The sequence below is a fragment of the Streptomyces sp. SudanB52_2052 genome, assembly GCF_964272415.1.
GTDB lineage: Bacteria > Actinomycetota > Actinomycetes > Streptomycetales > Streptomycetaceae > Streptomyces > Streptomyces olindensis.
The window spans coordinates 732,663-786,920 of sequence record NZ_OZ186796.1; the positions used below are offsets into that span (position 1 = coordinate 732,663).

A 54,258-nucleotide genomic window follows, 5' to 3' on the forward strand; every position below is an offset into this window, starting at 1 on the left:
ACGAGACGGACCATCTGGACGGCGTGCTGTACCTGGACCGGGCCGAGTCGCGTTCGCTCTCGTCCCACCAGGCGGTGGCGGAGCGCTGGGCGCAGCCGACGCCGCAGGAGGCGGCACGGGCCCTCGGCTTTCCCCTGCCGTGAGGACGAGCCGTAGGGACGAGAAGAGACGAAAAAATCGGAGGCGTCCGGCGCGGTGCTTCCCTTACCGTGGCCGCATGTCTACGCCCCGAATTTCCTAGCCGAGGACCCGCTTTCACGCCACCCGTGTGTCCTCTTGCTTGTTCGGAGCGTTCTCTCATGATCACCGTTCGTGATGTCGACGTGCGCGTGGGCGCGCGTCTGCTGCTGTCCGGCGTCTCCTTCCATGTCTCCCCCGGCGACCGCGTCGGCCTGGTGGGGCGCAACGGCGCCGGGAAGACGACCCTGCTGCACATCCTGGCGGGAGTCCTGCAGCCCGCCGCCGGCACCGTCGTCCGCACCGGCGACGTGGGCCATCTCCCGCAGGACTCGCGCGCGGCCGACCAGTCGGTCACCGTCACCGACCGGATCCTGTCCGCGCGCGGCCTGGACCGGGCCGTACGGGCGCTGCGCCGCGCGGAGGCCGCGTTGGCCGACGGGACGGAGCGCTCGATGCGCGCCTATGTGCGCGCCGAGGCCGAGTTCCAGTCGCGCGGCGGATACGCGGCCGAGGCGGAGGCCGCCCGGGTCGCCGCCGGTCTCGGCCTGCCGACGGAGCTGACGGACCGGCCGCTCAGCGCGCTGTCCGGCGGGCAGCGCCGTCGCGTGGAGCTGTCCCGGATCCTGTTCGCCGGGCACGGCACCCTGCTGCTGGACGAGCCGACGAACCACCTCGACGCGGCCTCGATCGCCTGGCTGCGCGGGTTCCTGACGAACCATCAGGGCGGCTTGGTGATGATCAGCCACGACACGTCCCTGCTGGCCGCCACGGTGAACCGGGTCTTCCACCTCGACCCGGGGCGGGCGGCGCTCGACATCCACAACACCGGCTGGGACACGTACCTCGAACGGCGGGAGGCCGACGACCGGCGGCGGACCCGCGAGCGGGCCAACGCCGAGCGCAAGGCGGCCGCCCTGCACGCCCAGGCCGACAAGATGCGGGCCCGGGTGGCGACCGCGGTGGCCGCGCGGAACATGGCGCGCCGCGCGGACCGTATGCTCGCGGACCTCGAACCGGCCCGGCGCGCCGAGAAGACCGCCAGGATCCGGCTGCCCGAGCCTGCGCCCTGCGGCCGGATCCCGCTCGGCGCGGTGAGCCTGACCAGGTCGTACGGCGGGCGGCGGGTGCTGCGCGGCGTCGATCTCGCCGTCGACCGGGGCAGCCGGCTGGTGGTGCTCGGGCCGAACGGCGCCGGGAAGACGACCCTGTTGCGGATCCTCGCCGGCCAGGACGCACCCGACGGTGGCCGGGTGGTCCACGGGCACGGGCTGCGCCTCGGCTACTTCGCCCAGGAACACGACACCCTGGACCCGGAGTCGACGGTCCGCGGGCACCTGGCGGGTGCCGCCCCGCACCTCACCGACGGCGAGGTCCGCCGGGTCCTCGGCTCCTTCCTGTTCACCGGGGACGACGCCGGCAAGCGCGTCGGTGTCCTCTCCGGCGGTGAGAAGACGCGTCTGGCCCTGGCGGGTCTGGTGCACTCGGGCGCGAACGTCCTGCTCCTGGACGAGCCCACCAACAACCTGGACCCGGCCTCCCGCGCCGAGGTCCTGGCCGCGGTGGGCACCTATCCGGGCGCGATCGTCATGGTCACGCACGACGAGGGCGCCATCCGGGCGCTGCGCCCGGACCGCGTCCTGCTGCTGCCGGACGCGGACGAGGACCTGTGGGACGAGGAGTACCTGGAGCTGGTGTCCTCCTGACTCAGCTGTCCCGGTAGGACTCCAGCAGCCGCAGCCACACCTCGCTGATCGTCGGATAGGAGGGGACGGCGTGCCACAGGCGGCTGACCGGGACCTGCCCGGCGACGGCGATCGTCGCGGAGTGGATGAGCTCGCCGACACCGGGGCCGACGAGGGTCACGCCGCGCAGGATCTCGTCCTCGACGTCGACGACCATGCGGGCGCGGCCCTTGTAGCCGTCGGCGTACAGGCCGGCGCCCGCGACGGAGGACAGGTCGACGTCGACGGCCTTGACCCGGTGGCCTGCCTGCTCGGCCTCGGCGAGGGACAGGCCGACGGCCGCCGCCTCCGGGTCGGTGAAGACGACCTGGGGGACGGCGGCGTGGTCGGCGGTCGCCGCGTGGGCGCCCCACGGCTGGGCGAGGAGGGTCTCCCCGGTCGCCCGCGCGGCGATGGCGGCGCCCGCGATGCGGGCCTGGTACTTGCCCTGGTGGGTGAGCAGGGCGCGCTGGTTGACGTCGCCGACCGCGTAGAGCCAGTCGTGGCCGGTGACGCGGAGGCTGTCGTCGACGTCGAGCCAGGAGCCGGGTTCCAGGCCGATGGCCTCCAGGCCGATGTCGTCGGTGCGCGCGGCGCGGCCGGTGGCGAAGAGGATCTCGTCGGCCTCGACGCGGTCGCCCTTGTCGGTGACGGCGACGACGGTGCCGTTCTCGCGGGTCACCGACTCCACCGACGTGCCGGTCCGGACGTCCGCGCCCGCCTCGGTGAGGGCCTCGGCGACCAGTTCCCCGGCGAAGGGCTCCATCCGGGCGAGCAGGCCCTTGCCGCGGACGAGCAGGGTGACCTTCGAACCGAGGGCCTGCCAGACGGTGGCCATCTCGGTGGCGACCACGCCCCCGCCGACGACGATCAGCCGGCCGGGCACGGTCTTGGCGCTGGTGGCCTCCCGGCTGGTCCAGGGGCGGATCTCGTCCAGTCCGGGCAGCCCGGGCAGGGCGGCGCGGCTGCCGGTGCAGACGGCGACGGCGTGCCGGGCGGTCAGGACCGTCTCGCCTCCGTCGGGGCCGGTGACCGTCACCGTGCGGGGTCCGGTGAGCCGCCCGTGGCCGCGGTGGAGGTCGGCGCCGATGGAGTCGAGCCAGCCGACCTGGCCGTCGTCCTTCCAGTGGGAGGTGTAGTAGTCGCGGTGGGCGAGGACCGCGGCGGCGTCGAGGGGGCCCTGCACCGACTGGCTCAGGCCCGGCACGCGGCGGGCGTCCGCGCGGGCGATGACCGGCCGCAGCAGGGCCTTGCTGGGCATGCACGCCCAGTAGGAACACTCGCCGCCGACGAGCTCGTTCTCCACGACCGCGGTGGTCAGTCCGGCGGCGCGGGTGCGGTCGGCGACGTTCTCCCCCACGGGCCCGGCCCCGAGCACCACGACGTCGTACGTGTTGGTTTCCGTTTCCGTCATGGGGTCAGTCTGGTGGGTGGTGTGCGCACTGGCCACATGGGTAGGGGCGCGGAATACGTGTCCGGTCGGCCGTGTTGTGCCGACGGCTTGACCCCACACCAGGAAGAGGGATTTACGCCATGAGCAGCACCGTGGAGCTCACCAAGGAGAACTTCGACCAGACGGTCACGGACAACGAGTTCGTCCTGATCGACTTCTGGGCGTCCTGGTGCGGGCCGTGCAAGCAGTTCGCCCCGGTGTACGAGAAGGCGGCGGAGGAGAACCCGGACCTGGTGTTCGGCAAGGTGGACACCGAGGCGCAGCCTGAGCTGGCCGCGGCCTTCGGTATCCAGTCGATCCCGACGCTGATGATCGTCCGTGACCAGGTCGCCGTGTTCGCGCAGCCGGGCGCCCTGCCCGAGGCCGCGCTGACGGACGTCATCGGACAGGCCCGGAACCTGGACATGGACGAGGTCCGCAAGGCGATCGCCGAGCAGCAGTCCCAGCAGGCCCAGCAGCAGGGCCAGTGACGGAGCCGGGGGCGGGTGACACGCCCGCCCCCGAGGCGAGCCCCTAGTAGGGGTAGGGAGCGACGTCCCCGCGCACCGTCGTCCAGCGCAGTTCGGTGAAGGCCTCCAGGTTGGCCTCGCCGCCGAAGCGGGCGCCGGTGCCGGAGGCGGCGACTCCGCCGAAGGGCGCCACGGCCTCGTCGTTCACCGTCTGGTCGTTGATGTGGACGATGCCGGTCGGGATGCGCTCGGCGAGGTCGAGGCCCCGGGCCGTATCGCTGGTGACGATGCCCAGGGAGAGGCCGTACGGGCTCTGCGCGGCCAGCGCCGCCGCCTCGTCGGCGGTGGTGAAGGGCCGGACGGGCGCCACGGGGCCGAAGACCTCCTCGGCGTAGGCCGGGGTGTGGTCGCCGACGTCGGCGAGGACCGTCGGCCGGTAGAACAGCCGGTCATGGGTGCCGCCCGCGGCGAGCTTGGCGCCCGCGGCCCTGCTGGACTCGACCAGGCCGCTGATCTTGGCGAGCTGGCCGGAGTCGATGATGGGGCCCAGGTGGACCTGGTCGCGGTACGGGTCGCCGACGGCGAGCGAGTCGGCCTTCGCGGCCAGCCGTGCGACGTACTCGTCGTAGAGGGACGCGTGCACCAGGTGGCGTCCGGTCGTCATGCAGATCTGGCCCTGGTGGAAGAACGAGCCCCAGGCGGCGGTGGAGATCACCGCGTCGAGGTCGGCGTCCTCCAGCACGATCATGGCCGAGTTGCCGCCCAGCTCCAGGTGCGCCCGCTTGAGGTGACGGCCGGCCGCCTCTCCGACCGCCCGTCCGGCGGCGGTGGAGCCGGTGAAGGAGATGACCGGCACGCGCGGGTCGGCGACCAGGGCCTGACCGGCGTCCGGGCCGCCGGGGAGGACGTGCAGCAGGTCCTGCGGCAGGCCGGCGGCGGCGAAGACCGCGGCGAGGGACAGCCCTCCGCAGACGGCCGTGCGCGGGTCCGGCTTGAGCAGCACCGCGTTGCCCAGCGCCAGGGCGGGCGCGACGGAGCGGATGGACAGGATCAGCGGGGCGTTGAACGGGGAGATCACACCCACCACGCCGACCGGGACGCGGCGCGTGTACGACAGGCGCGGGGCCTCGCTGGGCAGGACCTGGCCGGCCGGGCGGGAGGCGAGCGCGGCGGCCTCGTAGCACTCCTGGGCGGCGACGTGCAGCTCGAAGTCGGCCTTGCCGGGGACCGAGCCGGATTCGCGGACGAGCCACGCGCGCAGTTCGTCGGCGTGCTCGGTGAACAGGTCGCCCGCCTTGCGGAGCACGGCGGCGCGGGCGAAGTGCGGGGCGCGGGCCCAGGCGCGCTGGGCGGCCGCGGCCCGCCCGGCGGCGGCCCCCACGTCCTCGGGGGTGGCGAGGGTGAGGGCGGCGAGGGCTTGGCCGGTGGCGGGCTCGGTGACGCTGTACCCGGGGCCCGCGAGGGGGTGGGGCTGCCAGGTCCTGGTGTCGAGCAACGGCATGACGGCTCTCCGATCGATCGGTCACCGGCTGACGGGTGGGCGGAAGTCCCGTGCGTGCGCGGCCGGTTCGGCGGTCACATGGCGGGACGCGCGGAGCGGGCGCGGCCGTGCGTGCCGCGGCCCGCCTGCGAAGGCGCCCCCATTTTGTTGAGCATGCAACATCCTAGCCGTGTGGCGCGAGGGGCGGGGCGAACCGTCCCCCGCTTGTCGACCGTACGCACGGGAGCGGTCCGCCCGCACGTCAGCTCGACTCGCGGTGCACCACTGTCGCGCCCAGCACCTTGTGCGTCTCGGGTGCGGTGCCGGGCTTGCGCACCGCGCGGTCGACGAGTTCGGCCAGCTCCCGCCCCGAGGGCAGTTCCAGGCGGACCGTGGTCAGCCGGGGCCGCAGCAGCCGGCCGAGCATCAGGTCGTCCGCGCCGATCACGGCCGTCTCCTCGGGGATGCGGACGCCCTCGTCCTGCAGGGCCCGCATCAGCAGCATCGCGTACTCGTCGTTGTAGGTGAACACGGCGTCCAGGCCGAGGGTCCGCCAGCGGGCGGCGAGGGAGGCCGCGGCCTCCTCCTCGTTGGCCAGGGGCAGTTCGGTCACGGTGGCGTCCGTGCCCCGCAGGGCCTGGCGCACACCGTCGAGGCGGGGCGCGGAGAACGCCTCCAGGCCGGGCTCCTGGGGGATGACGACGCCGATCCGGCGTCGGCCGCGGTCGTAGAGGTGGGAGCCCGCGCTGTGGCCGACGACGTCGTGGTCCATGAGCAGGGCGTGCGCGCCCTCGATGGTCTCGGGGCCGAGGGTGACGACGGCCCGGGCACCAGAGCGTTTGAGCACCGCCACCCCGCGCGGACCGAGTCCGGAGCCGGGCACGAGCACGGCGACGGGCCGCAACTCGGCCCAGGCGCGGGCGGCTTGGTCGCCGTGCGGGCCGCCGGTGCCGTACTGCACGACCGTGTAGTCCAGGATGCCGAGCGCGCCCTGGAGGTCGGCGAGGAACCGGCTGTAGAGCGGGCCGACGGGGAAGGTGGGCGCCGGGATCAGGACCATCCGGCTGTGCCCGGCGCGCAGGCTGCGGGCCGCCGCGTGCGGCACGTAGCCGAGTTCCTTGGCGGCCTCGTGGACCCGGCGGCGGGTGGGTTCGCTGATCCGTACGGCGCTGGTGTTGTTCAGGACGTAGGAGACGGTCGCGCGCGAGACGCCGGCCAGGCGGGCCACATCGGCGCTCGTGGGGACGGAGCGCGACGGCGCGGGGGACGGGAGCGCGGGCGTTTTCGGTATCTGCACCATGACAGACGGCATCTTGGCAGAAGCCCCAATGCGCCCTTCCGGCGGGGGAGTTGTGACGAACCCGTGAGCGTTCACGACGACCGGCGGGCGCGCTCAGCAGGCCGGACGCGCCCCCGTCACCCGGTCGACCAGGTCGATCCAGGCGACCTCCAGGCGGGACAGGGGGATCCCGCACTGCCTGGTCAGGTGGTGGACCAGGGCCGGATCGAGCTGTCCCATCAGGGTGTGGGCGAGGAGTTCGCAGTCCGCGCCGGGGACCGCCTGCCGCAGGAGCATCTCGACGTGGTGCCGCAGCACGCGGCGGGCCGGGTTGACGAAGCGGCGGTTGGCGCTCGGCTCGGCCGCCAGCTGCAGCTCCAGTTCGTCGGACGACCGGCGCAGCAGCGCGCAGCCGAACGCCCGCAGCCGCTCCACGGGCGGCGCTCCGGGGCCGAGCGGCGGCGGGCCGCCGAGGAACGCGGCCTGGAACTTCTTCTCGGAGTGGTCGAGCAGCGCCGTCAGCAGGCCGGTGCGGTCGCCGAAACGGCGGAAGACGGTGCCCTTGCCGACGCGGGCCGCGGCGGCCACCGCCTCCATCGTGACGGCCTCCGCGCCGCGCTCCGCCACCAGCCGCGCCGCGGCCTCCAGCAGCCGGGCCCGGTTGCGCGCGGCATCGGCGCGCAGGCAGGGCTCGTCGGCCTCCAGGGCGGTGCCGAGCTGGAGCAGCTCCGGGTGGTCGACGGGCTCCTGGGGCGTCGGGATGGGCGGCGGGGCGGCGGACATGAAGCCAGCGTAAAGCATCGGGAACAAAACTGGACCGTGGTCCGGTTAGGATGCTAGAACATTAAACGGACCCCGGTCCGGATCGTGACGGCAGTGTTTCACTGCGGTCTTTTCACATACGTGGGAGTCAGCATGTCTGTTCGTATCCTCGCCCTCGTCGGCAGCCTTCGCGCCGGTTCGCACAACCGCCAGCTCGCCGAGGCGGCCGTCAAGCTCGCCCCCGAGGGTGCAGAGGTGGACCTGTTCGAGGGCCTGGCCGAGATCCCGTTCTACAACGAGGACATCGACGTGGAGGGCAGTGTCCCGGCCGCCGCCGCGCGCTTGCGCGAGGCCGCGAACACCGCGGACGGCCTGATCCTGTTCACGCCGGAGTACAACGGCACCATTCCGGCCGTCCTGAAGAACGCCATCGACTGGCTGTCCCGCCCGTACGGCGCCGGTGCCCTCACGGGCAAGCCGGTCGCGGTGGTCGGCACGGCGTTCGGTCAGTACGGCGGTGTCTGGGCGCACGACGAGACCCGCAAGTCCGTGGGTGTGGCCGGCGGCAAGGTGCTGGAGGACGTCAAGCTGTCCATCCCCGGCTCGGTCACCCGCTTCGCCGAGACGCACCCGGCCGACGACGCCGAGGTCGCCGCGCAGCTGACCGAGGTCATCGCCCGCCTGCACGGCGACGTCACGGAGCCGGCCGCGGCCTGACCCGCATCCGCCCGCCGGCACGGAGGGACCGCAGCCGTCACGGCTCCGGTCCCTCCGGCATGTCGCCGCCCGGACGCGCGGTGGACCCTCGGACCGGCGTGGGCCCTCAGACAGGCTGGGGAGCAGCGTCCCGCCCGGCACGGTGGATCGGTGCGTCCGAGCCGGTCAGGGGCGTCCCCGTGCCGCCGTACCGGGCCGCGATGATCTCCGCCGCGATGGAGACGGCGGTCTCCTCGGGCGTACGGGCGCCCAGGTCGAGGCCGATCGGCGACCTCAGCCGGGCCAGCTCCCGCTCGCTCACCCCGGCCTCCCGCAGCCGCCGCTCGCGGTCCTCATGGGTGCGGCGGGAGCCCATGGCGCCGACGTACGCGACCGGCAGCCGCAGTGCCTCCGTCAGCAGCGGCACGTCGAACTTCGCGTCGTGCGTGAGCACGCACAGCACCGTGCGCGCGTCGGTCTCGGTGCTCCGCAGATAGCGGTCGGGCCAGTCCACGACGATCTCGTCGGCCTCCGGGAAGCGGGCCCGGGTGGCGAAGACGAGGCGGGCGTCGCACACGGTGACGTGGTGGCCGAGGAACTTGCCCGCCCGCACGAGAGCCGCCGCGAAGTCGATCGCGCCGAACACGATCATGCGGGGCGGGGGCACGGCCGACTCGACGAGCAGGGTGAGTCCGCCCGGGCAGTGCGAGCCGTCCTCGGAGAGCTCGACCGTGCCGGTGCGGCCGCTGTCCAGCAGGGCACGGGCCTCGGCGACGGCCGTGCGGTCCAGATCCGGGCCGCCGCCCAGACCGCCCTCGTGCGAGCCCGTCCCGGTCTCCGGCCGGGAAGACCCCCGTCCCGCCTCGCCCGGGCGGACGAGCAGCGCCCGGCCGAGGAGGCGGGCAGGGCCCCGGACGACCCGGGCCAGCGCCACCGGCTCACCGCGGGCGGCGGCGGACAGCGCGGCCCCCTCGACCGAACGCCCCGCGCTGTACGGGGTGACCATGACGTCAATGGTTCCGCCGCAGGTCAGCCCGACCGCGAACGCGTCCTCGTCGCTGTAGCCGAACCGCTCGACGAGCGTCTCGCCGTCCTGGAGCGCCTGGACGCACAGCTCGTACACCGCTCCTTCGACGCACCCTCCGGACACGGAGCCGATGGCCGTGCCGTCGGCGGACACCGCCAGCGCGGCACCGGGAGGGCGCGGGGCGCTGCCGCCGACGGCGACGACCGTGGCGACCGCGAAGTCCCGGCCCTCCTCGATCCACTCGCGCAGCGGCCCGGCGAGATCAAGCACGGCCGCCCGCCAGCAGCACGCGGTCGGGCCGGATCGGCAGGTTCCGGTGGCGTACGCCGGTCGCGTGCCACACGGCGTTGGCGATCGCCGCCGCGGCCCCCACGATGCCGACCTCGCCGATGCCCTTGATGCCGACCGGGTCGTCCGGGTCGGGGTCGTCGACCCAGTCGGCCTCGATGTGCGGGACGTCGGCGTGCGCGGCGACGTGGTAGCCCGCGAGGTCGGCGCCGTAGACGCCGCCGCTCGCCCGGTCCCGGACGGCTTCCTCGTGCAGGGCCATGGACAGGCCCCACACCATGCCGCCGACGAGCTGGTTGCGGGCGGTCAGGGGGTTGACGATCCGGCCGGCCGCGAAGACGCCCAGCATGCGGCGCACGCGGACCTCGCCGGTGGTGGGGTCGACGGCGACCTCGGCGAACTGCGCACCGTAGGAGTGCCGTTCCTTCTGGGCGAGGGCGCCGACGGCCTCGGCCGTGTTCGACCGTACGGTGACGCCCTCCGGCGGGATGTCGGCGCCCGGCACCAGGCTCCCGCGCAGTTCCTCGGCGGCGGTCCGGACGGCCCAGCTCCAGGAACGGGTGCCCGTCGAGCCGCCGGCGATCATCGCGGGGCCGAGGTCGCTGTCCCCGATCCGCACCCGCACCCGGTCCGCCGGGACGTCCAGGGCGTCGGCGGCGACCAGGGTGAGCGCGGTCCGGGCGCCGGTGCCGATGTCGGCGGCGTTGATCCCGACCGTGAAGGTGCCGTCCGCCTCCGCGGTCACGGCGGCCGTGGACGGCATGGCCATCACGGGGAAGGAGGCGGCCGCGGTGCCCGTGCCGAGCAGCCACCGCCCCTCCCGGCGTACGCCCGGCCGCGGGTCCCGCTCCGCCCAGCCGAACCTGCGGGCGCCTTCCCGGAAGCAGGCGATCAGGTTGCGGCTGCCGAACGGCAGCCCGGACACGGGACCCACCTCGGGCTCGTTGCGCAGCCGCAGCTCGATCGGGTCGACACCGCACCGCTCCGCCAGCTCGTCGAGCGCCGACTCCAGCGCGAACGAGCCGGGGGCCTCGCCCGGGGCACGCATCCACGTCGGGGTGGGCACGTCGAGCCGCACGACCCGGCTGGCCGTGTGGTGGGCGTCGGCGGCGTACATCGCCCGGCCGGCCGCGGCGCTCGGCTCGACGAAGTCGTGCACGGCCGAGGTCTGGCTCAGGGACCGGTGCTCCAGCGCGCGCAGCCGCCCGTCCGCGTCGGCGCCGAGCCGGACCCGCTGGGCGGTGGGGCTGCGGTACCCGGCGAGCGAGAACATCTGCCTGCGGGTCATGACGACCCTGACCGGGCGCTGCAGGAGGGTCGCGGCCATCACGGCGGCCACCTGGTGCGCCCGCACGCCCTTGCTGCCGAAGCCGCCGCCGACGTGCTCGGAGCGCACGCGCACGGAGGCCGGGTCGAGGGAGAAGAGGTTCGCGAGCTCCCCGGCGACCCAGCTGGTGCCCTGGTTGGAGTCGACGACCTCCAGCCGGCCGCCCTCCCAGCGGGCCGTAGCCGCGTGCGGCTCCATCGGGTTGTGGTACTCCTCCGGCGTGGTGTACTCGGCGTCCACCACGACCGCCGACTCCGCGAGCCGGTCCGCCAGGTCCCCCTTCTCGACCACGGCCGGCGCGTGCCCGTCGAGCGCGTGCGCCTCGGACTCGCGCCCGGCGGAGAACGCGATGTCGTGCGGCTCCCGGTCGTAGTGCACGACGAGGGTCTCGGCGGCCTCCCGGGCCTGCTCGGACGTCTCGGCGACGACCAGCGCCACCGGCCAGCCCAGGTGGGGCACCCGGTCGTGCTGGAAGAGGGCGACGGTCGGGTCCGGCGGGACACCCAGCAGGCCGATGTAGTCGCTGTCGACGCGCGGGGCGTTGTGGTGGTGCAGCACGGTGAGGACGCCCGGCATCTCGAGGACGGCCTCGGCGTCGACGGCCCGGACGCGGCCCCGGGCGACGGTGGACAGCACCAGCCAGCCGTGGGCGAGTTCGGCGAAGGGGATCTCGGCGGCGTAGCGGGCGGCTCCGGTGACCTTGTCCAGGCCCTCGACGCGGGTGTGCGCGGTGCCGACGGCTCCCCTGGTGGCGGTGGTCATCGGGTGGCCTCCTCGGCGAGTTCGCTGAGCGCGGCGACGACGAGGTTGCGCATCAGGGTCACCTTGTATCCGTTGTGGGGCAGCGGTTTCGCCCGGGCCAGTTCGGCGTCCGCGGCGGCCGCGAAGGTCTCGGCGTCGGCCGGGGCGCCGGTCAGGACGCGTTCGGCCGCCCGGGCCCGCCAGGGCCGGGAGGCGACCGCCCCGAAGGCCAGGCGCACCTCGCGCACGCGGCCGTCGTGGACGTCGAGCGCGGCGGCGATCGAGCCGATGGCGAAGGCGTACGAGGCCCGCTCGCGGACCTTGCGGTAGCGGGAGACGGCGGCCACCGGGGCGGGCGGCAGGGTGACGCCGGTGATCAGCGCACCCGGCGGCAGGACGGTCTCCAGGTGTGGGGTCTCCCCCACCGGCAGGTAGAAGTCGGCGAGCGGCACCTCGCCCGGGCCGTCCGCCGTCTCGTACGCCACGACCGCGTCGAAGGCGGCCAGCGCCACGCCCATGTCGGAGGGGTGGGTCGCCACGCAGTGGTCGGAGGCGCCGAGGACGGCGTGGTTGTGGTGCTCGCCCTCGACGGCGGGGCAACCGCTGCCCGGGACGCGCTTGTTGCAGGGCGAGGTGACGTCCGCGAAGTAGCCGCAGCGGGTGCGCTGGAGCAGGTTGCCGCCGACGGTGGCCATGTTGCGCAGCTGCCCGGAGGCGCCGGCCAGCACGGCCTGCGCCAGTGCCGGGTAGCGGCGGCGCACCTCGGGGTGGGCGGCCAGGTCGCTGTTGGTGACGGTGGCGCCGATGCGCAGACCGCCGTCCGGGGTGGACTCGACACGGTTCAGGGGCAGTTCGCGCACGTCGACGAGGAGGGCGGGCCGCTCGACGCCGGTCTTCATCAGGTCGACCAGGTTGGTGCCGCCGCCCAGGAAGCGCGCGTCCGGGTCGCCGTCGAGCAGTGCGACGGCGCCGGAGACGTCGTACGCCCGCTGGTAGCCGAACTCCCTCATGCCGCGGCCTCCTTGGCCTCGGCGGCCCGGGCCACGGCCTGGACGATCGAGACGTAGGCGCCGCAGCGGCACAGGTTGCCGCTCATCCGCTCGCGTATCTCCTCGGGGGTCAGCGGGGGTGGCCCGGCCTCGGGCCGTACGTCACCGGTGGCGGCGCTCGGCCACCCGGCCGCGTGCTCCTCGAGCACGGCGATGGCCGAACAGATCTGGCCCGGCGTGCAGTAACCGCACTGGTAACCGTCCAGGTCGAGGAACGCCTGCTGCACCGGGTGGAGTTCTCCGCCCTCGGCCACGCCCTCGATGGTGGTGATCTCGCGGCCTTCGGCCGCCACCGCCAGTTGCAGGCACGACACGCTCCGGCGGCCGTCGACCAGGACCGTGCACGCGCCGCACTGCCCCTGGTCACAGCCTTTCTTGGTGCCGGTCATGTCCAGTCGCTCGCGCAGGGCGTCGAGCAGGGTGGTGCGGTGGTCGACGGTCAGCGTGTACTTCTCGCCGTTGACGGACAGGGTGAGGTCGCTGGACGTCGATGGGGGCATGGAAGCCTTCTCTCTCACATCGCAAGGTCGGGAGGCGGGACGTGCCGCTGGCGGGGCCGGTCCGCAACCGGGCAGGATGCGGGGCGGGCCGGGCACGGCCCGCGAGGGCTGTCCGCGTGGACGGCATGCCGATACGATGGAACAATCGGACAGTTGTCCGCTTACCCGGAAAACGTAATGGACGATTGTCCGCTTAACAAGAGCCGAGTTTCGGCCACGACCGCGAGGAGGGCGCGTGCCGCAGAAGAAGGACGCTCCCCTGCGCTCGGACGCGCAGCGCAACCGCGAGCGCATCCTGGAGGTGGCCGTGGTCGAACTGACGCATGCGGCGGACGCTCCGCTGAGCGCGATCGCCAAGAAGGCGGGCGTCGGGCAGGGCACGTTCTACCGCCACTTCCCCAGCCGTGAGGCACTCGTGATGGAGATCTACCGTCATGAGATGCGGCAGGTCGCCGAATCGGCGGCACCCCTGCTGGAGAGCCGGGAACCCGACCGGGCGCTGCGCGAATGGATGGACCGCCTGGCCCGGTTCGCCATGACCAAGGCCGGCCTCGCCGACGCGATCCGCCAGGCCACCAGCGCGCCCGGGAAGCCGGAGAAACCGGCACACGCCCCGGTGACCGAGGCGGCCGAACTCCTGCTCCGCGCCGCCGAGCGGGCCGGCACCATCCGCCCGGGGATCACCGCGGAGGACCTCTTCCTCGCCATCGGCGGCCTCTGGACGATCGACCCGCGCGGCGACTGGCAGCCACGCGCCACCCGACTGCTGGACCTGGTCATGGACGCCCTGCGCGTGGGGGCACCGGGGAGGTGAACGCCGGTCCGCGCGCCGGGCGTCCCGCGCGGACGGTGACGGGCGTCCAGCGCGGACGGTGAACCGGCGCCCCGGGCGCGGAGCGCCCCGCGCGGTGGGCTGCCCGTTGCTACGCCGTGCTGGGCGGGTCGCTGTTCAGGCGACGGCTGTGGGTGCCAGATCCCGTAGTTCGTCGAGCGCCGCCGCTACCGCCGGGCGGGCGTGGCCGCCGCCGCGCGTGCAGGTCAGGAGCTTGCGGTGGGGGTTGCCGGTGCAGCGGACGCGGACGATCGGCAGGTGCGGGGTCAGGTGGGCCAGGCGCGGGACGAGGGCGACGCCGAGCCGGTGGGCGACCAGGTGCGCGGCGACGTTCCAGTCCAGCGCGTGGTGGACGACATCGGGAGTGAATCCGGCCGCGCCGCAGGCGGACAGCACGTGCGGGCGGCAGGGGCTCTCCTCCACCGGCGCGATCCACGGCTCGCACGCGGCCTCCGCTAGGTCGACCCGGGCACGCCCGGCGAGCCCGTGCTCCTCGTGCACGACCAGGTCGAACGGGTCGTCCAGCAACGGCCGCTGGTCGAACCGCGCGTCGCTCTGCGGCGGGTTGTGCGGGGTGGACTCGACGATCGCCAGGTCGGTGACGCCCTCGAAGAGGAGGTCGAAGCTCTCCGGAACGCCCGCCTCCGTGATCCGTACGGACAGCCGCGGATGCCGCTCCCCCAGCCGGGCCGCCATCGGCGCCAGCAGCACCGACACGGCCACCGGGAAGCCCGTCACCCGCAGCACCCCGGAGGGCGCACCGTGGTCGGCCCGCAGGTCGAGCTCGGCCTGGTCCCAGCGGGCCTGGATGGCGTCGGCGTGCGCCAGCAGGCTCTCGGCGGCGGGGGTGAGGCGGACCCCGCGCCCCTGCGGCTCCAGCAGGTCGACGTCCAGGTCCCGGGCGAGCTGCCGGATCTGCTGGGAGGCGGCGGACGGGGTGAAGTGCAGGGCCCGGGCGGCCGCGGTGACCGTGCCGTAGTGGGCGACCGCCCTGAGGACGTGCAGTCGGCGCAGGTCAATCATGAAGGCTACGCTTCACAATGCCGTCCACAAAGTCAACCTGGACGTGTACAGAGACCTCGACGCACCCTGGCTGTGTCGCGACGGTCAACCAGCCACGACGTACGAGGAGTCATCCATGAACAGCACCGACGCCACGGCCTGCCCGCACTGCGGTTGGCCGGACGGGGGCGAGCCGTTCCAGGTGCTGTCCCGGCACACCACCGCGACGGGCCGCACGGAGTGGACGCGCTGCGGATGCGGCTCACTGCAGGTCCGGGTCGTCGACGGGGCCGGGACGCGCATCGTCACGCGCAGCAGGCCGGCGGCCGGGGCGGGCGCGGTGAGCCGCTGACCGGTCGGGCACCGTTCGGGCGCCGCGTGCCTTGGTCCGGAGGCGGGGCTCGGAGGCGTGCGAACCACCGCGTACGTCGTCTGCGCGGGGGCTGTGCGCGTTGCTGGGCGTATCTTGAGCGCCCGCGGGTCGTGGACGGGCCGTTCCGGCCCTGGCCCAGGCCCTGGCCTCCAGTGGAGCACCACCCGCCGAACGGCGGGCAGGTTCCGCCGCACGGCGGCGTCCGCCGCCGGGGCCGGCGGGCCGACCATGGCTGCCCGAGCCGCCGCGACCCCGCGTGAGGAGACGTCATGACGCACGTACCGCCCCCGTTCGACCCCGAACTCGCCGGTGCCCTGGAGCTGATCAAGGAGATGATCCGGCCGGAGCTCGCGCCGGACGAGATCGCCGAGGTGCGCCAGGGCCCGGCCATCCAGATGCTGGCCGAGCTGGATCTGACGATGGGCGGCACGTTCGAGGTGGAGGACCGGCAGGTGCCGGGGCCGGAGGGCGAGCCGGACATCTCCCTGCTGATCTGCCGCCCGGCGGCTGCGGCGGCCTCCGGACCGCGGCCCGTGATCTACCACGTGCACGGCGGCGGCATGGTCATCGGGAACAACCGGGTCGGCGTCGAGGGCGCCCTGGCGTGGGCGCAGGCGCTGGACGCGGTGGTGGTGTCCGTCGAGTACCGGCTGGCGCCGGAGCATCCGTATCCGGCGCCGATCGAGGACGTGTACGCCGGGCTGCTGTGGACGGCGGACCACGCCGCCGAGCTCGACGGCGACCCCGAGCGGATCGTCCTCGCGGGCGCCAGCGCGGGGGGCGGGCTGTGCGCGGCCCTGGCGCTGCTCAGCCGGGACCGCAAGGGGCCGCAGCCGATCGGGCAGGTGCTGTTGTGCCCGATGCTCGACGACCGCAACGACACTCCGTCGACGTACCAGATGGCGGGTCTCGGGGTGTGGGACCGCACCGCCAACGAGACCGGCTGGACCGCGCTGCTGGGTGAGCGGCGCGGCGGGCCCGACGTGCCGGCGTACGCGGCACCGGCCCGGGCCGAGGACCTGTCCGGGCTGCCTCCGGCCTTCCTCGACGTCGGCTCCGCGGAGACCTTCCGCGACGAGGTCGTCGCCTACGCCTCGCGCATCTGGCAGGCGGGCGGCGTGGCCGAACTGCACGTGTGGCCCGGCGGCTTCCACGGCTTCGACGGTTTCGCCCCGCAGGCGGCGCTGTCCCAGGCGGCGCGGGCGGCGCAGCTGGACTGGCTGCGGAGGCTGCTGGCCGTGTCACGCCCGGGGTGAGCGGGGGCGGGGCCCGCGAGGGGAGCGGAGGGCGCCAACGGGAAGCGGCCTGTGGCCTCCCACCGCCTCCTCGTCGCGCACGCGCGGTTCGTACCGCGCCCGCATGCCGCACCATGGGCCTATGAAAGAGCTGGCCGGGCGCCTGACCGCACTCGACCCGGATGCCGGTGCGGCGGTCCGGGTCATCGCCTACTTCGACCGACTGGCCGAGTCCAGGGCCGGTGTCGAGGCACTCGTGCGCGGTGCCGCCGTGCTGGCCGGCTGCCCGGCCCGGCTGGTGGATCCCGAGCGTCGCGTCCACGTCCGTGTCGAACCCGACGGCACCCGGCGGGACGCCGAGCTGCCGCCCGATCCCGCGTGGCCGTCGGCCCGGCTGGCCTCGGACGGGGCGGCGGCCCTGTGGCTGGAACGCGACGGGTTCGCGCCCGGCAGCTCCGACAAGGCGTCCGCCGGAGCCGTACCCGGCACGGTGGACGCGGTACGCCTCACCCGAGCCGCCACCGGCAAGGGCGGCATCACCCCCGCCCCGGCCACACCTCGCGCGGGCGCCTCGGAACGCCTCGCCGGAGCCGCACCCGGCACCAGTGACAGCAGCCCCGCCACCGCCCTGCCCAGTGTCGTCGACGCCGTGATCCTCGAGCGGGCCGCCGGTGCCCTGCGGGTCGTCCTCGATCGCACCCGCGGCCGGGTCCCCGCCGACGACCCGGCGCTGATCGAGACACTGCTCGACGGCACCGCTCCGGAGCAGGCCCGGCTGCACGCCGCCCGTCGCCTCGGGCTGGACCCCGCCGTACCGGCCCGGGCCCTCGCCCCGCTGGACGGCCGGCCACGGGTCGTGGTGGCCGACGCCGAGTCCCTGCCGGCCGGGGACGGGGCGACGCCCGCACGGGCGAGCGACCCCGAGCGCCCGGCGTCCGCGCGGGCCGCGTCCCACACCCGGACCGGCACCAGCGCAGGCACCGGCACCACACCGGGTTCTGCCGCGTCGGACGCCCGCCGCTTCTCCGCCGGGCGGCTCGGGGTCGGGCCCGCCGTTCCCGTGCTCGAACTGCCCCGGTCGTGGGACGCGGCCCGTACCGCCCTGCGGTTCACCGCCGAGGGCACCCCGCAGGACCCCGGTCCGCGGGTCGTGTACGCCGAGGAACTGGGCGGCATCGCCCTCCTCGCCGACCTCGTCGCACCGGGCGCCGAACCGCCGCCGGACGTCCGCGCCCTGGAAGCGGCCGCGACCCACACGCCCTGGCTGCTGTCGACCCTGCACGCGGTCGCGTCCACGGCGAGCCTGCGGGCCGCCGCCACCGGCGTCAACGTCCACCACTCCACGCTCCAGGACCGGCTGGCCCACGCCGAGCACCTGCTCGGGTGGCCGCTGCGCACCCCGCAGGGCCGGCTCCGCCTGCAACTGGCCCTGACCATGCGCCACCTGGCCCGGCGGTAGCCACCGCCACGCCCAGCCGTGCCAGACCGTCAGCGCCGGGCCGTAGCTGATCGTCAACGCCCGGCCGTAGCCGACCGTCACGTCCGGCCGCGGCCACCGTCGCGCTCCCGTGGGGGACACTGTCCGGGCGCCCTCCCGTACGACGTTCAGGAGCATGACGCATGAGCGTGCAGCGGTACCCCCTGGCCGGGGTCACGGTGGTCAGCCTGGAGCAGGCCGTGGCCGCGCCCTACGCCACCCGGCAGCTCGCCGACCTCGGTGCGCGTGTCATCAAGGTGGAGCGGCCCGGCGGCGGTGACTTCGCCCGCCGGTACGACACGACCGTGCACGGCCACTCCAGCTATTTCGTGTGGCTCAACCGCTCCAAGGAGTCCCTCACGCTGGACCTGAAGGACCCGCGCGGCCGCGAGATCCTGCACGACCTCCTCGACGGCGCCGACGTCTTCGTGCAGAACCTCGCCCCGGGCGCCGCCACCCGGCTCGGTCTGGACGCCGCCGTCGTCACCGGCCGCCGCCCCAACCTGATCGCGTGCACGATATCCGGCTGGGGCACGACCGGCCCCTGGGCGGACCGCAAGGCGTACGACCTGCTGGTGCAGTGCCAGACGGGGCTGGTGTCGCTGACCGGGACACCGGAGGGCACCGCCCGGACCGGGATCTCCGTCGCCGACATCGCCGCCGGGATGTACGCCTACAGCGGCATCCTCACGGCCCTGTACACCCGCGCGGTCACCGGCGAGGCCCATCCCGTGGAGGTGTCCCTGTTCGAGGCGCTCGCGGAGTGGATGGGCCAGCCCGCCTACTACACCCGGCACGGCGGCACCCAGCCCCCGCGCCTCGGCACCCAGCACGCCACCATCGCGCCGTACGGGACGTACACCGCCGCCGACGGCAGGGAGGTGCTGTTCTCCATCCAGAACGAGCGGGAGTGGGCGGCCCTGTGCACGGAGTTCCTCGGCCGGCCGGAGCTGGTCGACGACCCGCGCTTCGCCACCGCCTCCGACCGGGTCGCCCACCGCGAGGAGCTCAACACCGTCGTCGCCGGCCGTTTCGCCCGCTCCGGCTCCGACGAGATCCTCAAGGACCTGGAGCGGATCGGCATCGCCTGCGCGGGGGTCAACGACGTGGCCGCGTTCCTGGACCATCCGGTGCTGGCCGCCCGCGGCCGCTGGACCGAGGTCGGGGTGCCGGGCGCCACCGTGGAGGCGCTGCTCCCGCCGGCCGACCTCGCGGGCCTGCCCGCGCGCATGGACCCCGTACCGGCGGTGGGCGAGCACACCGAGGCGATCCTCACCGAACTGGGCCGCACCGACGAGGAGGTGGCGGCGCTGCGCGCGGACGGCGTCGTCTGACCGCGGCCCGGACGGGCCTACCGGGACTCGGCCTCACGGCCCGCCTCCTCCTCGGCCCGCTGCTGCTTCTTCGAGGCCCGCAGGCTGGTGATCGTGGTGACCGTCAGCACGAGCACGATGAAGCTCAGCGAGAAGGGGATGCTGATCTCCGGGACCTGCACGCCCGACTCGTGCAGGGCGTGCAGGACCAGCTTCACGCCGATGAAGCCGAGGATGATCGACAGGCCGTAGGAGAGGTGGACCAGCTTCTTCAGCAGGCCGCCGATGAGGAAGTACAGCTGCCGCAGACCCATCAAGGCGAACGCGTTGGCGGTGAACACGATGTACGGGTCCTGCGTCAGACCGTAGATCGCGGGGATGGAGTCGAGGGCGAACAGCACGTCGGTGGAGCCGATCGCGAGCATCACGACCAGCATCGGGGTCATGATCCGCTTGCCGTTCTCGGTGATGAACAGCTTGGTGCCGTGGTAGCGGTCGGCCACCCCGAAGCGCTCCTCCGCCATCTTCAGCAGCTTGTTCTCCTGGTACTCCTCCTCGTGCTCCTCCTTGCGGGCGTCCTGGACCAGCTTCCAGGCGGTCCAGATCAGGAAGGCGCCGAAGATGTAGAACACCCAGGAGAAGGCGGAGATGATCGCCGCGCCCGCCGCGATGAACACGGCCCTCAGCACCAGGGCCATGATCACGCCGACCATCAGCACTCTCTGCTGGTACTGCGAGGGCACCGCGAACTTCGCCATGATCAGGACGAAGACGAAGAGATTGTCGACGCTGAGCGACTTCTCGGTGATGTACCCGGCGAAGAACTCGCCCGTGGGCCCGCTCCCACCGTAGTACCAGAGCCCCAGCCCGAACAGCACGGCCAGGACGATCCACACCACCGTCCACGTCCCGGCTTCCTTGATGGACACGTCGTGCGGCTTGCGACCGACGAAGAAGTCGACGGCGACGAGCACGCACAGCGCCGCCACGGTCAGCAGCCACACGGAGAGCGAGACGTTCACTTGTTACTCCTGGTGCAGGTGTGGGGACGGAACATCGTCCTCCGTGATGGCTGGTTTCCGCCAGCCCTGCCAGGTGAACAAATGGTCACAGCCGCACGTGGAGCGCCTTCAGGACGTCCTGGTCCGTCAACTGGTCGAAGTTCTCGTACCACAGGCCCACGGCCATGAACGCGGCCGGCTGGTGCAGGCAGATCACCTCGTCGGCCTCCGCACGCATCAGTTCGGCCGCCTCGGGCGAGCACACCGGCGCCGCGAGCACCACCCGTTCGGGCGCCTGACGGCGTACGAATCGCAGCGCGGCCCGGGCCGTGGAGCCGGTCGCCAGGCCGTCGTCGACCACGATCACGGTCCGTCCGCGCAGGTCGGGGGCCGGGCGGCCCTGCCGGTACAGCCGCTCGCGGCGGCGCAGCTCGCCGCGTTCCCGCTCGATGACGGGGGCCAGGGCGGCCTCGCTCAGGCCCAGGTGACGCAGGGCGTCCTGGTCGAGGAGCGGCACCTCGTCCCCGGCCATCGCGCCGACTCCGTACTCCTCCTGGAAGGGCGCGCCGATCTTCCGTACGACGAGGACGTCGAGCGGGGCGTCCAGCGCCCCGGCGACCTCGCTCGCCACGGCCACCCCGCCGCGGGGCAGGGCGAGGACGAGGGGATCGGGCAGGGCCCCCTCCCGCTGGCGGGCCCGAAGTGTTTCGGCCAGTTCGCGGCCGGCCTGCCGCCGATCATGGAACCGCATGACGGTCACCTCTGCTTCCCGCCCACAGACGGCGCCTCGGTCCGGCTCCCGCGTACCCCCCGCTCACCGGACAATGCGCACCTTCCGGACCTCCGTCACACTCGGAACGCGGGGTGTTTCCGGCCGGGCGGCACAGGCAACCCGGGACCGTGCGCACGGCACGCACCGTACGCACGGCACAGCTGTCCGTGCCGGTGACGCCCCGGGCCACTGAGCAGACTCCGACGCGACGGGAGCACCCGGATGACCACTGCCCCTCCTCATCCGCAGCTCGCCCGGTCGGGCCCGCGCATCGGCGTGCTGGGTTCGTACGGCGGCTTCAACATCGGCGACGAGTCGATCCTGACCTGTGTCCTGCGCTGTCTGCGCGCCCAGCGGCCCGACGCCAGCCTGGTCGTCTTCAGCCGGAACGCCGAGCACACCCGCGCCCATCACCCGGGCGCCGACGAGGTGGTGGACTGGGAAGGCGTCAGCCGCAACCGGGTCCTGGACACGCTGGCCTCGCTGGACCTGCTGGTCCTGGGCGGCGGCGGGATCCTCTACGACGGCGAGGCGCGCCGCTATCTGCGGCTGGTCCGGGCCGCTCAGGAACGCGGCATCCGCACGTTCTCCTACGCCGTCGGCGCGGGGCCGCTGCGTGAGCCCGACGACCGGGAGGCGGTGCGCACGGTCCTGGCCGCGATGGACGACGTCGTCGTGCGGGACGAGGAGTCCAAGCTGGTGCTGGAGGAGGTCGGTGTCGAGCGGGACGTCGTCGTCACCGCCGATCCGGCGCTGCTGCTGGAGCCGGAGCCGTTCACCGCCGAGATGATGCGCCACGAGGGCGTGCCCACCGAGTCCCGTCTGGTGGGGATGTCGGTGCGGGAGCCGGGCCGGGCGGCCGAGAAGCTGGACGAGGGCGACTACCACGCGCTGCTCGCCGACGTCGCCGACTTCCTGGTCCGCCGGCTGGACGCGCACGTGGTGTTCCTGCCGATGGAGCGGCACGACGTGCGGCACGCGCACGCGGTGCTGTCCCACATGACCGCTCCCGACAAGGGGCGGATCCTGCACGGCTCGTACAGCCCGGGGCAGGTCCTGGGCTTCATGCGCCATCTGGACCTGGCGGTCGGCATGCGGCTGCACTTCGTGATCTTCGCGGCGCTCTCCGGGCTGCCGGTGCTGCCGCTGCCGTACTCCGGCAAGGTCTTCGACTTCGCCCGCCGGATGGGTGCTCCGGCCCTGGTGGGCGTGGCGCGGGAGCAGGCCGGGCTGCTTCTGGCGGAGGTGGACCGGCTGTGGGACGAGTACCCGGGGCGCCGGCAGGACCTGCACACCCGTGTCCGGGAGCTGTCCACGCGGGCCCGCGAGACCTGCGCCCGCTGCGGCGTGCTGCTCGACGAGATCGACGGCCGGGCCGGCGCGTCCCGGGAGCCGGAGGTACCCGCGGAGGCGGCCACGGGGGCGGAGCCGACCGTGGCAGCGGACCCGGACGTGGCCGCGGACCCGGCCGAGGGCGCCGAGGCCGAGCCGCCGCGTCCGCCCACTGCCGAACCGCGCCCGCTGGGCGTGTGACACCGGAGCCGGGGACCCGCCCGCCGGAGGACATCGATGCCGATCCTGCGAGAACCGAGCAAGCCCCGCACGGTCACCCTGCCCGCCCGGCCCGCCCGGCACGGCGGCCGGACGGAGGTCCTGGTGGTCGGCGGCGGCCCGGCCGGGTTCGCCGCGGCCGTCGCGGCGGCCGACGCCGGGGCCGAGGTCGTCCTGGTCGAGCGCTACGGATTCCTCGGCGGCAACGCGACCGCGGCGCTGGTCATGCCGCTGATGTCGTTCCACAACGAGCACAAGCAGGCCGCGTTCACCGAGGACGGCGAGGACTCCCGGCTGCTGCCCTCCGACCACGGCGAGGGCGAACCGGTCGTCCAGGGCGTGCTGTGGCGGCTGCTCGACCAGCTCATGGGGCGCGGCGGCTGCCTGAAGCCGTCGCCGAAGACCGGGTACACGGTCCCCTTCGACCCGGAGCTGTTCAAGCTGGTGCTGCTCGACATGATGGACGAGGCGGGCGTGCGGATGCTCTTCCACGCCTTCGCCTCGACCGCGCTGCGCCTTGAGGACGGCTGGCGGGTGGTGTTCGAGACCAAGTCGGGGCCGGTGGTGATCGACGCCGACGTGGTCGTGGACGGCACCGGCGACGGTGACGTCGCGGCGGCGTGCGGGGCGCCGTACGAGATCGGCCGGCCGGAGGACGGGCTGGTGCAGCCGATGACGCTGATGTTCCGCGTCGCGGACTTCGCACGGCCGGACTTCGCCGCGTACGTGCGGGAGCATCCCGACCAGTGGCGCGGGGTGCACGGCCTGTGGGACCTGGTGGAGGAGGCCCGGGCGGACGGCGATCTGCGGCTGCCGCGCGAGGACATCCTGTTCTTCGCGACCCCGCATCCGCGCGAGCTGAGCGTCAACAGCACCCGGGTCACCAGGGTGCTCGGCACCAGCGTGTGGGACCTGACCCGGGCCGAGTACACCGCCCGGCGCCAGCTCGCGCAGATCGACCGCTTCCTGCGCACCCGCGTGCCCGGCTTCGAGGAGTCGTACGTGGTGCAGAGCGGCACCCACATCGGCGTCCGGGAGACCCGGCGCGTCATCGGCGACTACCAGCTGACCGGTCACGACATCCTGGCCGCCCGCGCCTTCCCGGACGTCGTGGCGCACGGCGCCTACCCCGTCGACATCCACAACCCGCGCGGCTCCGGCACGGTCCTGAAGCGGGTGCCCACCGGCAGCTTCTACGACATTCCGCTGCGCTGCCTCGTGCCGCAGGGGACCGAGCGGCTGCTGGTGGCGGGCCGCTGCATCTCGGGCACGCACGTGGCGCACTCCTCGTACCGGGTGATGCCGATCGCAATGGCGACGGGCCAGGCGGCGGGAGTGTGCGCCGCCCTCACCGTGCGCCACGGGCACGGACCGCGGGGCGTGCCGTATCGGCTCGTGCAGCGGGAGCTGCTGCGGCAGGGGGCCCGGTTGCGGATCGACCTGCCGGTGAGCGGCTGAGCCCGGCCGGTCAGTCCGCCGCGGTCCTCAGCTGCTCGTCGCACCACCGCCGGGCCGCCTCGGTGACCTGGTCGAGCGCGCCCGGCTCCTCGAACAGATGGGTGGCGCCGGGTACCACGTGGAGGGTGTGCGGGGCGTGCAGCCGGCCGGCGGCCGCCTCGTTGAGCCGCAGCACCTGCTGGTCCCGGCCGCCCACGATCAGCAGCACGGGGGCCCGTACGGCCTCCAGGGCATCGCCCGCGAGGTCGGGCCGGCCGCCGCGCGAGACGACCGCCCGCACCCGGTCGGGGCGTCGGGCGGCGGCGACCAGGGCCGCACCCGCGCCGGTGCTGGCGCCGAACAGGGCGACGGGCAGGCCGTGGGTGGCGGGCCACCGCGCCAGCCAGTCGATCGCGCCCACCAGGCGGCGGCCCAGCAGCGGGATGTCGAAGCGGAGTTCGGCGGTCACGGCGTCCTGCTGTTCCTCCGCCTCGGTGAGCAGGTCGATGAGCAGGGTGCCGAGGCCGGCGGTGCGCAGGCCGGCGGCGACCTCGCGGTTGCGGGGGCTGTGCCGGGAACTGCCGCTGCCGTGCGCGAAGAGCACGACCGCGCGGGCGTCGTGGGGCACGGTCAGGTCGCCGGTGAGGGCGGTGCCGCCGGCCGGCACGGTCACGGTCACGGTTTGGGAGATCATCGCGAGCCTCCTCTCCCCCGGGTCCCGTGGTACCCCCGCCGCGGCGGACGTCCCATGGCGCGATCTGTGGGACGCGCGTCGTTGACGCCATGATCCGGGCCGGTGGAGCGTGGAGGGGTGACAGAGCACCGTGTCGTCTTCGTCGTCTTCGACGGTTTCCAGCCGCTCGACCTCACCGGCCCGCACGAGGTGTTCCACGGCGCGGGCGGGTACGCCTGCGAGGTAGTGGCGACCCGGGCGGGCCCGGTCCGGTCGGTCAGCGGGCTGTTCGTGCACGCCGGGCACGGGGCGGCGGATCTGGACCCGGCCGGTACGGACACCCTCGTGGTGGTGGGCGGCGAGGGCGTCGACCGGGCCCGGGAGGACGCGGCGCTGGTCTCCTGGGTCGCCGCCGCGGCGGCCGGTGCCCGGCGCGTCGCCTCGGTGTGCAGCGGGGTGTTCCTGCTGGCGGCGGCGGGCCTGCTGGACGGACGGCGGGTCACCACGCACTGGGCGCGGGAGGAGCAGCTGGCCCGGGAGCATCCGGAGGTGCGGGTGGACTGCGACCCGATCTTCCTCCGGGACGGGCGGGTGTGGACCTCGGCGGGTGTGACGGCCGGCATGGATCTGGCGCTCGCCCTGGTGGAGGACGACCGGGGCCGGCAGGTCGCGCACGCGGTGGCCCGCCAGCTGGTGCTCTTCCTGCGCCGTCCGGGCGGCCAGTCGCAGTTCAGCGTGGCGCTGTGGTCGCGGCAGCCGGCGACGGACCCCGTACGGGCCGCCGTCACCGCCATCCACGCCGATCCGGGCGCCCGGCACGACATCGCCTCGCTCGCCGCGCACGCCGGGCTGAGCCCGCGCCACCTCCAGCGCCGCTTCACCGCCGAACTGGGCGTGCCCCCGGCCGCGTACGTCGAGCGGGTGCGCGTCGAGGCGGCCCGGCGTGCGCTGACCGAGGGGGACGAGCCGGTCGAGGCCATCGCCCGCCGCCACGGCTTCGCCACCGCCGAGACGCTGCGCCGCACGTTCCACCGCCGGCTGGGTGTCCCGCCGTCGGAGTACCGCGCCCGGTTCCGCTCCACCGCGGAACCCGCCGGCGCACTGCTCGAACAGCCCGTCCACCCCGTCCACCCCGTCCACCCCGTCCACCCCGTCCAACCCGTCCAACCCGTCCAACCCGTCCCAGAGGAAGGTGAACCCGTATGACGACGTACGGCCTGCTGGTCTTCGAGGAAGCGGAGGAGCTCGACTTCGTGGGGCCCTGGGAGGTGTTCACCGTCTCCGCCATGCTCCGCGACGGCGCCGACCGGGCCGTGCTGGTCGCCGAGCACCCCGGGCCCGTGCGCTGCAACAAGGGCCTGCGGGTCCTGCCCGACCACACGCTGGACGACCATCCGCCGCTGGACGTGCTGCACGTGCCGGGCGGGCGGGGCGCGCGCGAGGCCCAGCCGCACAACCGGGTGGTCACCGACTGGATCGGGAAGACCGCGGAACAGGCGGCGTGGGTGCACGGGGTGTGCACCGGCACGTTCCTGCTGCACGCCGCGGGACCGGCCCGCGGACGCCGGGTGGCCACGCACTGGAGCCAGGAGGACACCCTCCAGGCGCGGGGCGACGTGACGGTGGTCCGGGACGCCCGCTATGTCGTGGACGGCAACCTGGTCACCAGCCAGGGCGTCTCGGCCGGCATCGACAGCGCGCTGTGGCTGGTGGGCCGGCTGCACGGCCGGGAGCACGCGCGGGCCGTGCGCCGCTACATCCAGTACGACCCGGCGCCGCCCTACCTGGCCGACGAGCCCGTCTGACCCATGTGCCGGTGCCGTGCGCCGCATGGGTCCGCGTGACCCGGGCAGCCGATGTTCATGGGCGGTGACACGGGCGACGGCGGACAGGTGAGGCAACCGGGCGGCTGCGGGCACCGGGCGGTGCCGCACCCGGGCGACATCCGGATCGAGGCGTGGGCGGCGTGCCGGGAGCACTGTCTGGCGGAGGCCGTGCTGGCGATGGTGGAGTGCTTCGCGGACGTGTCCGGGGTGCGGCCCACCGCCGTGGGCCGGGTGCGGCTGGCCGAGGCCAGCGACGACGACCTGCTCGCCGCACTGCTGGACGAGGTCATCTTCCGGCTGGAGGCGTACGGCGAGGTGCCGGTGGACGTGGAGGCGGACGAGGCCGACGGCGGCTTGGACGTCCGGCTGGCGGTCACCGGCCTCGACGACGTGGAGATCACCGGGTCGGTCCCGAAGGCGGTGGCGTGGGACGAGCTGCGGATCGGCCCGGATCCGTACGGCTGGTCGTGCGCGGTGCGGGTCGACGCCTGACCCCGCCGGCCCCGGTGTGCCTACGGTGGAGGCGTGGGCGGCTCAGTCGTGACGCTGTTCCTGTGCGGTGACGTGATGCTCGGGCGCGGCGTCGACCAGATCCTGGCGCACCCCGGTGATCCGGCGCTGCGGGAGGCGTACGTCGTGGACGCGCGGTCCTACGTCCGGCTGGCGGAGGCGGCGCACGGTCCGGTCCCCGCGCCCGTTCCTCCCTCCTGGCCGTGGGGCGAGGCGCTGCGGGTGCTGGCCGAGGCCGCCCCGGACGCCCGGATCGTGAACCTGGAGACGTCGGTGACGGGCAGCGACACGTTCGACCCGGGCAAGGAGATCCACTACCGGATGCACCCGGCTGACCTGCCCGCCCTGGCCGTGGCCCGGCCCGACGTGACCGTCCTCGCCAACAACCACGTCCTGGACTTCGGCCGCCCGGGTCTGCTGGAGACCCTGGACACGCTGGCCCGGGCGGGGTTGCGGACGGCGGGCGCGGGCCGGGACGCCGGCCGGGCGTACGCCCCCGCGGCGGTGCCTCTACCGGGCGGTCGGCGGCTGCTGGTGTTCGCCCTCGGGGCGCGCTCCAGCGGGATCCCGTCCGGCTGGGCGGCGACCGAGGACCGGCCGGGCGTCGCGTACCTGCCCGACCTCTCGGCCGCCGCGGCCGACACCGTCGTACGGCGGGTCCGGCAGGTGCGGCGGGCCGGTGACGTCACCGTCGTGTCCGTGCACTGGGGTTCGAACTGGGGGTACCACGTGCCGCGGGAGCAGGTGCGGTTCGCGCACGCCCTGGTGGACGGCGGGGTGGACGTCGTCCACGGGCACTCCTCGCACCATCCCCGACCGCTGGAGGTGTACCGGGAGCGGCTGATCCTGTACGGCTGCGGCGACTTCGTCGACGACTACGAGGGGATCTCCGGTTACGAGGAGTACCGCGACGACCTGCGGCTCGCGTTCCTGGTGTCGGTCGAGGCGGACGGCGGACGGCTGGCGGGGCTGCGCATGGTGCCGCTGCGGGCACGACGGATGCGGCTGGAGCCCGCGCCCCGGGAGGACCGCGTGTGGCTGCGGACGACGCTGGACCGGGTCAGCCGCGGGGTGGGCGTGGCGCTGGGGGCCGACGGTTCGCTGGTGCTGGTGTGACCGACCGGCGCTGGACGTCGGATCAGCTCGCCCAGGCCACCAGGCGTTCCCGGTTCCCGGGCTCGCGCAGGCGGGCGAGGGACTCCTTCTCCAGCTGGCGGACCCGCTCCCGGGTCAGGCCGACGCGCTTCGCGACCTCCTCGCGGGTGCGGGTGTGGCCGTCGTGGAGGCCGTAGCGCAGGGAGAGGATCATGGCCTCGCGGGGCGCGAGCGTGCCGACGGCCTCGCGGAGTTCCTCGGCGAGTGCCTGGTACTCGGCGACTTCGGGAGCCTGGAGCACCTCGGTGTCGGGGATGAGGTCGCCGACGACGGTCTCGCCGGTCTCGTCCACGGGCGTGTCCAGGCTGACGGCCTGCCGGCCGACGCGGCGCAGCCAGCCGATCCGGTCCTCGGCGAGGCCGCTCTCCCGGGCCACCTCCTCGACGCTCGGCTCGCGGTCCAGGTCGTGCCGGAGCCGCCGCTCGACCTTGGCGACCTTCTGCAGCTGCTCGACGACGTGCATCGGCAGCCGTACGGTGCGGGCGTGCGCGGCCAGGCCCCGTTCGATGGCCTGGCGGACCCACCAGGTCGCGTAGGTGGAGAACTTGAAGCCCTTGGTGTGGTCGAACTTCTCCACGGCCCGGATCAGACCGAGGTTGCCCTCCTGGATCACGTCCAGCAGGGGCAGACCGCGGTGGGCGTGGCGTTTGGCCATCGAGACCACGAGCCGGAGGTTGGCCCGCACCATGTGGTCCTTGGCCGCCTGCCCGTCGCGGGCGGCCTCCTCCAGTTCCCCGCGCCGCTCGGGTGCGAGGTCGCTCTCACCGGCGTCGGCCCGCTCCAGTTCCGCCAGCGCCCGCTCGCCGTCCCGCATCCGCCGGGTCAGCCGTACCTCGTCCTCCGCGGTGAGCAGCGGCGTCGCCGCGATCTGCGCGAGGTACTGGCCGAGCAGGTCCGGTTCCTCGTCGGGCTCGGGGATGCGGCTGCGCAGCCGGGCGGTGCGAGCGGGGGCGCGGCGGTCCTCGCGGGTCTCGGCCGCGGGGTCTTCTGCCAGGGGAGACATCCTCGTGTTCCTCCGTCTCCTGCCTTCGTGCCGGCTCGCTCCGGAAAGGGTCTCCGGGTACCCGCGAGGATGGGTTCCGAACCGCATGCCCGGGTCCCGTGGGGGTACTCCGGGGCACATGACCGGCATCGAACTGCGCAGCGACGCGTTCAACGACCACTCCTTCATCGCGCGCCGGTACGCGTACGAGGGACCGAACGTCTCTCCGCCGCTGACCTGGAGCGGCGTACCGGACGACGCGGCCGAACTGGTCCTGCTCTGCGAGGACCCCGACGCCCCGTCGGGCACCTTCGCGCACTGGGTGGTGGTGGGCATCGACCCGCACAGCGACGGCGTCGAGGCCGGGCACTGCCCACCGGGCGGCACGGAACTCGTCAACGGCTACGGGCAGCAGGGCTGGGGCGGCCCCCATCCCCCGCCGGGTGACGACGCCCACCACTACTTCTTCCGGCTCTACGCCCTGTCCGAACCGTGCGTGCTGCCCGACGCGCCCCGGGCGGACCAGGTGCACGAGGAGGTCGAGAAGCGGCGGATCGCCGACGGGACGCTGGTGGGGCTGTACCAGCGCTGACCCCCTGAACCGTCCAGGTCCTCGTGGCACAACGGTCGGTTGTGGCACGGGTGCCGGGCGGTTGTTTGCCCGGCCCGCCCGGTCCTCGCTTGGATGGCTCCCGGTCAACACCGGGTTGTCCACGGGAACGGGGAGTGTGCGCCGGGTATGGCGGGCAGGCGGTCGCTGGGGCGGCGGTTCGGGTGGCTGTGGGGCGCGTACGCGGTCAGCACGGCCGGTACGTGGCTGGCGTTCGACGCGTTCGCCCTGATCGCGGTCCTGGTGCTGGACGCCGGGCCGGCGCAGGTGTCACTGCTGGCGGCGGTGGGGCCGGCCGTCGGCGCCGCGGTGTCGGTGCCGCTCGGGCCGTGGGTGGAACCGCGCCGGAAACGGCCGGTAATGATCGCGACGGACCTGGTCCGGTGCGCGGTGCTGCTGAGCGTCCCCGTGGCGTTCGCCCTGGGTGGGCTGAGCTTCGGTCAGCTGCTGCTGGTGTCGGTGGTGGTCGCGGCGGCCGACATCACCTTCAACGCGGCGGCCGGGGCGTTCCTGAAGGAGCTGGTGCCGCGGCGGGACCTGTTGGTCGCGAACGGGCGGTTCGAGGCGACGATGTGGACCGCGAGCATGGCCGGGCCGCCGCTGGGCGGTGCCGCGATCGGGCTGTTCGGTCCGGTGGCGACCGTGGTGGCGGACGCGGTGAGCTATCTGCTCTCGGCGGCCGGGCTCCGGGCGATCGGGGGCGGCGAGCAGCGCCCGGTGCGGCCGGGACCCGCCGCGGCCCGGCTCCGGGCGGGCGACCTGCTCGGCGGCTGGCGGCACATCCTGGCCGACCCGGCGCTGCGCCCGCTGTTCGGCAACACGGTCCTGGTCAACGCCCTGATCATGGCGGCCTCGCCGCCGCTGCTCGTCCTGATGGTCGACGACCTGCGGTTCGCGCCCTGGCAGTACGCCCTCGCCTTCGCCGTGCCCTGCACCGGCGGCCTGCTCGGCTCACGGCTGGCGCCCCGGCTCGTCACGCGGTTCGGGCGGCACCGGGTGCTGCGCGCGGCCGGGGTGCTGCGGGCGTGCTGGTCGCTCGGTCTGGCCTTCGTCGGCCCCGGGGCGGCCGGGCTGGCGCTGGTGATGGTGATCGAGTTCGGGCTGATCACCTGCTGCGCCGTGTTCAACCCGGTGTTCGCCACGTTCCGCCTGGAGCGGACCCCCGCCGACCGGGTCACCCGCACCCTGGCCGCCTGGTCGGCCACCGGCAAGGCGGCCACCGCGGCCCTGACCGCCCTGTGGGGCCTGCTGGCCGCGCGGACCGGCCCGCGTACGGCCCTCGCACTCGCCGGTGTCCTGCTCCTCGCGACCCCGCTGCTGCTCCCCCGCCGGGACCACGCGCCGTTCACCGAGGCCGAGCCCGCTCCCCTGGCCCTGGAGCCGGACGGCGGCTGAACGGCCGTTCAGCCGCCGCGCGGACTCGGGGGCGCCGGGTCAGACCGCCCCGGGCACGTCCTCCGTGACCCCGTTCAGCGGGGAGGACGGATCGGCGCCGTACGGGCGGGTGATGATCTCCAGGCCGTGGCCCGCCGGGTCGAGGAAGTAGACCCCGCGGCCGCCGTCGTTGCGGTTGATCCGGCGCGGGTGGTTGCCGTGCGGATCTGCCTGGATGGGTATCCGGGCCTTGATGAGGCGGGCGAGGGCCTCGTCGAACTCGTCCTCGGAGACGAGGAACGCGTAGTGCTGCATGGGGATGTCGGCGTCGATGGTGAGGAAGTCCAGCGTGACGCCGTTGGCGGTCGTCACCGGCAGGAACACCCCGGCCGGTGCCCCGACCTCCAGGCCCAGGATCTCCGCGAGGAAGTGAGCGGACTTCTCCCGGTCTCGGGACAGGACGATGGTGTGGTTGAACTCGACTGACACGGTTGAATGCCTCCACGGGCATCTCCGCGGCGCCTCCATGCCTCACCCGGCCGGTGACCGGCACGCGATGCCGCGCCGTGGATCGTAGACAGAGGCGGCCGGGACCGTCGAGCGGTTTTCGGCCGTATCGAGAGCTCTGGCGCGGAGTCCCCGCCCCGGCCGCCCCAGGCGATCCTGACAATTGTCAGGGACCGTGTCGCCCCAGGCCTCCCTACAGTGCTGAGCGTCGGCCACACCGTCAGGGGGAACACGACATGTCCACTCGTCTCTTCGCCAAGGCCGCGCTCGTCGGTGCCGGGGCGCTCGCGCTGCTCGGCCCGCTCACCGCCGGGACCGCGACCGCGGCCACCGCCGGTGAGCAGGGCGGCGCCCGCGTCCTGGCCGCGCCGTACGCGGTCGTTCCGTACGAGAACGTCAACGTCCGCCGCGGGCCGGGGACTTCCTACGGCATCATCACCACCGCTCCGGCGGGCCAGCCGCTCGGCGCCTACTGCTGGACCCGCGGCGAGCGCATCACCGACAACGGCTACTCCAACGACGTCTGGGTGAAGCTCCTCGAGGGCTACGTCAGCGCCGTCTACCTCAAGGGCAACGAGTACGGCGACCTGCCCGCCTCGGCGCGCTGCTGACCCGGACCATGACCGGCTCCGACCACACCGTCCGCATCTTCATCCCACGGGGGACAGACACATGAAGCGACTGATCAGCCGTACCGCCATGGGCCTCGCCCTGGCCACGCTCGCCGTCGGCGGGCTCGCCACCACGGCCCAGGCCTCCCCGGCCGTCGCAGGCGGCGGCGACCCGACCCTCACCGACGTCTACATCTGGGCCACCAACGTCAACCTGCGCCAGGAGCCGACCACCGAATCCCCGCGCCTCGCGGTCCGTTCGCAGTGGTGGGCGGACGCCATCTGCCAGAAGCAGGGCCAGACCGTGCACGACCCGGCCGTCGGCACCAACAACTGGTGGACCGCCGTCATGGAGCTCTCGGGCAGCGACGTGGCCTGGGTGAACAACCTGTACATCCGGGGCGGCGAGAAGATCGCCGGCGTTCCGGACTGCTGACGACGTACGCCGCGGGGGGCGGACCGAAGCACCGGCCGCCCCCCGCGGTGTGTGCGGCTCAGTACCAGCCGGTCTCGGTCAGGTCGTGGCCGTCGCACGAGAGCACGGCGCGCGAGACGCGGCCGTTGAGGTTGTTGCCCATCTGCGTGTAGGCGTAGTTGATGCCCGGGTCGACGGTCTCGGAGACCCAGCCGTCGACACGCCCCACACCGCTGTTGGAACGCTGCAGCACGGCCGCGCAGTTGGCCCGGGAGTTCTCGATCCGGGCGAACGAGCCGCACTTGTCGGAGTAGAAGTACTTCAGGGCCATGCCCTCGGCGTACTTGGTGTCACCGATTTGCCGGAACGTGCCCGAGCAGTAGGAGGTGGTGGGGTACTGCCCCTCCATCCCGTAGGCCCCGTAGTTGCCGCCCGAGTACGGCGCGGCCTGGGCGGAGGTCGGGAGGAGCGCCATCACCGCGGCGGCTCCCCCGGCGGCCAGCAGTGTCCTGAGTGATCGGCGGCTCATGAGCCCTCTTTCGTTCGTGTGTCGGCGGGTGTTTCCCGGGGTGACCGTACGGGCCGTCACCAGGCCGCGGACACCTGACATTTATCAGGGTGGACCGGCCCTGACATTCGTCAGGACCGCTCGCACCCCCCGCGCTCCTACGGTGTCGGCACGGGGCCGCGGCTCCGCCGGACAGCCCGACAGCCGGACGACCAGGAAGGCCAACCATGCGCATGCTGCTGCGCGGCGCCGCCGCGCTCGCGACCCTCGTCACGGTCGCGTCGCTCACGGGCGGTGCCGCGGCCGTCCCCCGGCAGGGGACGGCCACCCAGACGGTACGGGCCGCCCAGATCCCGGACGGCGTCACCGCCGGCGTCGCCGTGTTCGACCGCCGGACCGGCACGTTCACCGAACAGGTCAACGAGAGCGCGCGGTTCCGCTCCGCCTCGATCGTGAAACTGCTGCTGACGCTGGACTTCCTCTGGAACCGCGGGCCCGACTACACCGTCCCCGCGGCCGACCGGGCCCTGCTGGAGCCGATGCTGCGCAGCAGTGACGACGACGCCGCGAACCACTACTGGTCGACGTACGGCGGCTCGGCCATCATCAACCGGATGTCCGCCCGGCTCGGCCTGCGCGACACCGCGCCGCCGCCCGCCGGGTACGCGGGCTTCTGGGGCTACACCGCCCTCTCCGCCCGGGACACGGTGACGATCTACCGGTACGTCCTGGAGAAGGCGCCCGCACCCGTCCGCGACTTCGTCATGGACAACCTGCGCCGCTCCACCCGCTGCTCCTCCACCGACCGCTTCGACCAGCACTTCGGCATCGCGGGGGCGTTCGACCGCCCCTGGGCGGTGAAGCAGGGCTGGTCCGGGAGGTTCGCCAAGGGAACCTGCGGCCCGCAGGGAGCGGCCGCCCCGGCGGCGGCACCGGCCGCGACCACCACCCGGGCGGCCGCCGACGTGGACCTCACCCGTCCCGCGCTGCACACCACCGGCACGGTGGGCGCCGACGACCGCTCGATCGTGGCCGTGCTGACGCTGCACCCGGTGGGCACGTCGTACGGGAAGGCCTACACCGACGTCGGGCGGCTGACGCGCTCGCTGAACGTGCCGGGTGCGGTGCGGCCCGCGGGGACGTGGTTCGGCACGTGGGGCGAGTTCGTGAACGTCCGCAAGGGCCCGACCACCGGTGACGACCGGATCACGCAACTGCCGGCCGGGGTCGAGGTGCTGGTGGGCTGCCAGGTCCGCGGCCAGGTGGTCAACGTGCCGCCCTACACCAACGAGTGGTGGGCCTATCTGCCGCAGTACGGCGGCTACATCTCCAACATCTACATCAGCTCGCCGGACAACCGGCTGCCGAACGTCCCGGAGTGCGGCTCGCCGCGGCCGTGACGGGAACGGGGGACGAGCGGGGGGCGGGGCGAAGGCTCCGCCTCCCGCTCGCGTGCGCGTACCTCAGCGCCGGTTCTCGGCGAGTCAGCGCCGGTACTCGGCGAGATAGCGCAGCACCTTGTCGACGTGCGGCCGCACCCGTTCCGGGACGCCGCCCTCCTCGATGACCGTGCGGTCGCTGGTGCGGTAGCCGGCCGCGACCAGGGCGGGCAGGTCCTTCTTCGGTAGCCCGGCCTCCTTGAAGCGCTGGTCGAGCCAGCACACGTAGCCGCTCATGGTGGAGATCGCGTCCGGCGGCGACATGTGGTCCTTGTCGCCGTCGCCGTCCCCGTCCACCGCCCAGGCGTTGAACACCGCCGGCGTCCACATGGCGATGCCGTACTCGTCGCTCTCCGGGCGGGCGGCGTTCGCGTCGAAGCCGCTCTCGGCCTTGACCATCGCGGCGAGCAGGGCGGGGGTGATCTCCTCGTCGGTGCAGCGGTGCGCGGCGCGGGTGATGACGGGCCGCAGCGCCTCGGGCACGTCGGAGTCCGCCGGGATCTCACCGGGCGCCGGGCGGGGTGTGCCGGTGACGGCGGCGGGCGTGCCCCGGTCGCGGGCGTCGTCCCGGGTGTCGCCGTCTCCGCCGAGCAGGGCCGTCCCGGCGAGTGCGGCGGCGGTCAGGACGGCGAGTCCGGCCGCGGCGACCGGCAGCAGGCGTCGCCCTCGGGGGCGGGGGCCGCCGGTCAGGGCTTCGACCCGGGCGGCGACGCTGCTCGCCGTGTGCGGCAGGCGGGTGGTGTGGTCGGGTGCCAGGCAGTCGGCGACCAGCCGCCGCAGGTCGTCGTCGAGGGCGGTGTCGAGCCGCAGGGGTGCGGTGCCGCGGGCGTAGGTCTGGGCGGCGAGGGAGCGGGCCCGGGCCGTGGCGCCCGGAAAGGGGTGCAGGCCGCCGGTGAGGACCTGGTGGGCGAGGACGCCGAAGGCCCAGATGTCGGCGGTGGGCCGGACGACGGCGCCCTGGGTGCCGGTGCGCTGGGACCACCACTCGGGCGGCAGGTGGTCGAGGGTGCCGAGCGGTGGCAGATGGGCGTGGGTGCCGTCGAGTTCGGCGGCCAGTCCGAAGTCCGCGAGCCACACCTGCCCGTCCGGGCCGAGCAGGACGTTGGCGGGTTTGAGGTCGCCGTGCACCCAGCCGGCGGCGTGCATGTGGGCGAGGCCGGCGGCGACTCCGCGCAGCACGCGGTCCGCGCCGTCGATCGGCCCGCCCGTGACGGCCGCGTCGAGGACGTCCTTGAGGCTGGCCTCGGCCCGGTCCATCACCAGTGCGATCGCCCCGTCGAGGGCGGGCAGCTCCGGTGCCTCGACGGTGCACACGGCGTGGGTGCGGACGAGGTGCGGGTGGTCGGCCTCCGCGCTGAACCGGACCTCGCGGGCCACGAGTTCGCCGAGCGCGGCACGCTGCCCGGGGCCCAGGGAGCCGGTCGGCAGCACCTTCACGGCGACCGGCGTGCCGTCGGCGACGGTCCGGGCCTCGTGGACGGTTCCCCAGCCGCCGGAGCCGATGACCGCGCCCACTTCCCAGCCCTCGATCCGGAAGCCCTCGGGGAGGCGGGGCCGGGGCGTCTCCAGGTCGTCCTCGTGGACGTCGGGTCCGGGCGTCATGCTCCGGCCTCCTGCGGGGCGAGGCGGCCGGCGCCGCGGCGCGGCAGCAGGCCGAGGTGCTCTTCGCGCACCAGGCCGAAGCGCAGGGCGACGGAGGCGAGCCGGGCGCGTTTGGCGCCGGCCCCGGTCGCCATCTCCTCACCGACGTCCAGGCGCAGTTTGGCGAAGGCGAGGTAGTCGATGTGGTAGTTGACGGCGGAGCGGGTGAGGTCGCGGCAGGACTCCAGGGGGCGCAGCCGCTCCACGATCTGCCCGACGCCGGGCAGTGCCGAGTCCGAGGGATCGCGCAGCCGCGGTTCGCACAGGGCCACCAGGACGAGGAAGTACTTCGACGTGGGGTCGAGGGCGAAGGGATGGACGGTCTGTTCCCCGCCGCCCGGTACGGTCTGCTCGCCGAGGTAGGCGTGCTGGGGCGCGAACACCTTGAAGCCGGCGGTGCCGGACAGGGCGGGGAGCACCACGCGGGAGAACTCGAAGGGCACGGGCGCGCCGAGCCGCCCGGGGGCGACGGTGAGGTACTCGCCGGCCCCCTCCAGGTTCTCCACCACGTACGAGACGCTGCGGCTGAAGTTGGACAGCCGCCAGTAGTCCCCGGCCGCTTCCAGTTGCCCGGCCCGGCGGGAGATCCCGGGGTCGGCCAGGACGATGCGCACCCCTGTCCCACCGCGGCCGAAGTCCGCGACGTCCCCCGGTCCGAGGTGGATCAGTTCGGGACTGCCCGGCTCGTCCGCGTCCCAGTGCGACGGGCCGGGCAACTGCACGATGATGGTTTCCACGCGGACTCCCCCGCTGATGACGCCCCCGATTTGGTCGCGAGGATTGTACGGGCGGATTCCGCTTGCCGCGGAGCCGGTCGGGCCGTCTCAGCGGGCGTTTTCCGGACGCCGTGCGACGAACACGTATTCCCGGCCGGGACGGTCGGGCGCCTCGCGCACGTCGTCCACCGCGTAGCCCTCGGCGGCGAGTTGGGCTTCGACCTCCTCGCGCTCGCGGAAGCGCAGCGTCGAGTCGGAGGTCAGCACCTGGCCGTCAGCGGCGAACACATAGGTCCACCGGAACGTCACCAGCGGCCCGCGCACGTCGAGCAGTTCGGCCCAGGACTCGACGCCGCCGACGCCGGGGACGTCCGTCACGGTGTACGTGTCCTCGCGGGTCCACCGCTCCCAGGCGCGGCGGGCCGGTATCCGGGTCTCGAACACCAGGCGCCCGCCGGGCTTCAGCGTCTCGCGTGCCCCGCGCAGGGTGTGCCGCCAGGCCTCGGGGTCGACGATGGCCTGGGCGGCGTTGCCCGTCATCGTCGCGAGGTCGGCGGCGAGCGGCGGGAGCGCCGTGGCGTCGCCGTGGATCCACCGCACCCGCTCGGCGCCCGGCTTGCCGCGTGCCACGTCCAGGGACGCCCGGGCCGGATCGACGCCGACGACCTCGACGCCGCGTTCCGCCAGCAGCAGCGCGAACACGCCGGTTCCGCAGCCGATGTCGAGCACCTGACGCGCCCCGAACTCCTCCGCCATGCGCAGGTAGGGGTCGAGATCGCCGCGGTCGGGGTCGAGCGGGTCGTAGACCGCGGCGAGCCGCGGATGCCGAAAGCACTCGTCAGCCATGCGCCCGACGGTACGAAGGCGGAGGCCGGGCGGCCACCGGTTTTCGGCTCAGCCGAGGCAGATGACGAGCAGGCAGAGTTCCTTCGACTGCGGGTCGGAGGGAGAGGAGGCGGGCGGCGGGGTGCTCGTCGCAGGCGGGGGTGTCGCCGGAGCGGCGGGCTCCTGCGTGTCCGGCTGGGTCTCGGCGGCCGGCGGAGTCGTCGGCTCGGTGACCTTCGACGCGGACGAGCCTGCGTTGCCGGTGACCGTGTCGGCGGTGTCCGGGGCGGTGGACCGCCGCTGCGGGGTCGTCAGCGGCAGCTCGCGCGGTGCGGCGGCCGCGTCCGTGCGGGCGTCCGTCGGCGTGGTACGGGGGTCGGCCTTCCTGGTCTGCTGGTGGCGGGAGGCGCGGTCCGAGTGCGGTGGCGTGGTGGGCGAGGAGCGCGGGGTGTCGTACTGCTTCGACGTCGGCTCCGTGAACGTCGGGGCCTCTCCGTCGGCGCCGCCCATGGTCGTGTCCTCCGGCGCGGTGGCCGCGCGCACGCCGGGTGCCGCGCTCCCGTTCAGCGTGGCGACGGTCAGACCGCCTCCGACGAGTGCGACGGCGGTGGCCACCACGGCCCGGCGCTGGCTCTTCTTCCAGCGGGCCATCTGACGGCGGCGTGCCGCACGCCCCTGGGGCCGTTCCTGGTAGCTCTCGGAGGTGTCGGTGTCCGGGGAGTCGTAGCCGTCGGACGCGCCGGTGTCGTGGGTCTCCCGTGTGCCGGTACGGGTCGTCTCGTCCCACACGGTGCCGTCGTGCCACGTACCGGTGGCGGCCGGGTGCTCCCATGCGGCCGGTCCGGCCTGGGCCGGGGCGGTCACGGGGGTCGGGCCGGTACGGCCGTCGGCGGCGGAGGGGTCGATGTCCGGGGCGTAGGCGCCGCACCCCGGGCAGACCAAGGCGCCGTTGAGGTGCCGACGGCACGAGGAGCAGTAGTCCATGTGTGGTCTTCCCGATCTGGCTGTGCCGGCGGCTCGCCGGCCGCGGCCTGGTCACGTTCGCACGTGGGATCGAGCCGTAACGCTAACGAGACTTTGGAGGGGCGGTGTGCAGTCCGTGTGTCACCCCTGCGCAGATCCTCTGGATCTCACGTGAGCCATGGGTGACCCGATGAGTAAAGACGGCGGGGTCTGGGCACGCTCGGGCACCGCCTCGGGAGGGGCGGGCGGTTCTCCCACCGAAAGTCACCCCTCCCCGTCAACTCACCTGATTTTCCCGGGAATCGACGCACAACCCTTTGGACGTGCCGCGGGTCACATCATGCAGGAGCAACCACCTCGAAGAGCTGCAAGGGGGAAATATGAGATTCGCCCGTTCCGTCCTGGCCGCGTCCGCCGTGGCGGCGCTGTCGGTGGGGACCATGACCGCTCTGGCGTCGCCGGCCTCCGCGGCGCCCAACACCACGCCGCAGAAGGTCTGCGGCAGCGGCTACAAGACGGTCAATTCCGCGGCCGTCGGCTCGCTGGGGACCGTTTACCTGACCTACAACGCCTCCAACGGCCAGAACTGCGTCGCGACCATCCGCAACAACCCGGGTACGGCCGTGAACATGTCCGCCTGGATCTACGTCCCGGACACCGACGAGAGCCACTACGACGAGGGCCTCTTCACGTCGTACGCCGGACCGACCTACGTCTACGGCAAGGGCCACTGCGTGGACTGGGGCGGCAGCATCGCCAACACGTACGTCCAGGTGTACGGCTCCAACTGCGGCTCCCTGAAGGAGCACCGGGTCACCTTCACCCGCTGACCCCCCTCCAGCCGGGCCACCACAGTTCCCCGCCGCGCGCTCGCGGGGCCGTGGTGGCCCGGTCCCCGTCGTGATGTCGGTGCCGGGCCCTACCTTTGCCGTGTGACTTCTCCAGAGCTACGCGAGCGACTGACCCGTTTCCGCGACGAAGCGGCGGAACTGGGCATCCCGGCCGACGAGGTCGACCGGTGGATCGACATGGTGCGGCCCTGCGCGGTCCTGTCGACGCGCGACGACGGCCCGGTCGCCACCCGGTTCGGCGGCCCCGTGCTGCTGCCGACCGGCACCCCGCACCCTCCCTTCCCCTACGTCGCCTCCATCGACCTCGCGGCGCTGCCGCAAGGCTCGACCGACCTGCCCCTGCCGCGCGACGGCCGCCTGCTCCTCTTCGCCTGGCCACGGGACAGAGGTGACCTCACCGACCACGGCGCCGTCGTGCATGTCCCCGCCGGGGCGCCGACGGAGGAACACGACCCGTACGCCTGGGACCCGGACGGCATCCCCGAGGAGCGGGAGGTGGCCGACGCCTTCCCGCAGGGCGAGCTGCGGGCGCGGACCGAGCCGTCACTGCCGTACCACTACGAGGTCGAACTGCCCGACGGCGACCTGGAGCCGCTGCCCGGCTTCCCCCACGCCGAGGAACTGGCCGAGGAGTGGGAGATGGCGTGCCGCTACCTCGACCTCCGGGGGCCTTTGCACATAGGCGGGTACGCCGACGAGGAGATGGTTCATCTCGATCCGCTGGCAGGCCTGGTGCGCTGCGCGGTGGAGCAGGCGTCGGAGGGCGGTCGGGGCGGAGGGGAACCGGTGTCCGAGAACGTCGAGGACTGGGTGCTGCTCGCGAGCTGGAGCCCCGACCTCGGTGATGTGGCGGCCGGATCCAGCGTCCACTGGGCGATCCAGCGCAAGGACCTGGAGACCGGACGCTTCGACCGGACGTTCACCAACGTGTACTGGAACCCCTGAGCCGACCGGTTCGCGCCTCGGGTGTCAGCCTGGTGGGCGATGATTCGCACCGTGCGGGAGTGACGGCCGCCCGTCGCGCACAGGGCGGGCACGCCCGCGGGCGTCAGCGATCGGTCGTCCCGACCAGCCCGGCCACCAACTCACGCGCGTACGCGGTGTCGAGCCCCTCAGGACGGAAGAGGATGCGGTACATCATGGGGGCGACCACGCGGTCGAGGACCGTCTCGACGTCGGGTGCGGTCTCCGCGCGGCCGGCCGCGCGGCCGAGGATGACATCGATCTGCTCGGCCGCGTAGGCCGAGCACTGGCCGGCATTGCTGCCGTCCGGATCGCCGAGCAGGGCGTCGCGGAGATAGGCGCGGCCGGTGGGGGCGGACATCTCCACGAGGAACTGCTCCGCCCAATCCTCGAGATCGGACCTCAGGCTTCCCCGGTCCCGCGGCGCCTTCTCGGGCCGCAGGCGCTCGACCGCCACGTCCGACAGCAGCTCCTGCAGGTCGCCCCAGCGGCGGTAGATCGTGGACGGGGTGACTCCGGCGCGCGTGGCGACCAGGGGGACGGTCAGCGCTTCCCGGCCCACCTCCGCCTCGAGTTCGCGCACGGCGGCGTGCACCGACGCCTGCACCCTGGCGCTGCGACCACCGGGGCGCACCATTGTCTTGCGGCTCATGGAACCAGCTTAAAGCGAACATGTTGCTTCAAGCGCCCGTTGGGGCCACGTCCAGGACCCGGCCGGGGACCACACAGCCCGTTCGTCACACGGCCGCCGGCCGGCGCGCGGGCCGGGTCTGCTCGTAGGCATGGCCGACCCGCAGCAGCACCGGCTCGCCGAAGGGCCGGCCCAGCAGCTGCATGCCGATGGGCAGGCCTGCCGTGTCGTGACCGACCGGGACGGACAGCGAGGGCACCCCGGTGATGTTGGCGGGGGCCGAGAGGCGCACATAGGCGTCGGAGACACCCTCGACGGTGCCGTCCGGCCAGGTGATCGCCTCGTCGCCGGCCTTCACCGCCGTGGCCGGGACCGTCGGGGCGGCGATCACGTCGACCTCTTCCAGCAGGCGCCCCCAGGCCTGCCGCATGAGCGTGCGCGAACGCTGGGCGCGCAGATAGTCCCCGGCCGGCATCAGCGCGCCGGCTTCGAGCAGGACACGCACGTCGGCCTGGTACAGCTCGGGGACGGTGCGCAGGGTGCGCTCGTGGTAGGCGGTGGCCTCCGGCACCATCAGGCCCCACTGGGTGGCCTGGATGTAGCGCGTCATCGGGATCTCGACCTCGACGAGCCGTGCGCCGAGGCTCTGCAGCTCGGCTGTGGCACGCCGGACGGCGGCCTCCACCTCCGGGGCGACGTGGTCGAAGTAGTAGGTGCGCGGCACTCCGATGCGCAGTCCCGTCAGTTCCGTCGCGCCGCCCGGCCGGTAGACCGGGCCGGAGGCGGCCACGGAGGCGGGGTCGCGGGGGTCGTGGCCGGCCAGGGCGGCCAGGACCAGGGCCGCGTCCTCGACGGTGCGGGTGATCGGGCCGACGTGGTCCAGCGACCAGGACAGGGACGTGACGCCGTGGCGGGGGACGAGGCCGTAGGTCGGCTTGAGACCCACGACACCGTTGAGCGCGGAGGGCACCCGGATCGATCCGCCGGTGTCGGTGCCCAGCGCGAAGGTCGCGGCGCCCGCGGCGACGGCGACGGCGGACCCGCCGCTGGAGCCGCCGGCGACCCGGTCCCGGTTCCAGGCGTTGGCGGTCTGCGGGGTGGTCAGACCGTAGGCGAATTCATGAGTGTGCGTCTTGCCGACCAGGACCGCGCCGGCCGCGGCCAGACGGGCGGCGACCGTGCTGTCGCTCTCCGCGCGGTGGTCCGCACGGACCCGGGAGCTGGCCGTGGTGGCCTCGCCGGCGACGTCGATCAGGTCCTTCAGCGCCATGGGGATGCCGTGCAGCGGGCCGCGCGGGCGGCCGGCCGCGACATCCTGCTCGGCCTCGCGTGCAGCCCGGCGGGCCCGCTCAGCGGTGACGGTGACGTAGGCCTCCAGCTGCGGATCGACCTTCTCGACGCGGTCGAGGACCGAGTCCACCAGCTCGACGGGCGACAGCGTCCGTGCCCTGATCGCGTCAGCGGCTCGGGCGAGGGACAGTTCATACGGCTGCATCGCTCTTCTCCTCTCCGGCGCGGTAGGCGGCGGCAGGCGGGGTGTCTCCGAAGTCCAGCTCCCGCAGGACCGCGACGACGGAGTGGATGTGGTTGGCCGTGGCGGCCACCGCGGCATGCCGGCCGGCCGGCATCGGGAACCCGGCACGGTCGGCCCCGAGGGCCGCCTCCTGTGGCGTGAGTCCGGCAGCGGACATGGCAGTGGACATGAAGGTCCTCCCCTGATCGGGCGGGAGCGACGGAGCGCCCGGCGTCAAAAGCTAAGTTTTTGCTTTAACCGACACTAGGACCTACGGTTCCTTAAAGCAAACGGTTTGCTTTTACTGAGCCGAACGCCACTGAACACCGCCGAAGAACCAAAGGAACCGACAGAGCATGAACACTCCACCGGCCGCCGAGACCACCGCCATCCCCTCCTGGACCACGGGCGCTGTCACCGTCCACCGCATCGACGAGGTCCTCCTGCCGCCCGCGACCGGACGCTGGCTGCTGCCGGACGCCACCACGGACCTGGTCGGACAGCAGGACTGGCTGCACCCCGACTTCGCCGACCAGGAGGGCGTCCTGCGCATCGACAGCCACAGCTTCGCCCTCACCGTCGGCGGGCTGCGCATCCTCGTCGACACCGGCATCGGCAACGGCAAGGAGCGGGCGAACCCCGCCTGGCACCACCTGCGGACCGACTTCCTCGAGCACCTGACCGCCGCCGGTTTCCCCCCGGACTCCGTCGACCTGGTGATCCTCACCCACCTGCATGCCGACCACGTCGGCTGGAACACGCGGAAGGTGAACGGCGAGTGGGTCCCCACCTTCCCCCACGCCCGCTACCTCACCTCCCGCCTCGAGCGGGAGTTCTGGGCCACGTACGACATGGAGGAGGCGCGCAGGCAGATGTTCCGCGACTCCGTGATCCCGGTCGAGAAGGCGGGGCTGCTCGACCTCGTCGACATCCCGGCCGAGGGGGCCGAGGTCGCCCCGGGCCTGCGCCTGTTGCCCACGCCCGGCCACACCCCCGGCCACATCGCCGTCGAACTGACCAGCCAGGGCGAGACGGCGCTGATCACCGGTGACTGCATCCATCACCCGGTCCAGCTCGCCCACCCGGCCATCGGCGCGTGCGTCGACATCGACCCGGAGCAGTCCGAGGCCTCGCGTCGCAAGCTGCTCGATTCCCTCACCGACACGGACACCCTGGTCCTCGGCACCCACTTCGCGCCGCCCACCGCCGGCCGCGTGATCACCTACGAGAACGCCTACCGGCTCGCGCCCGTCCCCGCCGCCCCGCAGACCGTCGCGCCACGGCCCTGAGCGAGGACTCTTCCTACTTTTCCTATCGGATTACTAGGGAAGCCTTGACGGCGTCCGACGGGGGTGCGCAGGATGACGTACATGTCCCGTACACAGCAACGACTCGTTCGTCGTCGGCATGTCGACTTCGGTCACGTCGGCAGCGCCGCCTGCTGTTGCGGATAAGCGGACAAGAGGCCCGCCGCTCACGCGTTCGCCCGTGCCGTTCCACTCCCCGCGTGTGAGGCGACCAGGCGCGGACACGTCCCGCGTCCGACGGCCCGCCGCATCCCTGAGGGACATCTCCGGGACCACGGCACTTCCCTCCCTGCCACCGACCTTGAGGAGCCCACGTCATGGGCGTTGCCACCGCGCCGTCCGGCCCCGCCGCGGAATCCGACCTGCCCGGGCCCGGCCGTGCGCACTGGCTGCGCGTGGCCCACGAGGCGGCGGACGACCTGGCCACGGACGCGGTGGCCAGGGAGCAGGCGGGCAAGGCCCCGTTCGACGAGGTGTCCCGGCTGCGCGAGGCGGGCCTGCTGACGCTGTTGATACCGGCCGGGTCCGGGGGCGGCGGCGCGGACTGGGCCACGGCCTACGCCGTCGTACGGGAGATCGGCGCGGCCGACGGCGCGATCGGTCAGCTGCTCGGCTGTCACTACTTCGCGTCGTGGAGCGCCGGGTTCTTCGCGGAGCCCGCCGTGGCCGCGCGGGTCGAGCAGCGGTCGGCGGCCGAACAGTGGTGCTGGGGCGCTGGTTTCGCCCCTCGGGAACCGCCGCTGACGCTCGCCAGGAAGGCCGGCGGGCACGTGCTCGACGGCCGGCAGAGCTACACCACCGGGGTCCTGGTCGCCGACCGCCTCGCCGTGCGGGCCGTGCGGGCCGACACCGGCGAACCGCTCGCCGTCGTCGTGGATCCGGCGCGTCCCGGCGTGCGGATCGACGACGCCGCCGACCCCTTCGGCCAGCGGCTCGCGGCCGGCGCGAGCGTGGAGTTCGACGCCGTGCCGGTCACCCCCGACGACGTGCTCGGCCCCCTGCCCGTGGACGAGGACATGCTGTCGCCGCTGGCCGCCCTGGCGGCTCCGGTCGGGCGCCTCGTCTCCGTGCAACTCCTTCTCGGCATGGCCGAGGGAGTGCTCGCCGAAGCCCGCGAGTACAGCAGGACGGGCCACGCCCCCTGGCATCCCGCCTGGCCGGTCGGCACCCCCCACGACCCCCAGGTGCTGACCGCCTACGGGGAACTCACCGTCCTCACCCGCTCCGCGGCCGCACTCGCCGATCAGGCGCTGGACGCCGTGCGCGGCGGACTGGCCCGCGGCGAGGACCTCGCCCACGACGCGTACGCGGAGATCTCCGTCCTCGTCGCCATGGCCGAAGCCGCCGCCTCCCGGGCCGCGCAGGAGTGCACCACCCGTGCCCTCGACATCGTCGGCACCCGCTGCGTCTCCGCACGGCTGGGCTTCGACCGCTTCTGGCGCAACGCCCGGACCCACACCCTCTACGAACCCGTCGCCCACCGGCTCCGCGAGATCGGCGACTACCACCTCAACGGCGCCCACCCGCCCTTCGGCCTGCCCGCCTGAGCCGGCGTGCCCGCCTCGAACCCCCGAAAGGACACCGCACATGACCACCGGCACCGGCTTCGGCCTCCGCAGGATCGGCGGCCGCATCGGCGCCGAGATCCTCGGCGTGGACCTCGGCACCGACCTCGCCCCCGCCCTCGTCACCGAGATCAACTCCGCGCTTCTGGAACACAAGGCGCTGGTCTTCCGCGACCAGCACCTCGACGACGCGGGCCAGCTCCGCTTCGCCGCCCTCTTCGGCGAACTCACCACCGCGCACCCGACCGTGTCCTCCGTCAAGGGACAGCCCCGGGTCCTGCCCGTGGACGGCGACGAGGGCATCCGCGCCAACCAGTGGCACACCGACGTCACCTTCGTCCGTACGCCCCCGAAGGCGTCCACGCTGCGCGCCATCGTCGTCCCGCCCTACGGCGGCAACACCCTCATCGCCAACGCCGGTGCCGCCTACCGGGACCTGCCCGAACCACTGCGTGAGCTCGCCGACAAGCTGTGGGCGGTGCACACCAACGACTACGACTACGCGGCTCCCAGGAGCGAGAAGGCGGCCGAGTACCGCAGGCGGTTCGTCTCGCGGAAGTACCGCACCGCACACCCCGTCGTCCGCGTCCACCCCGAGACCGGGGAGCGCGGGCTGTTCATCGGCGGCTTCGCCCAGAGCCTCGTCGGCCTCGGCCCCTCCGACTCCCGCGACCTGCTACGCCTCTTCCAGTCGTACGTCACCCGCCCGGAGAACATCGTGCGGGTGGCCTGGAACCCGGGCGACGTCGTCCTGTTCGACAACCGCATCACCCAGCACTACGCCCCGGACGACTACGGTGACCTGCCCCGGCTCCTGCACCGGGTGACCGTCGCGGGCGACGTCCCCGCCGGCGTCGACGGCACCCTCAGCCACGTCGTCGAGGGCGACGACGCCTCGCACTACACCCCCGCCGCGGCATGAGCCGCCCGGCCGCCGGGCAGGGACTCCGGCCCCTGCCCGGCCGCCCGCCCGGAGCGGAGGCCGGCCGGGGCCCTACGCGATAATGGACGCATGCGGATCTCAGCCAGGGCGGACTACGCGGTACGTGCCGCGCTGCAGCTCGCCGCGTCCCGGGACGACCTGCCACTGAAGGCCGAGGCCATCGCCGACGCCCAGGACATCCCGCACAAGTTCCTGGAAAGCATCCTCAACGACATGCGCCGGGGCGGTCTCATCCTCAGCCAGCGCGGCGGCAACGGCGGCTACCGGCTGGCGAAGCCCGCGGAGTCCATCAGCATCGCCGACGTCATCCGCGTGGTCGACGGACCGCTGGTGTCGGTGCGCGGGGTCCGCCCGCCGGACCTGTCGTACTCCGGCCCGGCCCAGTCGCTGCTCCCCCTGTGGATCGCCCTGCGGTCCAATGTGCGCGAGATCCTCGAGGGCGTGTCCCTCGCCGATGTCGCATCGGCCCAACTCCCCCCTGACGTCTCCGCGTTGACCGACGCGCCGGGAGCCTGGACCAACCCCTGACGGACCGGGGCGTCGCCCCGCATCCCACCAGGTGAGATCCTCTCGTCCACTATGTGAATGACCTCTTGGGGCGGGCGCGGCCTTCTGCCACGATCCCTATCAGCCCGGTAGGAAAACTAGGGAACCAGGAGGTGGCCATGGGAACGCACCACCGCGCGGACCGGTCGTTCCTCCTGCTCACCTCGCGTCGCCACATCGACCTGGGCCGGACGTCCAGCGCCATCTGTCGACCCGTCTGAGACCGCCCGCCGAGTCCCGCTCTCCGGCCGGCGGCACCTGCCGCGCCTCCCCCCCCCCCCCCCCCCCCCCCCCCCCCCCCCCCCCCACACACACACACACCGCACACCTCCGCTCCCGGACCCCGCGGCGGCATTCCCGCCGCCGGGTGCCGGCGAGCGGAGCGCCGGCGCCTGCCCGCGGGCCGCACGCCCCGCACGCGCCGTTCCTCACCGATCCCCCCGTCTCCCCGAGAGGACACCTCCGTGTCTGCCGCCAGACCGCTCACCACCCTGCGCGCCCTCGCCGTCGCAGCCGCGCTCCCGCTGCTGCTCACCGCCTGCGGCTACGGCTCCCAGTCCACCGACGACGGCAAGCAGAGCCAGGTCGCGGCGGGCGCGAAGAAGCTCTCCGCCGACGAAGTGAAGATCGGCTACTTCCCCAACCTCACGCACGCCACCGCGCTCGTCGGCGTCCAGGAGGGCCTCCTCCAGAAGGAACTCGGCGGCACGAGGATCAAGCCCTCGACGTTCAACGCCGGCCCCTCCGAGATCGAGGCGCTGAACGCCGGCTCCCTCGACATCGGCTGGATCGGCCCCTCCCCCGCCATCAACGGCTACACCAAGTCCAACGGCAGGAACCTGCGCATCATCGGCGGCTCCGCCTCGGGCGGCGTGAAGCTCGTCGTCAACCCGGACCGGATCACGTCCCTCCAGGACGTCAAGGGCAAGAAGATCGCCACCCCGCAGCACGGCAACACCCAGGACGTCGCGTTCCTCAACTGGGTCAAGGACCAGGGGTGGAAGGTCGACGCCGCGAGCGGCCGGGGCGACGTCTCCGTCGTCCGCACCGACAACAAGGTCACCCCGGACGCCTACAAGTCCGGTTCCATCGACGGCGCGTGGGTGCCCGAGCCGACCGCGTCGAAGCTGGTCGCCGAGGGCGGCAAGGTGCTGCTCGACGAGTCGACGCTGTGGCCCGACAAGAAGTTCGTGATCACGAACATCATCGTGCGGCAGGAGTTCCTGAAGCAGCACCCGGACGTGGTCGAGGCCGTGCTGCGCGGGTCGGTGAAGACCAACGCGTGGATCAACGCCCACCCGGACCGGGCGAAGGCCTCCGCGAACAAGGCCCTGGAGACCCTGTCCGGGAAGGCGCTGCCCGCCGACGTCCTGGACCCGGCCTGGAAGTCCATCACCTTCCTCGACGACCCGCTCGCCTCCACCCTCCGCACCCAGGCCGAACACGCGGTCAAGGCCGGGCTGCTGGAGAAGCCCGACCTGGAGGGCATCTACGACCTCGCGCCGCTCAACAAGGTCCTCAAGGCCGAGGGCAAGGAGGAGGTCGACGACGCCGGTCTCGGCACCGGGTGACGACGCGCCCGGCCCGGCCTTGAGCCGGGCCGGTCCCGTGGAACAGGGGAGACACCGGAACCGTTCGGTAATGTGTTCGCCCGGAGAGGGCCCGAACGACCGCTGCCGGGCGGCAACGGCAGCCGCAGCCGTCGACGACGTCCCCTGACCCCGGACGTCGGCACGGTCTCCGGCCCCCGATCCCACAGGACGGAACACGAGACGGACGGGGGAACGCCGATGACGACCGGTCACGCGTCACCAGGGGCCGACAGCCCACCGCCAGGCGGCGACACGGTCATCGCCGTACGCGATCTGCGGATGCGCTACCGCACCCAGGACGTGTTGAAAGGAGTCGGCTTCACGGCCCGGCGGGGCGAGGTCCTGGTGCTGCTCGGCCCGAACGGCGCCGGGAAGACGACCACGATCGAGATCCTGGAAGGCTTCCGGATGCGTTCGGACGGCGAGGTGACCGTCCTCGGCACCGATCCGGCCCGGGGGGACGAGCGGTGGCGTGCGCGCCTGGGCGTCGTGCTGCAGTCCTGGCGGGACCACGGCAAGTGGCGGGTGCGGGAGTTGCTGGCCCATCTCGGCTCCTACTACGTGCCGTACTCCACCGGCCTCATACGGCGCCCGTGGGACGTCGACGAACTCCTCGCCGCGGTGGGGCTGACCGAGCAGGCGGACAAGCGGGTCGGGACCCTGTCCGGCGGGCAGCGCAGACGATTCGACGTGGCCGTCGGCATCGTGGGCAGGCCCGAGCTGCTGTTCCTGGACGAGCCGACGGCCGGTCTGGCCCCCGAGGCGAGGAACGAGTTCCACGGTCTGGTGCGCGGGCTCGCGGACGAGAACACCACCGTCCTGATGACCACGCACGACCTCGCCGAGGCGGAGAGACTCGCCCACCGGATCCTCATCCTGGCCGGCGGGCGGATCGTGGCCGACGGTCCGGCCGAGGAGCTGTCCCGGCAGGCCTCGGCCGACGCCACCGTGCGCTGGACGCGGGACGGGCGCCGCTTCGAGGAGTCGACGGCCGAGCCCACCCGGTTCGTTCGCCGGCTCTTCGAGGAGCACGGCGAGGCGATCGGCGGGCTGGAGGTGCGCCGGGCGAGCCTGGAGGACACCTACCTGACCATGGTGCGGGAGCTGGAGACGGGGAGCGTTCCCGAGGAGCGGGCGGCGCGTGCTTTCGGGGAGGGATCGCGATGAGTCCCGTGTGGTACGCGGCCGGAGCAGGGGTGCGGCGCGGCTGGACGGAACTCCGGCACACCTTCACCACCGGCCAGGACGTGTTCGGTTACGTGCTCTGGACGGTGCTGCTCCTCGTTCCGCTGTTCCTGGCCGGGGACGACCGGCTGAAGGGCACCGACATCTCGACCGGCGCGTTCCTGCTGCCGAGCATGCTGGGAATGACCCTCGCGTTCACCGGGATGATGACCACGGCGCAACTGCTCGCGGCCGAGCGCGAGGACGGCACGCTGCTGCGGGCCAAGGCCGTCCCGCACGGCATGGTCGGCCACCTCGTCGGCAAGATCATCATGGTGTCGGGTACGGCTCTGGCGTCCATGGCACTCCCCTTCGCCGTCGGCGTGTTCCTCGTGGACGGGGTCGCCCGGCAGGGCGGCGGAGCGTTGCTGACACTCGTGTGGGCGGTCCCGCTCGGTCTGCTGGCCACCCTGCCGGCAGGCGCTGTCATCGGCTCACTCGTCGACAGCCCGCGCACGGTCGGACTGCTGATGCTTCCGGTGATGGGACTCGTCGCGATCTCCGGGATCTACTTCCCTCTGTCGAAGCTCCCCGAGTGGCTGCAGACCGTCGGGCAGGTCTTCCCCGTGTACTGGCTCGGCCTCGCGCTGCGGTCAGCGTTGTTGCCGGCCGACGCGGTGGCCGCCGAGATCGGCGCGTCCTGGCGGCATCTGGAGACGGCGGGCGTGCTGGGCGCCTGGACGGTCGCCGGGCTGCTCGTCGCACCGTCGGTGCTGCGCAGGATGGCCCGCCGCGAGTCCGGGGCGGCGATGGCGGAGCGGCACCGGAAGGCGATGCAGCGGGTCGGTTAGTCCCCCTGCGTGATCGCTCCGCGGGTGACGCCGGAGGGGCTCCGGGTACCGGTGGCGGCATGGCTGAAGTGGTGCCTGCGGGACTGTGGGGACTGCTGGCGGGCTCGGCGCTGCTGCTCGGTGCCGCGCTCGGCACGCTCGTCGGCGCGATCGCCTACACCGCGGGCAACCTCTGGCCCGCCCGCCGCGGGGCGCGACACCGCAAACGCTCCGGCCACCGGTCGTCGAAGTCCCAGCCGGAGTCAGCCTGCTCGACGGCTGGGCGGTCAGCCTGGTGACCGTGGCCGCCGTGTTACACCTGACCGAGACCGGCGCACGACGGGCCCTGCGGCCGAGCGGAGAGGGCGCGGCGGCGTCAACCGCCGTCGGCGGCGTCTTCCTCGCCCCCGGCCCCGGGCGTCCCGGCGTCCTCCGCCGGTGCCGGGCCGAGCAGGACCTCGATGCCCGCCCGCAGATACCGCTCCAGCGTGGCGTCCGGCGTCGAGACGAGGGCGGGCGGGCGAATCTCCGTGCGCATCAGGCTCGTGCCGAGCATCCAGGCCGCGAGGAGTTCCGCCCGCAGGTCGGCGTCGGGGCCGTCGAGGCGGGCGGCCAGGCGACGGGAGAACACCTCCGTGAAGTCCGCGCGCAGCCGTGCCACCGCCTCGTCCCGGCCGGAGGACCGCAGCACGGAGAGCACCGGATGCGGGAAGCCACCCTCGTTCGGCGGCCCCATGAGCAGCGCGCAGAACCAGTCGGGTATCGCCTCGACCGGCTCGTCCAGCAGCGGCTCGAATATCCTGCCGGCCCCCGACACGTCGTTGAACAGCGCTTCTTTCGAGCCGAAGTAGCGGTAGACGAGGGCCGCGTCCACCCCCACGTCGCCCGCGATGTCGCGCACGCTGGTGCCCTCGTAGCCGTACTTGCCGAAGCGGAAGGCCGCGGCGGCCCGCAGCGCCGTACGCGTCGCCGAGGCCGAGCGTTTGTGGGCGGGCCGGCGGGCCGCCGCCTTCGCCGCCTCGCCGTTGTGTACTCCGGTCACGTACCGCACCTCCTGGTCCACGGCCCTTCGGCCGTCCGCCCATGTTCCAGTCTGCGGCGACTGTCTCAAAGTCACCGACCGTTGTCATCAAACGTTGACTTGTCTTCTCGGCGCATGCGATACCTGACTCCGGTCAACGCTTGGTGACTTGAGTCCTCGCTGTGCCCGGGCCGTACGACGGAGTCGGCCCTTCCAGGTCCGCCCGCACGACGTGGTCGAGCGCGCTCCGGCGCGCTCCTCGGCCGTCGCACGCGGGCATCCCCCACCGACCGGAAAAGGTGATCCTCTGTGCCTGCTCGACGCGTCGCCGTGATCGGCACCGGCTACGTCGGACTGACAACCGGCGCCTGTCTGGCCTTTCTCGGGCACTGTGTGGTGTGCGCGGACGCCGACCCGCACAAGGTCGAGCGACTGCGCGAGGCCCGGGTGGACATCCTCGAGCCCGGCCTGCCCGAGACCGTCCGGGACGCCCTGGACGCGGACCTGCTCGACTTCACCGGCGACACCGCGGCCGCCGTCGCCGAGGCCGAGGTCGTGTTCCTGTGCCTGCCCACGCCCATGGGCGCGGGCGGCGCGGCCGACCTCGCCGCGGTGGAGGCCGTGGCCGCGCAGATCCGCGACGTACTGCCGCCCGGCTGTGTCGTCGTCAACAAGTCGACCGTGCCGGTCGGGACGAGCGAGCGCGTCGCCGCGCTGCTCGGCCGGGACGACGTGGCCGTGGTGAGCAACCCCGAGTTCCTGCGCGAGGGCCGCGCCGTGCAGGACTTCCTGCACCCCGACCGGATCGTCATCGGCGCCGCCGACCGGGAGGCCGCCCGGCGCGTCGCCGACCTGTACGCCGGGCTGGACGCCCCGCTGGTGCTCACCGACCCGGCGAGCGCCGAACTGACCAAGTACGCGGCGAACTTCTTCCTCGCGATGAAGCTGTCCTTCGCCAACAACCTGGCCACCGTCTGCGAGCGCTTCGGCGCCGACATCGACGACGTCACCGAGGGCATCGGCCGGGACCCGCGCATCGGCTCCGCGTTCCTGCGGCCCGGGCCCGGCTGGGGCGGCTCCTGCCTGCCCAAGGACACCCACGCCCTGCTGACCGTGTGCGAACTGGCCGGGGTCGACTTCCCCCTGCTGCGCGCCACCATCGAGACCAACGTCGCCCACCAGCGGCAGCTCGTCGACCGGGTCGCCGCCTCGTGCGGAAGCGGCGCGGACGGATCGCTGCGCGGCGTACGACTCGCCCTGTACGGCCTGAGCTTCAAGGCCGGCACCTCCGATCTGCGTGACTCCCCCGCGCTCTCCGTCGCCCGGCTGCTGCGCGAGCGCGGAGCCGAACTCACGGCGTACGACCCGGCGTTGCGTGAGGAGCGGCCCGACCTGAGCGATCTGCTCGACCTCGTCGACGACCCGGTGCGGGCGGCGGAGGGGGCGGCGGCCTGTCTCGTCCTCACCGAGTGGCCGGAGCTGCGCGACCTCGACTGGGCGGCGATCGCCGCGCGCATGTCCGGCCGGGAGGTCCACGACTTCCGCGACCTGCTGGACGCGGACCGGCTCGCGCGGGCCGGGCTGAGCCGGCACGGCATCGGGCGCGCGGAGGCTCCGGCGCGGGTGGCGTGACTGGCGCGGGCACCGGTGCGCGCCGCCGCCTCGATCGCCCCTCCCTCGGAAGAAGAATCCAAGAGAAAGGCTCATCCCATGCGGGTTCTGTGCACCACGCTCGGCAGTCCCTCCCACGGGCGTGCCCAACTGCCCCTGCTGCGCGCCCTCGCCGGTGCCGGGCATCAGGTGCTGGTGGTCACCACCGAAGCGCTCGTCCCCGTCTTCCGCGACGACGACGTACAAGTGGAGGCCGGCTTACCGGAGTTCAACCCGCTCGCCGCGGCGGGCCCGTACCTCGCCGAGCTCCAGGGCACCGCCGACCTGGCGGAGCCGACCGAGGCGCTGGCCCGGCTGCTGATGCGCCACGTGGCCGGGCCGGGAGTCAAGCCGCACCTGGACATCCTGCTCCCCCTCGCCCGGGACTTCCGGCCCGACCTGGTCCTGCGGGACGGCATGGACATGAGCGCGGTGCTCACCGCCGAACTGCTCGGCGTGCCGCAGTTGCCGACGCCGTCCGGGTTCAGCAACATCCTGGACCCCGCCGAGGTGCTGCCACAGCTGAACGAGCGGCGCGCGGAGCTGGGACTGCCCGTGGTGGACGACCCGCTGTCCGTGGCACCGCACGGCCGCGTCGACTACGTGCCGCCCGCGTACTCCTTCGCCCGTCACCTGGCCAAGGCGTGGTCCTACCGGCAGACGGTGGACGTCGAGCGCGGCGGGGTGCTGCCGGAGTGGGCCGCCCGACTGCCCACGGACCGGCCGCTGGTGTACGCCGCGATCGGTACCGCCCTGCCGAAGATCCGTGAGCGCACGGCGGACGAGGAGCCGCCGCTGCCCGTGAAGCTGCCGGACCCCGCCGAGAGCCTGCGCGCGATCGTGGAAGCGGCGGCCGAGCTGGACGACTGCACGGTGGTCGTGTCGACCTCCGGGATACCGGTGGACACCGCGGGACTGCCCGGGCACGTCCATGTCACCGAGCGGGTGCCGCAGCCGCTGCTGCTGGAGTCGGTCGACCTGT

The 54,258-nt window shown here is 73.5% G+C and carries 55 protein-coding genes and 1 pseudogene (2 of these 56 running past the window's edge); 33 read left to right on the plus strand and 23 right to left on the minus strand.

Annotated features, from left to right (window positions below):
• Both ACSUPV_RS03375 and ACSUPV_RS03380 read left to right on the plus strand, forming a co-directional pair.
• On the plus strand, positions 1-143 hold the 3' end of the coding sequence (locus ACSUPV_RS03375; protein WP_031115554.1) for a peptide deformylase. It extends 502 nt beyond the left edge of the window; only the last 143 of its 645 coding nucleotides appear in the window; its start codon lies off the left edge, out of view; the stop codon is at positions 141-143.
• 156 nt (positions 144-299) lie between these two features.
• The gene (locus ACSUPV_RS03380) at positions 300-1,883 is read left to right on the plus strand and encodes an ABC-F family ATP-binding cassette domain-containing protein (protein WP_436946878.1); all 1,584 of its coding nucleotides are present in this window, start codon (positions 300-302) and stop codon (positions 1,881-1,883) included.
• 1 nt (position 1,884) lies between these two features.
• Here the strand turns inward: ACSUPV_RS03380 and ACSUPV_RS03385 are convergent, their stop codons facing one another.
• Entirely contained in the window at positions 1,885-3,315 is a 1,431-nt protein-coding gene (locus ACSUPV_RS03385) for a dihydrolipoyl dehydrogenase family protein (protein ID WP_436946879.1), read from the minus strand.
• Between the two features lie 119 nt (positions 3,316-3,434).
• Here ACSUPV_RS03385 and trxA point away from each other — a divergent pair, with 119 nt between their 5' ends.
• On the plus strand, positions 3,435-3,824 hold the full coding sequence (gene trxA, locus ACSUPV_RS03390; protein ID WP_031115558.1) for a thioredoxin: 390 nt from the start codon (positions 3,435-3,437) through the stop codon (positions 3,822-3,824).
• A 43-nt stretch (positions 3,825-3,867) separates the two neighbouring features.
• Here the strand turns inward: trxA and ACSUPV_RS03395 are convergent, their stop codons facing one another.
• From ACSUPV_RS03395 to ACSUPV_RS03405, 3 genes are all read right to left on the minus strand, one after another.
• Positions 3,868-5,304, minus strand: coding sequence for an aldehyde dehydrogenase family protein (locus tag ACSUPV_RS03395; RefSeq protein ID WP_037764487.1), 1,437 nt, complete (start codon positions 5,302-5,304; stop codon positions 3,868-3,870).
• 241 nt (positions 5,305-5,545) lie between these two features.
• Complete coding sequence (locus ACSUPV_RS03400) at positions 5,546-6,595, minus strand: LacI family DNA-binding transcriptional regulator (RefSeq protein WP_436946880.1); 1,050 nt, start codon at positions 6,593-6,595, stop codon at positions 5,546-5,548.
• 81 nt (positions 6,596-6,676) lie between these two features.
• Positions 6,677-7,345 (minus strand): TetR/AcrR family transcriptional regulator, encoded by a 669-nt coding sequence (locus ACSUPV_RS03405; RefSeq protein WP_037764488.1) that lies wholly within the window; start codon positions 7,343-7,345, stop codon positions 6,677-6,679.
• A gap of 132 nt (positions 7,346-7,477) precedes the next feature.
• Between ACSUPV_RS03405 and ACSUPV_RS03410 the strand changes: the two genes are divergently transcribed.
• Positions 7,478-8,041, plus strand: a complete 564-nt coding sequence (locus tag ACSUPV_RS03410) for an NAD(P)H-dependent oxidoreductase (protein WP_031115564.1) — start codon at positions 7,478-7,480, stop codon at positions 8,039-8,041.
• Between the two features lie 106 nt (positions 8,042-8,147).
• Here the strand turns inward: ACSUPV_RS03410 and ACSUPV_RS03415 are convergent, their stop codons facing one another.
• From ACSUPV_RS03415 to ACSUPV_RS03430, 4 genes are read right to left on the minus strand one after another with little or no spacing between them, the layout of a single operon-like run.
• Positions 8,148-9,317, minus strand: coding sequence for an XdhC family protein (locus ACSUPV_RS03415; RefSeq protein WP_436946881.1), 1,170 nt, complete (start codon positions 9,315-9,317; stop codon positions 8,148-8,150).
• The gene (locus ACSUPV_RS03420) at positions 9,310-11,424 is read right to left on the minus strand and encodes a xanthine dehydrogenase family protein molybdopterin-binding subunit (protein ID WP_382609081.1); all 2,115 of its coding nucleotides are present in this window, start codon (positions 11,422-11,424) and stop codon (positions 9,310-9,312) included. The genes ACSUPV_RS03415 and ACSUPV_RS03420 overlap by 8 nt, the downstream gene beginning before the upstream one ends.
• Positions 11,421-12,413 carry an FAD binding domain-containing protein gene (locus ACSUPV_RS03425; RefSeq protein WP_436946882.1) on the minus strand — a complete coding sequence of 331 codons (993 nt, stop codon included), beginning with the start codon at positions 12,411-12,413 and terminating at the stop codon, positions 11,421-11,423. The genes ACSUPV_RS03420 and ACSUPV_RS03425 overlap by 4 nt, the downstream gene beginning before the upstream one ends.
• On the minus strand, positions 12,410-12,952 hold the full coding sequence (locus tag ACSUPV_RS03430; RefSeq protein WP_037764493.1) for a 2Fe-2S iron-sulfur cluster-binding protein: 543 nt from the start codon (positions 12,950-12,952) through the stop codon (positions 12,410-12,412). The genes ACSUPV_RS03425 and ACSUPV_RS03430 overlap by 4 nt, the downstream gene beginning before the upstream one ends.
• A 235-nt stretch (positions 12,953-13,187) precedes the next feature.
• On the opposite strand from ACSUPV_RS03430, the gene ACSUPV_RS03435 reads away from it, so the two are divergent.
• Positions 13,188-13,766, plus strand: a complete 579-nt coding sequence (locus ACSUPV_RS03435) for a TetR/AcrR family transcriptional regulator (protein WP_037764502.1) — start codon at positions 13,188-13,190, stop codon at positions 13,764-13,766.
• 135 nt (positions 13,767-13,901) lie between these two features.
• On the opposite strand, the gene ACSUPV_RS03440 is transcribed toward ACSUPV_RS03435, so the two are convergent.
• Positions 13,902-14,807 (minus strand): LysR family transcriptional regulator, encoded by a 906-nt coding sequence (locus ACSUPV_RS03440; RefSeq protein ID WP_037764505.1) that lies wholly within the window; start codon positions 14,805-14,807, stop codon positions 13,902-13,904.
• 115 nt (positions 14,808-14,922) lie between these two features.
• Between ACSUPV_RS03440 and ACSUPV_RS03445 the strand changes: the two genes are divergently transcribed.
• The 4 genes from ACSUPV_RS03445 (at position 14,923) to ACSUPV_RS03460 (ending at position 19,205) form a co-directional block, all read left to right on the plus strand.
• Positions 14,923-15,138, plus strand: a complete 216-nt coding sequence (locus tag ACSUPV_RS03445) for a hypothetical protein (RefSeq protein WP_031115572.1) — start codon at positions 14,923-14,925, stop codon at positions 15,136-15,138.
• Between the two features lie 290 nt (positions 15,139-15,428).
• Positions 15,429-16,415, plus strand: a complete 987-nt coding sequence (locus tag ACSUPV_RS03450) for an alpha/beta hydrolase (protein ID WP_031115573.1) — start codon at positions 15,429-15,431, stop codon at positions 16,413-16,415.
• Between the two features lie 121 nt (positions 16,416-16,536).
• Complete coding sequence (locus ACSUPV_RS03455) at positions 16,537-17,853, plus strand: helix-turn-helix domain-containing protein (RefSeq protein WP_436946883.1); 1,317 nt, start codon at positions 16,537-16,539, stop codon at positions 17,851-17,853.
• A 161-nt stretch (positions 17,854-18,014) separates the two neighbouring features.
• Positions 18,015-19,205 (plus strand): CaiB/BaiF CoA transferase family protein, encoded by a 1,191-nt coding sequence (locus ACSUPV_RS03460; RefSeq protein WP_436946884.1) that lies wholly within the window; start codon positions 18,015-18,017, stop codon positions 19,203-19,205.
• Between the two features lie 17 nt (positions 19,206-19,222).
• Here the strand turns inward: ACSUPV_RS03460 and ACSUPV_RS03465 are convergent, their stop codons facing one another.
• Positions 19,223-20,206 (minus strand): TerC family protein, encoded by a 984-nt coding sequence (locus ACSUPV_RS03465; protein WP_436946885.1) that lies wholly within the window; start codon positions 20,204-20,206, stop codon positions 19,223-19,225.
• 85 nt (positions 20,207-20,291) lie between these two features.
• Positions 20,292-20,936 (minus strand): phosphoribosyltransferase, encoded by a 645-nt coding sequence (locus ACSUPV_RS03470; RefSeq protein ID WP_382609098.1) that lies wholly within the window; start codon positions 20,934-20,936, stop codon positions 20,292-20,294.
• A gap of 243 nt (positions 20,937-21,179) precedes the next feature.
• On the opposite strand from ACSUPV_RS03470, the gene ACSUPV_RS03475 reads away from it, so the two are divergent.
• Together ACSUPV_RS03475 and ACSUPV_RS03480 are read left to right on the plus strand one after the other, a co-directional pair.
• Positions 21,180-22,490, plus strand: a complete 1,311-nt coding sequence (locus tag ACSUPV_RS03475; protein ID WP_436946886.1) for a polysaccharide pyruvyl transferase family protein — start codon at positions 21,180-21,182, stop codon at positions 22,488-22,490.
• Between the two features lie 36 nt (positions 22,491-22,526).
• A complete protein-coding gene (locus ACSUPV_RS03480; protein ID WP_031121286.1) occupies positions 22,527-23,966 on the plus strand; it encodes an FAD-dependent oxidoreductase in 1,440 nt (479 codons plus the stop codon).
• Between the two features lie 10 nt (positions 23,967-23,976).
• On the opposite strand, the gene ACSUPV_RS03485 is transcribed toward ACSUPV_RS03480, so the two are convergent.
• Positions 23,977-24,639, minus strand: coding sequence for a dienelactone hydrolase family protein (locus tag ACSUPV_RS03485; RefSeq protein ID WP_037764516.1), 663 nt, complete (start codon positions 24,637-24,639; stop codon positions 23,977-23,979).
• A 117-nt stretch (positions 24,640-24,756) separates the two neighbouring features.
• On the opposite strand from ACSUPV_RS03485, the pseudogene ACSUPV_RS03490 reads away from it, so the two are divergent.
• The 4 genes and pseudogenes from ACSUPV_RS03490 to ACSUPV_RS03505 all read left to right on the plus strand — a co-directional run.
• Positions 24,757-25,707: pseudogene (locus ACSUPV_RS03490) on the plus strand (GlxA family transcriptional regulator); the annotation flags it as partial.
• Between the two features lie 113 nt (positions 25,708-25,820).
• On the plus strand, positions 25,821-26,423 hold the full coding sequence (locus ACSUPV_RS03495) for a DJ-1/PfpI family protein (protein ID WP_031121290.1): 603 nt from the start codon (positions 25,821-25,823) through the stop codon (positions 26,421-26,423).
• 57 nt (positions 26,424-26,480) lie between these two features.
• Positions 26,481-26,936, plus strand: a complete 456-nt coding sequence (locus ACSUPV_RS03500) for an archease (RefSeq protein WP_031121291.1) — start codon at positions 26,481-26,483, stop codon at positions 26,934-26,936.
• 33 nt (positions 26,937-26,969) lie between these two features.
• Positions 26,970-28,070: a CapA family protein gene (locus tag ACSUPV_RS03505; protein ID WP_382609112.1), complete on the plus strand. Its 1,101-nt coding sequence runs from the start codon at positions 26,970-26,972 to the stop codon at positions 28,068-28,070.
• Positions 28,071-28,092: 22 nt separating this feature from the next.
• Here the strand turns inward: ACSUPV_RS03505 and ACSUPV_RS03510 are convergent, their stop codons facing one another.
• The gene (locus ACSUPV_RS03510; protein ID WP_037764527.1) at positions 28,093-29,112 is read right to left on the minus strand and encodes a sigma-70 family RNA polymerase sigma factor; all 1,020 of its coding nucleotides are present in this window, start codon (positions 29,110-29,112) and stop codon (positions 28,093-28,095) included.
• A gap of 118 nt (positions 29,113-29,230) precedes the next feature.
• Between ACSUPV_RS03510 and ACSUPV_RS03515 the strand changes: the two genes are divergently transcribed.
• On the plus strand, positions 29,231-29,683 hold the full coding sequence (locus ACSUPV_RS03515; RefSeq protein WP_031121295.1) for a YbhB/YbcL family Raf kinase inhibitor-like protein: 453 nt from the start codon (positions 29,231-29,233) through the stop codon (positions 29,681-29,683).
• Positions 29,684-29,830: 147 nt separating this feature from the next.
• Complete coding sequence (locus ACSUPV_RS03520; RefSeq protein WP_436946887.1) at positions 29,831-31,096, plus strand: MFS transporter; 1,266 nt, start codon at positions 29,831-29,833, stop codon at positions 31,094-31,096.
• A gap of 39 nt (positions 31,097-31,135) precedes the next feature.
• Here ACSUPV_RS03520 and ACSUPV_RS03525 read toward each other — a convergent pair whose 3' ends face one another.
• Positions 31,136-31,564 carry a VOC family protein gene (locus tag ACSUPV_RS03525; RefSeq protein ID WP_031121298.1) on the minus strand — a complete coding sequence of 143 codons (429 nt, stop codon included), beginning with the start codon at positions 31,562-31,564 and terminating at the stop codon, positions 31,136-31,138.
• Positions 31,565-31,818: 254 nt separating this feature from the next.
• On the opposite strand from ACSUPV_RS03525, the gene ACSUPV_RS03530 reads away from it, so the two are divergent.
• Both ACSUPV_RS03530 and ACSUPV_RS03535 read left to right on the plus strand, forming a co-directional pair.
• Positions 31,819-32,193, plus strand: a complete 375-nt coding sequence (locus ACSUPV_RS03530; RefSeq protein WP_031121299.1) for an SH3 domain-containing protein — start codon at positions 31,819-31,821, stop codon at positions 32,191-32,193.
• A gap of 61 nt (positions 32,194-32,254) precedes the next feature.
• Entirely contained in the window at positions 32,255-32,629 is a 375-nt protein-coding gene (locus ACSUPV_RS03535; RefSeq protein WP_031121300.1) for a hypothetical protein, read from the plus strand.
• Positions 32,630-32,687: 58 nt separating this feature from the next.
• On the opposite strand, the gene ACSUPV_RS03540 is transcribed toward ACSUPV_RS03535, so the two are convergent.
• Complete coding sequence (locus ACSUPV_RS03540; RefSeq protein ID WP_031121301.1) at positions 32,688-33,137, minus strand: hypothetical protein; 450 nt, start codon at positions 33,135-33,137, stop codon at positions 32,688-32,690.
• Positions 33,138-33,343: 206 nt separating this feature from the next.
• Between ACSUPV_RS03540 and ACSUPV_RS03545 the strand changes: the two genes are divergently transcribed.
• Positions 33,344-34,516 (plus strand): hypothetical protein, encoded by a 1,173-nt coding sequence (locus ACSUPV_RS03545; RefSeq protein ID WP_436946888.1) that lies wholly within the window; start codon positions 33,344-33,346, stop codon positions 34,514-34,516.
• Between the two features lie 84 nt (positions 34,517-34,600).
• Here the strand turns inward: ACSUPV_RS03545 and ACSUPV_RS03550 are convergent, their stop codons facing one another.
• From ACSUPV_RS03550 to ACSUPV_RS03565, 4 genes are all read right to left on the minus strand, one after another.
• Positions 34,601-36,157 carry a serine/threonine-protein kinase gene (locus tag ACSUPV_RS03550; protein WP_382609123.1) on the minus strand — a complete coding sequence of 519 codons (1,557 nt, stop codon included), beginning with the start codon at positions 36,155-36,157 and terminating at the stop codon, positions 34,601-34,603.
• Entirely contained in the window at positions 36,154-36,933 is a 780-nt protein-coding gene (locus ACSUPV_RS03555; protein WP_436946889.1) for a serine/threonine protein kinase, read from the minus strand. Before ACSUPV_RS03555 ends, ACSUPV_RS03550 begins: the two co-directional genes overlap by 4 nt.
• Before the next feature lie 87 nt (positions 36,934-37,020).
• Positions 37,021-37,758: a class I SAM-dependent methyltransferase gene (locus ACSUPV_RS03560; RefSeq protein ID WP_031121306.1), complete on the minus strand. Its 738-nt coding sequence runs from the start codon at positions 37,756-37,758 to the stop codon at positions 37,021-37,023.
• A gap of 48 nt (positions 37,759-37,806) precedes the next feature.
• Positions 37,807-38,721 (minus strand): SCO2400 family protein, encoded by a 915-nt coding sequence (locus tag ACSUPV_RS03565; protein WP_382609127.1) that lies wholly within the window; start codon positions 38,719-38,721, stop codon positions 37,807-37,809.
• A 359-nt stretch (positions 38,722-39,080) separates the two neighbouring features.
• Here ACSUPV_RS03565 and ACSUPV_RS03570 point away from each other — a divergent pair, with 359 nt between their 5' ends.
• Together ACSUPV_RS03570 and ACSUPV_RS03575 are read left to right on the plus strand one after the other, a co-directional pair.
• Positions 39,081-39,530, plus strand: a complete 450-nt coding sequence (locus ACSUPV_RS03570; RefSeq protein WP_031121307.1) for a hypothetical protein — start codon at positions 39,081-39,083, stop codon at positions 39,528-39,530.
• Between the two features lie 102 nt (positions 39,531-39,632).
• A complete protein-coding gene (locus tag ACSUPV_RS03575) occupies positions 39,633-40,496 on the plus strand; it encodes a DUF1963 domain-containing protein (protein ID WP_436946890.1) in 864 nt (287 codons plus the stop codon).
• Positions 40,497-40,599: 103 nt separating this feature from the next.
• Here ACSUPV_RS03575 and ACSUPV_RS03580 read toward each other — a convergent pair whose 3' ends face one another.
• The 3 genes from ACSUPV_RS03580 to ACSUPV_RS03590 form a co-directional block, all read right to left on the minus strand.
• Positions 40,600-41,166 carry a TetR/AcrR family transcriptional regulator gene (locus ACSUPV_RS03580; protein ID WP_436946891.1) on the minus strand — a complete coding sequence of 189 codons (567 nt, stop codon included), beginning with the start codon at positions 41,164-41,166 and terminating at the stop codon, positions 40,600-40,602.
• Between the two features lie 85 nt (positions 41,167-41,251).
• The gene (locus tag ACSUPV_RS03585; RefSeq protein ID WP_436946892.1) at positions 41,252-42,640 is read right to left on the minus strand and encodes an amidase; all 1,389 of its coding nucleotides are present in this window, start codon (positions 42,638-42,640) and stop codon (positions 41,252-41,254) included.
• Positions 42,627-42,836 (minus strand): hypothetical protein, encoded by a 210-nt coding sequence (locus ACSUPV_RS03590; protein ID WP_436949868.1) that lies wholly within the window; start codon positions 42,834-42,836, stop codon positions 42,627-42,629. The genes ACSUPV_RS03585 and ACSUPV_RS03590 overlap by 14 nt, the downstream gene beginning before the upstream one ends.
• A 178-nt stretch (positions 42,837-43,014) precedes the next feature.
• On the opposite strand from ACSUPV_RS03590, the gene ACSUPV_RS03595 reads away from it, so the two are divergent.
• From ACSUPV_RS03595 to ACSUPV_RS03635, 9 genes are all read left to right on the plus strand, one after another.
• Positions 43,015-43,947 (plus strand): MBL fold metallo-hydrolase, encoded by a 933-nt coding sequence (locus ACSUPV_RS03595; protein WP_436946893.1) that lies wholly within the window; start codon positions 43,015-43,017, stop codon positions 43,945-43,947.
• A gap of 335 nt (positions 43,948-44,282) precedes the next feature.
• Entirely contained in the window at positions 44,283-45,512 is a 1,230-nt protein-coding gene (locus ACSUPV_RS03600) for an acyl-CoA dehydrogenase family protein (RefSeq protein WP_359791611.1), read from the plus strand.
• Between the two features lie 40 nt (positions 45,513-45,552).
• Complete coding sequence (locus tag ACSUPV_RS03605) at positions 45,553-46,452, plus strand: TauD/TfdA dioxygenase family protein (RefSeq protein ID WP_037764565.1); 900 nt, start codon at positions 45,553-45,555, stop codon at positions 46,450-46,452.
• Positions 46,453-46,542: 90 nt separating this feature from the next.
• Positions 46,543-47,001 (plus strand): RrF2 family transcriptional regulator, encoded by a 459-nt coding sequence (locus ACSUPV_RS03610; RefSeq protein ID WP_031121316.1) that lies wholly within the window; start codon positions 46,543-46,545, stop codon positions 46,999-47,001.
• A 137-nt stretch (positions 47,002-47,138) separates the two neighbouring features.
• Positions 47,139-47,240, plus strand: a complete 102-nt coding sequence (locus ACSUPV_RS03615; RefSeq protein WP_359791606.1) for a putative leader peptide — start codon at positions 47,139-47,141, stop codon at positions 47,238-47,240.
• Positions 47,241-47,483: 243 nt separating this feature from the next.
• A complete protein-coding gene (locus ACSUPV_RS03620; protein WP_037764567.1) occupies positions 47,484-48,590 on the plus strand; it encodes an ABC transporter substrate-binding protein in 1,107 nt (368 codons plus the stop codon).
• Between the two features lie 219 nt (positions 48,591-48,809).
• Positions 48,810-49,778 (plus strand): ABC transporter ATP-binding protein, encoded by a 969-nt coding sequence (locus tag ACSUPV_RS03625; protein WP_436946894.1) that lies wholly within the window; start codon positions 48,810-48,812, stop codon positions 49,776-49,778.
• Complete coding sequence (locus ACSUPV_RS03630) at positions 49,775-50,626, plus strand: ABC transporter permease (protein ID WP_031121319.1); 852 nt, start codon at positions 49,775-49,777, stop codon at positions 50,624-50,626. The genes ACSUPV_RS03625 and ACSUPV_RS03630 overlap by 4 nt, the downstream gene beginning before the upstream one ends.
• Positions 50,627-50,685: 59 nt before the next feature.
• A complete protein-coding gene (locus ACSUPV_RS03635) occupies positions 50,686-50,904 on the plus strand; it encodes a hypothetical protein (RefSeq protein WP_382609142.1) in 219 nt (72 codons plus the stop codon).
• A gap of 77 nt (positions 50,905-50,981) precedes the next feature.
• Here the strand turns inward: ACSUPV_RS03635 and ACSUPV_RS03640 are convergent, their stop codons facing one another.
• The gene (locus ACSUPV_RS03640) at positions 50,982-51,647 is read right to left on the minus strand and encodes a TetR family transcriptional regulator (protein ID WP_051649022.1); all 666 of its coding nucleotides are present in this window, start codon (positions 51,645-51,647) and stop codon (positions 50,982-50,984) included.
• Between the two features lie 288 nt (positions 51,648-51,935).
• On the opposite strand from ACSUPV_RS03640, the gene ACSUPV_RS03645 reads away from it, so the two are divergent.
• On the plus strand, positions 51,936-53,258 hold the full coding sequence (locus tag ACSUPV_RS03645; protein ID WP_436946895.1) for a UDP-glucose dehydrogenase family protein: 1,323 nt from the start codon (positions 51,936-51,938) through the stop codon (positions 53,256-53,258).
• 78 nt (positions 53,259-53,336) lie between these two features.
• Positions 53,337-54,258, plus strand: partial view of a glycosyltransferase gene (locus ACSUPV_RS03650; protein ID WP_436946896.1) — the 5' portion only. It continues 287 nt past the right edge of the window; only the first 922 of its 1,209 coding nucleotides appear in the window; the start codon lies at positions 53,337-53,339; its stop codon lies off the right edge, out of view.

Excerpts from the sequence above, each read along its gene's own strand:
- ACSUPV_RS03595 (WP_436946893.1), top strand. The coding sequence starts at position 43,015 with ATGAACACTCCACCGGCCGCCGAGACCACCGCCATCCCCTCCTGGACC.
- ACSUPV_RS03515 (WP_031121295.1), top strand. The coding sequence starts at position 29,231 with ATGACCGGCATCGAACTGCGCAGCGACGCGTTCAACGACCACTCCTTC.
- ACSUPV_RS03385 (WP_436946879.1), bottom strand. The coding sequence starts at position 3,315 with ATGACGGAAACGGAAACCAACACGTACGACGTCGTGGTGCTCGGGGCC.
- ACSUPV_RS03600 (WP_359791611.1), top strand. The coding sequence starts at position 44,283 with ATGGGCGTTGCCACCGCGCCGTCCGGCCCCGCCGCGGAATCCGACCTG.
- ACSUPV_RS03510 (WP_037764527.1), bottom strand. The coding sequence starts at position 29,112 with ATGTCTCCCCTGGCAGAAGACCCCGCGGCCGAGACCCGCGAGGACCGC.
- ACSUPV_RS03430 (WP_037764493.1), bottom strand. The coding sequence starts at position 12,952 with ATGCCCCCATCGACGTCCAGCGACCTCACCCTGTCCGTCAACGGCGAG.
- ACSUPV_RS03480 (WP_031121286.1), top strand. The coding sequence starts at position 22,527 with ATGCCGATCCTGCGAGAACCGAGCAAGCCCCGCACGGTCACCCTGCCC.
- ACSUPV_RS03570 (WP_031121307.1), top strand. The coding sequence starts at position 39,081 with ATGAGATTCGCCCGTTCCGTCCTGGCCGCGTCCGCCGTGGCGGCGCTG.
- ACSUPV_RS03400 (WP_436946880.1), bottom strand. The coding sequence starts at position 6,595 with ATGCCGTCTGTCATGGTGCAGATACCGAAAACGCCCGCGCTCCCGTCC.
- ACSUPV_RS03395 (WP_037764487.1), bottom strand. The coding sequence starts at position 5,304 with ATGCCGTTGCTCGACACCAGGACCTGGCAGCCCCACCCCCTCGCGGGC.
- ACSUPV_RS03485 (WP_037764516.1), bottom strand. The coding sequence starts at position 24,639 with ATGATCTCCCAAACCGTGACCGTGACCGTGCCGGCCGGCGGCACCGCC.
- ACSUPV_RS03540 (WP_031121301.1), bottom strand. The coding sequence starts at position 33,137 with ATGAGCCGCCGATCACTCAGGACACTGCTGGCCGCCGGGGGAGCCGCC.
- ACSUPV_RS03550 (WP_382609123.1), bottom strand. The coding sequence starts at position 36,157 with ATGACGCCCGGACCCGACGTCCACGAGGACGACCTGGAGACGCCCCGG.
- ACSUPV_RS03460 (WP_436946884.1), top strand. The coding sequence starts at position 18,015 with ATGAGCGTGCAGCGGTACCCCCTGGCCGGGGTCACGGTGGTCAGCCTG.
- ACSUPV_RS03535 (WP_031121300.1), top strand. The coding sequence starts at position 32,255 with ATGAAGCGACTGATCAGCCGTACCGCCATGGGCCTCGCCCTGGCCACG.
- ACSUPV_RS03545 (WP_436946888.1), top strand. The coding sequence starts at position 33,344 with ATGCGCATGCTGCTGCGCGGCGCCGCCGCGCTCGCGACCCTCGTCACG.
- ACSUPV_RS03560 (WP_031121306.1), bottom strand. The coding sequence starts at position 37,758 with ATGGCTGACGAGTGCTTTCGGCATCCGCGGCTCGCCGCGGTCTACGAC.
- ACSUPV_RS03610 (WP_031121316.1), top strand. The coding sequence starts at position 46,543 with ATGCGGATCTCAGCCAGGGCGGACTACGCGGTACGTGCCGCGCTGCAG.
- ACSUPV_RS03630 (WP_031121319.1), top strand. The coding sequence starts at position 49,775 with ATGAGTCCCGTGTGGTACGCGGCCGGAGCAGGGGTGCGGCGCGGCTGG.
- ACSUPV_RS03425 (WP_436946882.1), bottom strand. The coding sequence starts at position 12,413 with ATGAGGGAGTTCGGCTACCAGCGGGCGTACGACGTCTCCGGCGCCGTC.
- ACSUPV_RS03495 (WP_031121290.1), top strand. The coding sequence starts at position 25,821 with ATGACGACGTACGGCCTGCTGGTCTTCGAGGAAGCGGAGGAGCTCGAC.
- ACSUPV_RS03565 (WP_382609127.1), bottom strand. The coding sequence starts at position 38,721 with ATGGACTACTGCTCCTCGTGCCGTCGGCACCTCAACGGCGCCTTGGTC.
- ACSUPV_RS03445 (WP_031115572.1), top strand. The coding sequence starts at position 14,923 with ATGAACAGCACCGACGCCACGGCCTGCCCGCACTGCGGTTGGCCGGAC.
- ACSUPV_RS03520 (WP_436946887.1), top strand. The coding sequence starts at position 29,831 with ATGGCGGGCAGGCGGTCGCTGGGGCGGCGGTTCGGGTGGCTGTGGGGC.
- trxA (WP_031115558.1), top strand. The coding sequence starts at position 3,435 with ATGAGCAGCACCGTGGAGCTCACCAAGGAGAACTTCGACCAGACGGTC.
- ACSUPV_RS03450 (WP_031115573.1), top strand. The coding sequence starts at position 15,429 with ATGACGCACGTACCGCCCCCGTTCGACCCCGAACTCGCCGGTGCCCTG.
- ACSUPV_RS03625 (WP_436946894.1), top strand. The coding sequence starts at position 48,810 with ATGACGACCGGTCACGCGTCACCAGGGGCCGACAGCCCACCGCCAGGC.
- ACSUPV_RS03635 (WP_382609142.1), top strand. The coding sequence starts at position 50,686 with ATGGCTGAAGTGGTGCCTGCGGGACTGTGGGGACTGCTGGCGGGCTCG.
- ACSUPV_RS03605 (WP_037764565.1), top strand. The coding sequence starts at position 45,553 with ATGACCACCGGCACCGGCTTCGGCCTCCGCAGGATCGGCGGCCGCATC.
- ACSUPV_RS03580 (WP_436946891.1), bottom strand. The coding sequence starts at position 41,166 with ATGAGCCGCAAGACAATGGTGCGCCCCGGTGGTCGCAGCGCCAGGGTG.
- ACSUPV_RS03380 (WP_436946878.1), top strand. The coding sequence starts at position 300 with ATGATCACCGTTCGTGATGTCGACGTGCGCGTGGGCGCGCGTCTGCTG.
- ACSUPV_RS03590 (WP_436949868.1), bottom strand. The coding sequence starts at position 42,836 with ATGTCCGCTGCCGGACTCACGCCACAGGAGGCGGCCCTCGGGGCCGAC.
- ACSUPV_RS03530 (WP_031121299.1), top strand. The coding sequence starts at position 31,819 with ATGTCCACTCGTCTCTTCGCCAAGGCCGCGCTCGTCGGTGCCGGGGCG.
- ACSUPV_RS03475 (WP_436946886.1), top strand. The coding sequence starts at position 21,180 with ATGACCACTGCCCCTCCTCATCCGCAGCTCGCCCGGTCGGGCCCGCGC.
- ACSUPV_RS03405 (WP_037764488.1), bottom strand. The coding sequence starts at position 7,345 with ATGTCCGCCGCCCCGCCGCCCATCCCGACGCCCCAGGAGCCCGTCGAC.
- ACSUPV_RS03470 (WP_382609098.1), bottom strand. The coding sequence starts at position 20,936 with ATGCGGTTCCATGATCGGCGGCAGGCCGGCCGCGAACTGGCCGAAACA.
- ACSUPV_RS03585 (WP_436946892.1), bottom strand. The coding sequence starts at position 42,640 with ATGCAGCCGTATGAACTGTCCCTCGCCCGAGCCGCTGACGCGATCAGG.
- ACSUPV_RS03410 (WP_031115564.1), top strand. The coding sequence starts at position 7,478 with ATGTCTGTTCGTATCCTCGCCCTCGTCGGCAGCCTTCGCGCCGGTTCG.
- ACSUPV_RS03615 (WP_359791606.1), top strand. The coding sequence starts at position 47,139 with ATGGGAACGCACCACCGCGCGGACCGGTCGTTCCTCCTGCTCACCTCG.
- ACSUPV_RS03420 (WP_382609081.1), bottom strand. The coding sequence starts at position 11,424 with ATGACCACCGCCACCAGGGGAGCCGTCGGCACCGCGCACACCCGCGTC.
- ACSUPV_RS03500 (WP_031121291.1), top strand. The coding sequence starts at position 26,481 with ATGGGCGGTGACACGGGCGACGGCGGACAGGTGAGGCAACCGGGCGGC.
- ACSUPV_RS03455 (WP_436946883.1), top strand. The coding sequence starts at position 16,537 with ATGAAAGAGCTGGCCGGGCGCCTGACCGCACTCGACCCGGATGCCGGT.
- ACSUPV_RS03440 (WP_037764505.1), bottom strand. The coding sequence starts at position 14,807 with ATGATTGACCTGCGCCGACTGCACGTCCTCAGGGCGGTCGCCCACTAC.